This window comes from Cognatundibacterium curvum (genome assembly GCF_014284235.1).
Lineage (GTDB): Bacteria > Pseudomonadota > Gammaproteobacteria > Burkholderiales > Burkholderiaceae_D > Undibacterium > Undibacterium curvum.
Genome location: NZ_JACOGD010000011.1, coordinates 1 through 57671 on the forward strand (window position 1 = coordinate 1; position 57671 = coordinate 57671).

The 57671-nt window shown below is 54.3% G+C and carries 38 protein-coding genes (1 of these 38 running past the window's edge); 19 read left to right on the plus strand and 19 right to left on the minus strand.

Annotated features, from left to right (window positions below; all coding sequences use genetic code 11):
• A partial coding sequence (locus H8K43_RS17320) for a thioesterase domain-containing protein (RefSeq protein WP_186905018.1) occupies positions 1-1701 on the plus strand: 1701 nt, incomplete at its 5' end.
• Positions 1702-1780: 79 nt separating this feature from the next.
• Positions 1781-1987, plus strand: a complete 207-nt coding sequence (locus H8K43_RS17325) for an MbtH family protein (RefSeq protein WP_186905019.1) — start codon at positions 1781-1783, stop codon at positions 1985-1987.
• 65 nt (positions 1988-2052) lie between these two features.
• Here the strand turns inward: H8K43_RS17325 and H8K43_RS17330 are convergent, their stop codons facing one another.
• Positions 2053-2778: a 4'-phosphopantetheinyl transferase family protein gene (locus tag H8K43_RS17330; RefSeq protein WP_186905020.1), complete on the minus strand. Its 726-nt coding sequence runs from the start codon at positions 2776-2778 to the stop codon at positions 2053-2055.
• A 43-nt stretch (positions 2779-2821) separates the two neighbouring features.
• Here H8K43_RS17330 and H8K43_RS17335 point away from each other — a divergent pair, with 43 nt between their 5' ends.
• The 4 genes from H8K43_RS17335 to H8K43_RS17350 are packed head-to-tail and all read left to right on the plus strand — an operon-like array spanning position 2822 to position 7485.
• A complete protein-coding gene (locus H8K43_RS17335; protein WP_186905021.1) occupies positions 2822-3919 on the plus strand; it encodes an efflux RND transporter periplasmic adaptor subunit in 1098 nt (365 codons plus the stop codon).
• Entirely contained in the window at positions 3916-4590 is a 675-nt protein-coding gene (locus H8K43_RS17340) for an ABC transporter ATP-binding protein (protein WP_186905022.1), read from the plus strand. Before H8K43_RS17335 ends, H8K43_RS17340 begins: the two co-directional genes overlap by 4 nt.
• The gene (locus H8K43_RS17345; protein WP_186905023.1) at positions 4587-5876 is read left to right on the plus strand and encodes an ABC transporter permease; all 1290 of its coding nucleotides are present in this window, start codon (positions 4587-4589) and stop codon (positions 5874-5876) included. Before H8K43_RS17340 ends, H8K43_RS17345 begins: the two co-directional genes overlap by 4 nt.
• The gene (locus H8K43_RS17350; protein ID WP_186905024.1) at positions 5869-7485 is read left to right on the plus strand and encodes a TolC family protein; all 1617 of its coding nucleotides are present in this window, start codon (positions 5869-5871) and stop codon (positions 7483-7485) included. Before H8K43_RS17345 ends, H8K43_RS17350 begins: the two co-directional genes overlap by 8 nt.
• 19 nt (positions 7486-7504) lie before the next feature.
• On the opposite strand, the gene phnF is transcribed toward H8K43_RS17350, so the two are convergent.
• From phnF to H8K43_RS17405, 11 genes are all read right to left on the minus strand, one after another.
• Positions 7505-8245, minus strand: a complete 741-nt coding sequence (phnF, locus tag H8K43_RS17355; RefSeq protein ID WP_186905025.1) for a phosphonate metabolism transcriptional regulator PhnF — start codon at positions 8243-8245, stop codon at positions 7505-7507.
• Positions 8246-8264: 19 nt separating this feature from the next.
• Positions 8265-9380, minus strand: a complete 1116-nt coding sequence (locus H8K43_RS17360) for a TIGR03364 family FAD-dependent oxidoreductase (RefSeq protein ID WP_186905026.1) — start codon at positions 9378-9380, stop codon at positions 8265-8267.
• Positions 9377-10267 carry a phosphonoacetaldehyde hydrolase gene (gene phnX, locus H8K43_RS17365; protein WP_186905027.1) on the minus strand — a complete coding sequence of 297 codons (891 nt, stop codon included), beginning with the start codon at positions 10265-10267 and terminating at the stop codon, positions 9377-9379. The genes H8K43_RS17360 and phnX overlap by 4 nt, the downstream gene beginning before the upstream one ends.
• 67 nt (positions 10268-10334) lie before the next feature.
• Complete coding sequence (locus tag H8K43_RS17370; RefSeq protein ID WP_186905028.1) at positions 10335-11444, minus strand: 2-aminoethylphosphonate--pyruvate transaminase; 1110 nt, start codon at positions 11442-11444, stop codon at positions 10335-10337.
• Between the two features lies 1 nt (position 11445).
• Complete coding sequence (locus H8K43_RS17375; protein ID WP_230404077.1) at positions 11446-13218, minus strand: putative 2-aminoethylphosphonate ABC transporter permease subunit; 1773 nt, start codon at positions 13216-13218, stop codon at positions 11446-11448.
• Positions 13215-14336, minus strand: coding sequence for a putative 2-aminoethylphosphonate ABC transporter ATP-binding protein (locus H8K43_RS17380; RefSeq protein WP_186905029.1), 1122 nt, complete (start codon positions 14334-14336; stop codon positions 13215-13217). Before H8K43_RS17380 ends, H8K43_RS17375 begins: the two co-directional genes overlap by 4 nt.
• 139 nt (positions 14337-14475) lie before the next feature.
• Entirely contained in the window at positions 14476-15507 is a 1032-nt protein-coding gene (locus H8K43_RS17385) for a putative 2-aminoethylphosphonate ABC transporter substrate-binding protein (RefSeq protein WP_186905030.1), read from the minus strand.
• Between the two features lie 288 nt (positions 15508-15795).
• Positions 15796-16821 (minus strand): SEL1-like repeat protein, encoded by a 1026-nt coding sequence (locus H8K43_RS17390; RefSeq protein WP_186905031.1) that lies wholly within the window; start codon positions 16819-16821, stop codon positions 15796-15798.
• A gap of 38 nt (positions 16822-16859) precedes the next feature.
• Entirely contained in the window at positions 16860-18599 is a 1740-nt protein-coding gene (locus tag H8K43_RS17395; protein ID WP_186905032.1) for an SEL1-like repeat protein, read from the minus strand.
• 9 nt (positions 18600-18608) lie between these two features.
• Positions 18609-20660, minus strand: coding sequence for a phospholipase D-like domain-containing protein (locus tag H8K43_RS17400; protein ID WP_186905033.1), 2052 nt, complete (start codon positions 20658-20660; stop codon positions 18609-18611).
• Entirely contained in the window at positions 20657-23566 is a 2910-nt protein-coding gene (locus H8K43_RS17405) for a type VI secretion system Vgr family protein (RefSeq protein ID WP_186905034.1), read from the minus strand. The genes H8K43_RS17400 and H8K43_RS17405 overlap by 4 nt, the downstream gene beginning before the upstream one ends.
• 361 nt (positions 23567-23927) lie before the next feature.
• On the opposite strand from H8K43_RS17405, the gene parS reads away from it, so the two are divergent.
• Both parS and H8K43_RS17415 read left to right on the plus strand, forming a co-directional pair.
• Positions 23928-24455: a type II RES/Xre toxin-antitoxin system antitoxin gene (gene parS / locus H8K43_RS17410; RefSeq protein ID WP_186905035.1), complete on the plus strand. Its 528-nt coding sequence runs from the start codon at positions 23928-23930 to the stop codon at positions 24453-24455.
• A complete protein-coding gene (locus H8K43_RS17415) occupies positions 24455-24931 on the plus strand; it encodes an RES family NAD+ phosphorylase (RefSeq protein WP_162018258.1) in 477 nt (158 codons plus the stop codon). Before parS ends, H8K43_RS17415 begins: the two co-directional genes overlap by 1 nt.
• Here the strand turns inward: H8K43_RS17415 and H8K43_RS17420 are convergent.
• The 3 genes from H8K43_RS17420 to H8K43_RS17430 all read right to left on the minus strand — a co-directional run bounded on the left by H8K43_RS17420 (position 24913) and on the right by H8K43_RS17430 (position 27233).
• Positions 24913-25599 (minus strand): TetR/AcrR family transcriptional regulator, encoded by a 687-nt coding sequence (locus tag H8K43_RS17420; protein ID WP_186905036.1) that lies wholly within the window; start codon positions 25597-25599, stop codon positions 24913-24915. The genes H8K43_RS17415 and H8K43_RS17420 overlap by 19 nt on opposite strands.
• 94 nt (positions 25600-25693) lie before the next feature.
• Positions 25694-26425, minus strand: coding sequence for a Rossmann-fold NAD(P)-binding domain-containing protein (locus tag H8K43_RS17425; protein WP_186905037.1), 732 nt, complete (start codon positions 26423-26425; stop codon positions 25694-25696).
• Positions 26426-26447: 22 nt separating this feature from the next.
• Positions 26448-27233: an SDR family NAD(P)-dependent oxidoreductase gene (locus H8K43_RS17430; RefSeq protein WP_186905038.1), complete on the minus strand. Its 786-nt coding sequence runs from the start codon at positions 27231-27233 to the stop codon at positions 26448-26450.
• A 316-nt stretch (positions 27234-27549) separates the two neighbouring features.
• On the opposite strand from H8K43_RS17430, the gene rdrA reads away from it, so the two are divergent.
• The 3 genes from rdrA (at position 27550) to H8K43_RS17445 (ending at position 33781) form a co-directional block, all read left to right on the plus strand.
• Positions 27550-30162 carry an antiviral RADAR system adenosine triphosphatase RdrA gene (gene rdrA / locus H8K43_RS17435; protein WP_186905039.1) on the plus strand — a complete coding sequence of 871 codons (2613 nt, stop codon included), beginning with the start codon at positions 27550-27552 and terminating at the stop codon, positions 30160-30162.
• Complete coding sequence (gene rdrB, locus H8K43_RS17440) at positions 30162-32969, plus strand: antiviral RADAR system adenosine deaminase RdrB (RefSeq protein ID WP_186905040.1); 2808 nt, start codon at positions 30162-30164, stop codon at positions 32967-32969. The genes rdrA and rdrB overlap by 1 nt, the downstream gene beginning before the upstream one ends.
• A 95-nt stretch (positions 32970-33064) precedes the next feature.
• Complete coding sequence (locus H8K43_RS17445; RefSeq protein ID WP_186905041.1) at positions 33065-33781, plus strand: SLATT domain-containing protein; 717 nt, start codon at positions 33065-33067, stop codon at positions 33779-33781.
• A gap of 366 nt (positions 33782-34147) precedes the next feature.
• Here H8K43_RS17445 and H8K43_RS17450 read toward each other — a convergent pair whose 3' ends face one another.
• Both H8K43_RS17450 and H8K43_RS17455 read right to left on the minus strand, forming a co-directional pair.
• Entirely contained in the window at positions 34148-35416 is a 1269-nt protein-coding gene (locus tag H8K43_RS17450) for a dicarboxylate/amino acid:cation symporter (protein WP_186905042.1), read from the minus strand.
• Between the two features lie 598 nt (positions 35417-36014).
• Complete coding sequence (locus H8K43_RS17455; RefSeq protein WP_186905043.1) at positions 36015-36908, minus strand: DUF1186 domain-containing protein; 894 nt, start codon at positions 36906-36908, stop codon at positions 36015-36017.
• Positions 36909-37326: 418 nt separating this feature from the next.
• Here H8K43_RS17455 and recC point away from each other — a divergent pair, with 418 nt between their 5' ends.
• Genes recC through recD form a run of 3 tightly spaced genes read left to right on the plus strand, consistent with a single transcriptional unit; the run spans position 37327 to position 46564 of the window.
• Complete coding sequence (gene recC / locus H8K43_RS17460; protein WP_186905044.1) at positions 37327-40836, plus strand: exodeoxyribonuclease V subunit gamma; 3510 nt, start codon at positions 37327-37329, stop codon at positions 40834-40836.
• Entirely contained in the window at positions 40833-44447 is a 3615-nt protein-coding gene (gene recB / locus H8K43_RS17465) for an exodeoxyribonuclease V subunit beta (RefSeq protein WP_186905045.1), read from the plus strand. The genes recC and recB overlap by 4 nt, the downstream gene beginning before the upstream one ends.
• A gap of 47 nt (positions 44448-44494) precedes the next feature.
• Positions 44495-46564: an exodeoxyribonuclease V subunit alpha gene (recD, locus tag H8K43_RS17470; protein ID WP_186905046.1), complete on the plus strand. Its 2070-nt coding sequence runs from the start codon at positions 44495-44497 to the stop codon at positions 46562-46564.
• A 126-nt stretch (positions 46565-46690) separates the two neighbouring features.
• Here the strand turns inward: recD and H8K43_RS17475 are convergent, their stop codons facing one another.
• Together H8K43_RS17475 and garD are read right to left on the minus strand one after the other, a co-directional pair.
• The gene (locus H8K43_RS17475) at positions 46691-47515 is read right to left on the minus strand and encodes an NAD-dependent epimerase/dehydratase family protein (protein ID WP_186905047.1); all 825 of its coding nucleotides are present in this window, start codon (positions 47513-47515) and stop codon (positions 46691-46693) included.
• A 97-nt stretch (positions 47516-47612) separates the two neighbouring features.
• The gene (gene garD, locus H8K43_RS17480) at positions 47613-49166 is read right to left on the minus strand and encodes a galactarate dehydratase (protein ID WP_186905048.1); all 1554 of its coding nucleotides are present in this window, start codon (positions 49164-49166) and stop codon (positions 47613-47615) included.
• A gap of 355 nt (positions 49167-49521) precedes the next feature.
• Here garD and H8K43_RS17485 point away from each other — a divergent pair, with 355 nt between their 5' ends.
• The 5 genes from H8K43_RS17485 to H8K43_RS17505 all read left to right on the plus strand — a co-directional run.
• Positions 49522-50226 carry a FadR/GntR family transcriptional regulator gene (locus tag H8K43_RS17485; RefSeq protein WP_230404079.1) on the plus strand — a complete coding sequence of 235 codons (705 nt, stop codon included), beginning with the start codon at positions 49522-49524 and terminating at the stop codon, positions 50224-50226.
• Between the two features lie 230 nt (positions 50227-50456).
• On the plus strand, positions 50457-53147 hold the full coding sequence (locus tag H8K43_RS17490) for a TonB-dependent receptor (RefSeq protein ID WP_186905050.1): 2691 nt from the start codon (positions 50457-50459) through the stop codon (positions 53145-53147).
• 61 nt (positions 53148-53208) lie between these two features.
• Positions 53209-55077, plus strand: coding sequence for a glycoside hydrolase family 28 protein (locus H8K43_RS17495; protein WP_186905051.1), 1869 nt, complete (start codon positions 53209-53211; stop codon positions 55075-55077).
• Between the two features lie 62 nt (positions 55078-55139).
• Positions 55140-55970, plus strand: coding sequence for a rhamnogalacturonan acetylesterase (locus H8K43_RS17500; RefSeq protein ID WP_186905052.1), 831 nt, complete (start codon positions 55140-55142; stop codon positions 55968-55970).
• Positions 55967-57671: the 5' portion of a pectinesterase family protein gene (locus H8K43_RS17505; RefSeq protein ID WP_186905053.1), read on the plus strand. It continues 1079 nt past the right edge of the window; the window shows 1705 of its 2784 coding nt (coding positions 1-1705); the start codon lies at positions 55967-55969; its stop codon lies beyond the right edge, outside the window. The genes H8K43_RS17500 and H8K43_RS17505 overlap by 4 nt, the downstream gene beginning before the upstream one ends.

Here is a 57671-nt window from a genome sequence, read left to right on the forward strand (position 1 = left end):
ATCATCAATGTTTATGGTCCGACCGAAACCACGATAGACGCCAGTACCTGGCAACTGCCGCCAGCTGAGTCAGAAGCGATAGCACAACTGCCCGCCATCCTGCCCATCGGTCAGCCACTGGCAAACTGCCAGGCCTATGTGCTTGATGCCCACTGGCAGCTGGCAGCGATGGGTGTCGAAGGTGAGCTCTTCCTGGGTGGTGCCGGACTGGCGCGTGGCTACCTCGGTCAGCCTGGTTTGACCGCAGAACGCTTTGTGGCAAATCCCTGGGGTGAACCCGGCAGCCGCATGTACCGCACCGGCGACCGTGTACGCTGGCGCGCAGACGGCAGCCTGGAGTACTTAGGCCGCGCCGATCACCAGGTCAAAATACGCGGCCAGCGCATCGAAGTTGGTGAGATAGAAAATACCCTGCGTCAGCAGGTGGGCATACGCCAGGCCGCAGTCATCGCACGGCAAGACGCAGGCCAAAAAGAAAAACGGCTGGTGGCCTATGTGGTGGCACAGGAAGGCGGGCCACAGAATAGTGCGGACTTGCACAGTGTGCTGAGCCGCAGGCTGACGGACGCAATGCTGCCCTCGGCCTATGTGTGGCTGGAGAGCTTGCCTTTGAACGCGAACGGGAAGTTAGATGTTAAGGCCTTGCCAGCGCTGGATGACAATCATGCTGTGCTGACTCAGCGCGTCTATCTTGCGCCGCGCAATGCGATTGAACAGCGCTTACAAGCCATTTGGCAATCCGTACTGGGGCGCACGCAAATCGGCGTGCGCGATAACTTCTTTGAGCTGGGCGGGCATTCCTTGCTGGCGATACGTCTGCATGCTGCTTGTAATGCTGCGTTGGATGCGGCGCTGCCTTTACGCAGTTTGTTTGCCTTTCCGACCATAGAAGCCATGGCCAGCTTACATGCGAATGCGGCGCTGCTTGGTCATGGACCCTTGGTACCCTTGCGCGCCAGCAGATCACGCCGCCCGCTGTTTGCTATTCATCCTTATGGCGGCACGGTGTTTTGCTATCAGGATTTGGTCAGGCAGTTACCGGATCAGGTACCGGTCTATGGTTTGCAGGCGCCCGGTCTGGAAGCAGGTGAGGTGGCGCACACCAGTATCGCTGCGATGGCTGCCAACTATATTGCCTGCATACGCCAGGTGCAGCCCGAAGGACCGTATCAGATCGCGGGTTATTCGCTGGGTGGCTTGATCGCACTTGAAATCGTGAGTCAGCTGCAGGCACAGGCGCAGTCGGTTTCCTTACTCGCTTTGCTTGATGTGCCTATGGCGGTGGCTGAGCAGCCTGCAGCGCTCACGCCAACACAAATCATGGCTGAAGCGATGGAGGGCTTGGGCGCTGACGGTTTGCAGGAATTGCCACGCTCTGTCGAAGAATTGGTGCAGTTATTGCAAACCCAGGGCCTGGTGCCAGCCGGATTTGCTGTGGCAGATGCGCAGCGCTGGGTCGATGTTGCACTCAAGATGATGCAAGCGGCGCATGCCTGGCAAACGCCTCGCTTTCAACTGCCTGATGAGGCTGTCTGCCTGCAAATCCGCGCCACACAGAGCGCGCAACAGTTGTCTGACTGGCGTACACATTTGCAATCCGGGGTAGATACGCTCGATCTGGACTGCAGTCACGCTGCGCTGATGCAGGCGGCATGGGCCGACAAGGTCGCTGCATTCCTTACGCCGCATTTGGCTGAGTAATTTTATGTATTTCATTTCAATTCAGTTCAATTCAATTCAATTCAATTTAATTCAATTTTAGGGTCTGCGCATCATGACTATGGATAAGCAAAATGCATATGAAGACAACTGGGACTGGCTGGTGTTGGTTAACGCTGAAAAACAATATTCAATCTGGCCGGAGCAGCTGGACATCCCCGCTGGCTGGAAGCAGACCGGCAGCCCAGGATCAAAAGAAGAATGCCTGGCGCAAGTCGCTGATTTGTGGCGCGACATGCGTCCGTTTAGCTTGCGTGCTTTGGGGTAAGGCATGACGGTCAATCAAGCTCCTGACCAGCTGGTTCAGGCTCAGATTCGGAAGCAGATTCAAATTCAGGCTGGCAAACAGATGGCGGTACACATGGTGCCAGCATGCTCGCGCCAGCGACCTGTGATCACGGTCCCGTTTGCGAAGTGGCCGCAGTCTTTTGTCAGCACTGCTACAAATTCTGAATCAGAACTCAGACTTATCTCTGCGTCAGAAAAATCCATCCATACTTTGGTTAGCGGATGCAGGCATTTGAATAAAGATTCCTTGGCGCTGAATACTAAAGGTAAGGGCAATGCAGCGGCACGTTCCGCTGGCGTGCAAATCACACGCGCCAGATCCGGTTCGAAACGCTGGATATTGGCGAGGTCTATGCCTAGCGCTTGCCATGCGCCACCAACACGCGTCACAGCAACGGCTGCCACGCTTTCGGAGTGGGTGATGGAACCTATGATGCCAGCCGGCCACAGCGGTGAACGGTCAGCTGCCACAGGAATGGCACAGGCTAGTCCGTTTAGCTGTTTGAGCGCCTGGTGCGCCAGCCGCCGTCCGCTTGCGAATTCTGCCTGGCGCCGTGGTACAGCACGTGCAATGGCTTCGCGTTCTTCACTAAATAATCCCGCCAGAAGCCCGGTTTCCGTGTGCGCTGATTCTATAGTTGCTTCCGCGACGAAGATCTCGGGCGGTAGTAATGGGCGTATCCAGCATGAATCAGAAACGGTGTCGGTTTTCATATGGAATTTAAATGGGATGGAATGGGCTAATTCAACACAGACATGATAGCACTGCATATGTGGCCACCTGAAATCAGTCAAGATTAGCAGCTTAAAAAATATGAAAACAAAATCTTTACTACTGTACCTGATACTGGGCTTGAGCTTACCGGCCCTGGCTTATGTCTTACTGAACCGGACTGTGCGGCCCGCGCAGCCTGGACTTGCACTACAACTGGTCAAGGTTGACCGTGGCACCATAGAGTCTCAGCTGCGTGTCACGGGCCTGGCTGCCAGTGAGCGAAAAGTGGTGTTGGCAGCAGAGGAGTCAGCCCGTGTCAGCGAGGTATTGGTGCAAACTGGTCGCCATGTGACTAAAGGCGAAGCCTTGCTGAGTCTGGATACCACAGATATCCAAGCTGAACAGCAGATACAGCAGGCGCAGTTGCAGCAGGCAGAAGCGGATATGTCGAGCCGGCGCGCGCAACGTGATGCGGTACATCAGGATATGTTAGCCGGCGGTGAATCCAGAGAGCGTGTGAAGGAGCTGGACTTGCAATTGCGTAGCCTGGAAGCCCGGCGGGATACAGTGCGCGCCGATGCCGGTCGCCTGCAACTTCGTTTGAAAAAACGCAGTCTCTCCGCACCGGTCAGCGGCGTAGTGGTCAGCGTAGACATCAAAGCCGGTGAAACAGCACAGGCAGGCAAACCACTGCTGGCTATCATCCCGGAAAACAGTATGCAGGTGCTCGCCAAAATTGAGCCTGCTGACGCTGCTTTTGTCAAAGAGGGAATGTCAGCACTGATTGCGCTGGATGGGCATCCTGAAACAGAAGTCAGGGAGAAAGTAATCCGCATCAATCCAGCAGTGGAGCGCGAGGGCAGTACGGATTATCTGGCCGTGTGGCTCAGTCTTGCGGCGGGCGGCCTGAATGCGCGTTTCAATCAGCAACTGGATGTCAGGATACTGACTGGCTCTGCACAGACCGTGATTCGTGTACCGGTTGAGACGTTGTTCAGCAAAGCTGGCAAGAGCTTTGTCTGGCTGCTTGTGAACGGTAAGCTAAAGCAGCAAGCCGTCGTGGTCGGCATGATGGGCGATCGCTATGCTGAGATACGTTCGGGCCTGGAAGCCGGGCAAACCATCGTTGTGCCGCAAGGCGAAATGCTCAGCGAGGGGACAGTGATCGACACCGCGCACACATTGGTCAAACCATGATCAGCATACAGAACGGTAAAAAATCCTATGGCCATGGTGCGACTTTAGTGCCAGTGTTGAAGGATATAACGCTAGACATTGCGGCCCATGATTTTGTCGCGATTATGGGGCCGTCCGGTTCCGGAAAATCAACGTTGATGAATGTGCTGGGTTGCCTGGATGTGCTGGATGAGGGGCGTTATGTACTCAATGGTGAAAATCTGGACAACAGCAGTGAAGCACAGCTTGCACGCGTGCGCAATCAATTGTTTGGTTTTGTCTTTCAGTCCTTCAATCTGATCCCGCGCCAGAATGCCTTGCGTAATGTGGAGCTGCCTATGGTGTATGCGGGTGTACCGCCTGATGAACGCCTGGCGCGTGCCAGTCAGGCGCTAAGCGATGTGGGGCTTGGGCACAGACTGGATCACACTCCGGCACAGTTATCGGGTGGACAGCAACAGCGTGTTGCGATTGCGCGGGCCTTGGTGAATGATCCGGAAATCGTGATTGCCGATGAACCCACTGGTGCACTGGATTCGAAATCCGGCACAGAAATTATGGAAATTTTCTGTGACATGCATGCGAAAGGCAAGACCATCATCATGGTGACCCATGAGAATGAGATCGCCGCCTATGCACGTCGTGTGATTCATTTGCGGGATGGATTAGTGGACAGGGATAGTTGCAAATGAGTGCTCAACAATCGACCTATACGCGACAGGCCCGGCGCAGTATTCAGGGGCGCGATTTGCTGGCTCAGGCCTTACTGAGCCTGGGACACCGGCGTTTCCGGACTTTCCTGAGCGTACTCGGCGTCGCCATCGGGATATCTGCGGTGATACTGATCGGTGTGGTCAGTGAAGGCGGAAAAAATGTGGTGTATTCAGAGTTGCAGACCTTTGGCCTGCGCACAGTCTGGATTTATCGCGACAGAAAAATCCTTGATCCTCAGCGCTTGCAAAGAGCGGGCAGCGGCATCACAAATGAGGATCTGATCGCGCTTGGCAAGTCGGGCTGCTGCACTTCGGTTGCGCGTTTTTCGCCCTTAGTCTACAACGGGCGCAATGGCGTTAACCTGCTGAAAGCCGGTAGTAAATTCAGCCGTGTGAATGCAGTCGGCGTCGGGCCAGACTACATGGAAATCAATAATGATTCCACGTCTATGGGCAGGGGCTTGAATGCGGATGATATCGCCCGCAAGCGTAAGGTCATCGTGATAGGTGAAACCACACGTCGTGAGCTGTTTGGCAGTCAGAGTAATCCTCTGGGCATGGAAGTGCAGTTGTATGGACAGACGTTCGAAGTCATCGGCGTATTGGCGCACAAGGACCGCAGTTTTTTATCCAGTATAGGTTCGTCCGGTGGTGGTGACGCGGACGCACGTGCACTGATCCCCTACAACCGCCAGCAAGCGATCATGGGTAGTAAAGACATCGATACCATACAGGCGCAACTGGTCAACGATCAGGCCCCGGCCGCGCTGGGAACCGGGCAGATCATTGCCTTTCTCCAGCGTGAGCACAAAGGGAATTATGACTACCGCGCTGACACCATGGAGCAGTATATAGAAACCGCCGATAAGATTTTAGGCGGCGTCTCCAAGATAGGCATCATCGCCGCCTCGGTGTCCTTGTTTGTGGCTGGCCTGGGCATACTCAATATCATGAGTACCTCTGTGTTGGAACGCACGCGGGAAATTGGCTTGCGCAAGGCCCTGGGTGGCACCGAGCGTTCCATCCTGCTGCAATTCTTACTCGAAGCAGCTTTGATCAGCGGTCTGGGTGGCGTACTTGGTTTGTTACTGGGATTTGCTACCAGCTACCTGATTGTGCAGCTGACCGGATTTCCCTTATTACCTTCGCCAGTCACTGCGCTGCTTGCGCTGGTCGTTTCGGTAGTGATAGGTTTGATTTCAGGATTTTATCCTGCATACAGGGCAGCTGCTTTACGTCCGGTTGAGGCATTACGCTATGAATAAAAACTATGCGAAAGCACTATATGCACTCTGCAGTCTGAGTTTGATTGCAGCCGCGATGTCTGGTCTTGCTCAAGTAGCGCGGGCCGCAGAAACACAGGATGCAATGACGCTGCGCTACAGTCAGAGCCTGACATTCAAACCGGCCGCAGTACGTCCACTGAGTGTTGTCAGTATGCTTGATTCCAGACAGACAGCTAGCTTCCGCACACAAAAAACGGATGCACAGGGCTATGGTTCTTATGCTCCAGACGCTCCAGATGTTCCAGCCGCTGCAGACCTGTCTGCAAACGCAGCTCAGTCAGCGCGTCCCCGTTCACTGGAGCAGGCAATTCAAATCGCATTGCGTAAGCGGCTGGCTATCCGTATCGCGCAGCTCGCAACGCAAAGCGCGCAAACTAAAATTGATCAGGCGCAGGCCAGCTTTAAACCTACAGTACGCGTGTTGGCTGATGCACTGGCGACCAATAATTACGATACCTATTCAGGCACGACGTCTTCCGTTACCGTGCCCGGCGCTGGAACATATACCGCAGAAACTATACGCAGCCTGCCTAAATACCAGATTACGCCATCTTTACGCATTGATTACGATCTCTACAATGGCGGACGCGATCAGGCCATGCTGGCGCACGCAGTCGTACAAAAAGACAGCATGGATGTACAGCAAAGCCTGACAGTCAGGCGTGTTGTATTTGAAGTCGCGCAAAGCTATTTTCAACTGCGGCATGCTTGTGTGCGGCGAGCGATGGCACAAAGCGCTGTGCAATTAGCCCAGGAAAAACAAACACTCGCAGCAACACGCTGGTCGCAAGGGCGTATTGCTGATATCGAATATCGCACGGTCGCGAATGCGCTCAACGAGCATCAGCTCACGCTCAGGCTGCGCACGACAGACCTGGAATCCAGTTATCTGCAATTCAGCATTGCGATGAATGCAGTGGCCACAGCAAATACTGAAGCGGACACAATGTGTGGGTTTGACAGCACGCAGGAACAGGATCTGGCAGCCGCAGCACCTTACGCAGAACCCGGGCTGGATAGCAAAAAAAATCTGTTGGAGCTACAGGCAGCTCAGAAACAGATACAGATACAGCAGGCTGCTGCCAGGCCTAAGATCAGTCTGTATGCGCAGTACGCGGGAGTGGGACGTACTGATAGCAGCAACACGACTTCCGTCGGCAATGTGCACAGGCGCGATGCCAGCGTCGGTGTCTCACTCAGCTACACCTTGTTTGATGGCGCGCTGGTTCGTCACAAAATAGCGGAAAGCGTGCTTGAGGCAGAGCGCCTGCAATTGCGCAATCAGGAATGGGATGATGAGCGCGCGCGCGCCAGAGAAAAAGCACAGCTGAAACTGAAGAGCGCACAGTTGCAACAGGAGCTGGCACAGAGCAGGTTGGAGCTGGCGATATCGCAGCGCCGGTTAGCGGCTGATAAACTGAGCCATGGCACCGGTAGCACGCTCGCTCTCAGTGAAGCGCAAAATCGGGAAGAGGTGGCGACGGCAGAACTCGCCATCGCCCACAATGAGGCTGCATTGGCACAGCTGGATTTCCTGTTCCCCGCGGTGGCACGCCAACGTACAGGCGCTGAACTGACCGCGCCATAAATTGAGATCCGGTGCCAGATCAGGGCTCGATCACCACTTGTACTGAGCTGCTGCTGAGCAGGGAAATACCATATTCTATAATGTGTTTATCCTGATCCTGATACACGCTTTCCACGCACAGCACAGGACTGGAGCTGGATTGCTGTAACTGACGTGCCACGTGTTTGTCAGGCAGCTGGGCGCTGATGCGGCTCAGCTTACGCGTGAATTCCTGTACACCGCAGGCTTGCAGTGCCAGATGGGTTTTACCCAGTTCCTGGTAGTGGCGTGCAAAATCGGCGAAGCGCGGCAGCGGAAAATACTGGGTACAGACGCCCAGTACTTTATCTTCCACCACATCAAGGGTGTCAATTTGCAGCACCTCAGTATGTTCGTCTATACCCAGCATCTGCGCCACGCTGGCAGTGGCAGGCAAGACGTGATCGTTCAGTATCCGGCTGTGTCCGATTTTTCTTGCCTTAGCCAGACTATGTGCGAGCCGGGTGCGTTCACCGAGTTCATAGGCGATCACTTCCTCGCGTACGAAGCTGCCTTTGCCTTGTACTACTTCGATCAGTCCGCGTTCCGCCAGCGCTTTCACTGCTTGTCGCACCGTGTGACGGTTCACACCAAAGCGTTCCGACAGACTGGTTTCATTGTCCAGCTTGCCGCTTAATTTGCCGCTATAGATATCTTGCGCCAGTATGGCTTCGATCTGACGCCATACCGGCGTACCCTGGCCGCGTTTGAAAGCAGAGGTGTTGGATTGCTGTATGCTCATGGTCTGTGTTTTTGGTGGATTACAGCGATTCTACCACCTGCGCTGCCAGTGCCAGACCAACGCTCATCCCTATGCCTGCCGTCATGTTGACTGCAGTCAGATGTGGCTGCGGTCGCAGAACCTGATAAGGCTGAGCTGCGCTCGCATATACGCCTTGCCAGTGACGGATAGCAGAGACTGGCGTTTGCAACAATTCACTGCATAGTTCACGCAGGATCAGATCTGATGCCGCACTCTGAAAGACAGCAGCATCGTCTGCGTAATGGTGGGTGTCCCCGACGATGATGCGGCTGGGGTCGTCTAATTGCTGCACTATCAGGTGGATACCATGTTCCGGTATTTGCGGATGTTGTTCCTGTAAATGTGCTTGGTAGCGTTCAGCCAGCAGCGCGAGTTGCGGTGTCTGGCGGAAGGCCGGATAGTGCAGGCAGGACAAACCAGTCAGCAAGGTAGGCGCGATACGGCGCGGCGCAATCCCTAATTCCTGCATTTGCAGACTGCATAAGCGTATGCCGCTGTCAGCATACAATTGCGGCATTAAATGACGGAATTCATGACCGCTGCACAGCAGGATATGGTCGGCCTTCACCAGCCCCTGCGCAGTGTGCAGCACCTGATCCTCGATGCCCAGCACTGCACATTGATAATGTATGCGTACATCTTTGGTTTGCTGCAGCCATGCACTCAGACGCGGGATCAGCTGGGCTGAGGCAAAGCCGATTTCATGCGGACTGGCCAAAGCCGATTCACCCTGCCAGCCTGCATCAGTAAGCTGGCTTAGACTCATGAGCTGAGTGCCATACTCGCTGCCCAGTGTCTGCTGAAAGCATTCCAGTAATTCAGCTTCATAGCGGTTACGCGCCACCATCAGACTGCCAGCTTCTTTGTACCAGATGCCTAATTCAGGCAGTATCTGACGCCAGCGTTGCAGGCTGGCGCGTGCCAGTTCCAGCATCTCTCCCCGGGCATGGCCCAGATGCAGACCCAGGCCGAAATTTCTGACCGAAGCGCCCAGCGCCTGACTGTCGCGCTCATAGATATCGACCTGATAGCCCCGTTCAGCCGCCGCCAGCGCATGGGCTAAGCCCAGCATGCCAGCGCCGACGATGGTCAGACGTGGTTTGTGCCTGTTCATGGACGCTCGCCACGCTGCATGCGCAACTGGATGTCCTCTAACACCGGCAGCAATTGCGCGACGCTGTCGATCAGGTAATGCGCGCCAGCCTGCGCCAGTAACTGACCTGCATACTGGCGTTTTTTATCCTTCAGACTGGCATCTGCGGCTTCAAATTCTGCCAGGCTGAAACCTGCTTCATTACCTGATAAAACCAGACCGACGGTCCACATACCGGCGTTGAGGCCTTCCGCAATGCCGGGTACGGTATCATCGACTTTGACGCAGGCAGCGACATCCGTAATGCCCAGTGCGATCACGTTTTGCAAGGCCATCCACGGACCAGGACGCGCACCAGCCGCCAGATCATCCGCCGCTACTGCGCAGTCGACGGTAATGCCAGCCTGGCTCGCGTGTGGCAGCAAGGTATTCATGACCTGACGTGGATAACCAGAGCAGGAACCTATTTTGATTTGTCGCTCACGCAAAGCCTGCAAAGTCTCCAGCGCGCCAGGTATCGGTGCTGAATACTGCGCGACCTGGCTGATCTGCATAGGCATAAAGCTTTCGTAAATATGATCAATCTGGGCTTCGGTGGCGCTGCTGCCAAATTGTGTAATCCAACGCTGTTCCACTGCCGGGATGCGGGTGATGGCACGGATATGATCCCGCTTTGCCATCCCCATCGGTACCCGCGCTTCCGCCAGCGAAATCTGGAAACCATAGCCCGCAAACGCATCAACCAGTACCTGAGTCGGTGCGAACGAACCAAAGTCAACCAGGGTACCAGCCCAGTCAAAAATCACAGCTTGCAGGCGACCGCTGTAGCGGCGCTGATAGCGGTATGGATGTTGGACTGCAGCGTCAATCACATTGCTGATGGCGGCTTGTGGCGTGTGTGTAGTCATACTGAAGTTTCCTTAAATTTGAAATTGGTATTTGTGTTGGATAACAGCGGTGAACTGCGCTGCTATTTCATTGTTCTTTAGGGATGCCCATCTGTTTTAAAGCATCCGCGATCGCCGCCAGTGCACCGTCCAGATCGGCCGTTTGTATCGCGCCGATACAGCCTATGCGGAAGCTTTCGACTTCAGTCAGTTTGCCCGGATACAGGATGTAGCCACGCTGTTTGACCAGCTCATAGAATTGCTGGAAGTTCCAGTTTGGATGAGCGGGCGCATGGACAGTCACGATGATGGGTGCCTGAATGTCGGCGGGCAGGAAAGAGCGCAAGCCCAGACGCTGTAAGCCTTGCAGCAGGTGATCGCACAGTTGCTGGTAACGCGCCAGTCTGCCGGCTTGTGCGCCAGCTTGTTGATACTGGTCGAGTGCGCTGGCCAGTGCCGCCACCACATGGGTGGGTGGGGTGTAACGCCATTGGCCCGTACGCTGCATATACGCCCATTGCTGGTACAGATCGAGCGACAGCGAATGGCTATTGCCTTCCGCTTCCATTAAGGCCGTGCGGCGTGCCAGTACAAAGCCCATGCCCGGTACGCCTTCCAGACATTTATTACTACTCGCAATCACCGCATCAAAGCGCAGGCTGCGGCTATCCAGAGGTAAGGCGCCGAAGGCACTCATGGCATCGATGATCAGGCGGCGTCCGGCAGCATGCACGATGTCAGCGATTTGCTGCAGCGGATTCAGGATGCCGGTACTGGTTTCTACATAAATCACGCCGACATGGCTGATCTCAGGATGGGCGGCCAGATAGCTACGTAATTGTTCAGTGTCGATGGCCTCGGTTTCGCCTGCATCCAGCACCGCGCAGGCACGTCCCATCATATGGGTCAGCTGTGCCATGCGCTTGCCGTAAGCACCATTTACCAGTACCAGTAATTTGCCGTCTTTAGGCAGCAGGCTGCCAATCGCGGCCTCTACTGCAAAGGTGCCTGAACCTTGCAGGGGAACGCAGACAAATTCGTTTTCAGCCGGATTAATAATGGCGAGTAATTGCTGGCAGACGCTGGCGGTCAGACGGTTGAAATCAGCATCCCAGGAACCATAATCATGCAGCATGGCGGTTTTGGTTGCCAGGCTGGTGGTCAGCGGGCCGGGGGTGAGCAGGATGGGATCACGCATATCAGGACTCCTTGGTAAGTGCTTGTTGCCAACGGCGATGACGGCTTTCGAGCAGGCCAGTCAGCATTTGCAAAATCAGGTTGATGAATAATGAGGTCACAACGATCAGGGTCGCCATTGCAGCCGCAGCAGCGGTATCTCCGGCATCGTCCATATTCAGTACTGATACCGACGCCAGCACGGTGTCCGGGCTGTACAGGAAAATCACGCAGCTGACCGTGGTCATGGCAGAGACAAAGAAATAGCGGAATACGTCTATCAGCGCAGGCAGGCACAGGGGCAGGGTGATGCGCCAGAACAGGGTCAGCCAGCTACGCCCCATACTCTGGCCTGCGGCCTCAAACTCCTTGTCCAGCTTGCGTAATCGCGTACTCAGGGTCAGGTAGGCGGTGGTGTAAAAGTGCATGATGGTCGCCATCACCATCAGGCTCATGCCGCCATATAGGAAATGCAGCGGATGCGCAGGCTGATTGAAGCAAAAGATATAGCCCAGACCCAATACCATGCCGGGTATCGCCATCGGCCACCATGCCAGTTGTTGCAGGCAGCGGCTGAGCCAGTGCTGACTGAATTTTTTCAGGCTCAGATAACTGCTTACAGTGACCAGCACCGTGCCACCCAATGCCGTCAGTAAGGCGAGTTGCAGGCTGTTCAGAAAGGCTGACCAGCCACCACCGTCGACCGCATCAAAATTGAAATGGTTCAGCGTCAGTTCCATCTGATACGGCCACAAACGGATCAGTGCTGCATAAATTCCTGTGCCAAACAAAGCCAGCACGAATAACAGCATCAAGCCACATAGCAAGCCCAGCAGCGCATCACGCCAGACATTGCGCCGTATTTGTAGATTCAGACTGCGCGCGCTCAGACCGGCTTCCGGACGACTGGCGGTATAGCGTTCCAGCGCAAAGCTCAGCAAGGCCGGGGTCAGCAGTAGCAGTCCTATTACCGCACCCTGAGAAAAATTTTGCTGGCCGATGACTTGTTTATAGGCTTCCAGTGCCAGCGTCTGGGTCTGACCACCGATTACTTTAGGAACACCAAAATCCGTCACCACCATCGTCAGTACCAACAGTGCGACCGACAATAAGGCAAAGCGTATGCCGGGCAAAGTAATGCTGAAAAACTGGCGCATGCGGCTGGCACCCAGGCTTTGCGCCGCTTCATACAGCCGCGCATCGGCCACGCTGAGCGCGGTGCTGAGGATCAGGATGGCATGCGGCAGAGTGTAAAACACCTCGCCGATGACGATGCCTATCGGTCCGTAAATGCTGTGTGATCCCAGCCAGGATTTCAGTAAGCCCTGATTGCCAAATAAATAGACCAGAGAAATCGCAGGCATCAGCGAAGGGCATAACATAGGCAAGAGTAGCAAGCCACGTAATTGGCGGCGCAGCGGCAAGGCCGAACGCATCAGTGCAAATGCCGCCAGCAAGGCAACAGGTAACACGATGGCCAGCGTGATCAGCGCCAGTTGCAGACTGCTAGTGACGGCCTGCCAGATTCTCGCTTCGCTCAGTACAGCAAAGAAATGCTGCAAGCCTATCCATTCACCGGCCTGATTTTGCAGTGCTTTTTGCAGTATGCTCAATACTGGCCAGACCAAAAAGAGCAGCAGTAAAGCCGCCGCTACGATCAGCAAGAGCTTGCCTGCAACATCGCTCCAGCCGTGTGATGAGACTGAACGCAACAGCGCCGAAGTGGATGCTGAATTTGATAGCGATGCAGTTTGCATTGCGTACGACGTTTGCGCCGCAGTTCTGGGCGCGCTCATGCAGACTCCGTGTCGAATACCGTCAGGCTGGCTGGCGGTAAATGCGCGCACACCATTTGTCCGGCTACCAGCTGGCTATAGGCGGCATCACGCTGATGTAACTCCACTTCGAAGCGGATGTCACGTTGCTTGCACAAAGACAGCGTGGCACGGCGGCGGCCAGCCAGGAAATCGACTCTTTCGACTATCGCCATCCATTGATTGGCTTGCTGGTTATGTGCTTGCCATTCGCTTTGTATCTGCACATGCTCAGGACGGCAGAATACTTCCAGCTGTTGTTTGCTGAGTGTTGGTGCAGTATGCAGCGCCAGCTTTTCGCCAGCCAGTTGCCAATGCCCGCTCTGATCTAGGGTGATTGGGAACCAGTTGCAGCGCCCGACAAAATCAGCCACGAAGCGATTCGCTGGCTGGAGGTAAATTTGCTCAGGTGTGCCGCTTTGCACGATGCGCCCCTGATGCATGACAGCGATAGTATCTGCCAGCGCAGCAGCTTCATCCTGATCGTGCGTCACCATGATTGTGGTGACACCAAGCTTTTCTTGCAGACGGCGCAGCTCGGCCTGCAAATGATCGCGTACCTGTGCATCCAGTGCTGACAGCGGCTCATCCAGCAATAACAGGCTGGGGGCCGTTGCCAATGCGCGCGCCAGTGCCACCCTTTGCTGCTGACCACCCGACAATTGTGCCGGATAGCGTTGCTGTATGCCTTGCAGGCCGATCAGATCCAGTAATTCATCGACCCGTCTTTGTTTGGCCTGACGGCTGTCGCGCAAAGCAAACGCGATATTGTCGCTGACATTCAGATTGGGGAATAAGGCATAGGATTGAAACACGATGCCGTAATGCCGCTCAGCCGGTGGCAAGCGTGAAATGTCACGGCTGCCCATCAGTATCTGTCCCTGATCTTGCTGTTCCAGACCAGCGATGATACGCAGCAGCGTAGTTTTGCCACAGCCGGATGGCCCCAGCAGACAAAGGAATTCGCCTTTGCGTATGTCCAGGCTGATGTGATCCAGTACCTTGGTCGCGCCAAATTGTTTGCTGATATCGCGGCAGCGCAGCCAGGCTTCTGTGTCGGACTGTGCTGACTGTACTATCGGCAGATCGTGTAAATGCATAATTTTTCCTGAGCAGCGTGCTTTGCTTAACACGCTGCGCTGACTCATGGTGACGCGGCAGACCAAGTGCGGAGGCTGACTCCACGACTGCCTGCGACGGCAGCTTGCCGGGCAATCTGGCCCGGCAAGGCCTGCTGCTTTATTTGCTGACTGGTTTCGGTTCGGATTTCGCGTCGTAACGCTTGCTCCATTCTTTCAGGATGCGTTCACGCTGTTCAGCGGCCCAGCGCAGATCCTGCTTGATCAGCAATTGCTCATAATTGGCAGGGATATAGGCATTGGGTTTGGCGACGCCAGGATAGGCCACGATGGCGAAGTTCTTCTCATACTGCTCATTGGCAGAGCGTGAAGCTGACCAGTCGGCCAGTTTGCGCGCCGCTTCCGGGAATTTTGTTCCCTTCATGATGGCAGTCGCTTCCACATCCCAGCCCAGACCTTCTTTTGGAAATATCAGGTCTATCGGTGCGCCGGATTCTTTCAGCTTGGCGGCACGATATTCAAACGCGATCCCGATAGGGAATTCGCCCGCCGCGGCTTGCTTACAAGGTTTGGAGCCGGAATGGGTGTATTGCGCGATATTCTCATGCAGCTTGTCCATATACGACCAGCCTTCCTGTTCGCCAAACAAATGCAGCCAGGCAGTCACATCAAAATAGCCGGTGCCACTGGAGGCAGGATTCGGCATTGTGATGCGGCCTTTGTATTCAGGCTTGAGCAAGTCTTTCCAGCTTTCCGGTTTTTTCAATCCCAGTTTGGCTGCTTCAACGGTGTTAAAGCACAAGGTCGCACCCCAAACATCCATGCCTACCCAGGCTGGCGGATTTGCGCTGTCTACATAGTTTTTGCTGAGTTTGGCGACTTCTTTCGGCGCATAGTGCTGCAACATGCCTTCTTTATCCAGGATCAGCAGTGAACTGGCCGCCACACCCAGCACCACATCCGCCTGCGGCGCGGCTTTTTCAGCCAGCAGCTTGGCTGTGATGATGCCGGTGGAATCACGCACCCATTTGATTTTCACGTCCGGATATTCTTTTTCAAACTGCGTCTGATACGCCTTGAGCTGATCGGCTTCCAGCGCCGTGTACACGGTCAGTGTGGTATTAGCCAGCGCATTAGCGCATTGCAGCGACAGCAGAGTGGCACAGCTGAGTACAAATTTTCGCAAAGTCATGAGAGCTTCCTTGTTGGGGTTGAACAGATGGCGGATAAACACTGCACGCTGCGCACTGTAACAAGTGAAAATGACATGCCAATGACATCTAGATGACTTGTGAATTTCGTTTATATTGAAGGATATGTGTTTTTTGATTCGGCGATATGTCTGGCGCTGGGAGAGGTCGGCGAGTGAGGTGTGCCTTACCGCAGCGTCTGAGTATTCACTCGTTTTTGGGATGCTTGCTGCGTTTAGCAGATTGCGTATGTGGAGTATGCAGCGATGCTGCCGCCGTATTCAGACCTGTCAATTGGCAGAGTTTGAATGTGGCGGCAGTTTAGGCGGTGGGGTGACCACGGCTTTAGCGGCATTGACCAGGTCTTCTTTATTCCCATTCCAAACCGGCAGTTGAGCCGGTGGCAGTGGCAAGACCTTGTCCAGATTGGGGAACTTGAGGTCGGGATTATGGTAGAGCGCGTCGCCTAGGGCGCTATAACGTTCCGAACGGGCGGAGTCTTTAAAGTTATTTGTGAGTGGATCATCGTGAGCGCGGAAACTGGAGGATAAATAATTAGCACAGTCTTCACATCCCATTTTGACGCCTTCGTGTAGCACGATTAGAGCCCGGCTATAGTCTTCATCAAGGCTCTTGTCTTTACCGACAAGAGTGACACCAAGTCGTAAAGCAGCTTTACCATAGCCCTGCGCAAAAGCACATTCCAGCATACGTAAACCTGTTTTGCGATTTCCCCAAAAGCCTTCTTGTGGATTGTCGTAAGTGGCACTTAATGCCTTGCCTAAAAAAGTCTGCGCCCCCGGACTACCCTTATAGGCAGCGAGTTCCCAGAATGCATAGGCACGACTCGCATCACCATTCACACCAGCGCCGTTTTGATGCAAGCTGCCCATCAGATCAAAGGCTGACGGTATGCCCAGTTGCATGCCTTGCTCCACCAGCCTGACTGCGCGCTCAGGATCGGCAGCGATTTCATATGGTGCATAGCCATCGCCTTCTGTCAGCAGGCCAGCCAGATTCAGGATGGCTTTCCAATGCTGTTTGTCTGCGGCCTGTTGCCACAGTTCTGCGGCCTTAGGGTAATTGCGCTGATTGGGTGGCAGATCGCGGCTGGTGATGCGCATGCCTTCCTGGAACCAGGCTTCGGCCTGCGGGTCAATCGGCGGAACCTGATCGGCCTCATGCACACATACAAAATCCTGACGATGCGGATCAAAGGCTTTTAATTCCATATTGCGGGGTAGTGTGGATTTCATAGGGCAGCCAGTCAGGGTGGTGATCAGTAAGCAGCAAAGTAAAATCAGGGTGCGGCGCATAGGGTGTCCTTATTATGATGACTCTGCCTGGCTCTGTTTTAGCCCTGTTTCTGCCAAACTGCCGGTAAGCTAATCACGCTGTTGCCATCTGCATTAACTGCATTGGCGGTCGTTGCCCCCAGCCATTGCCAGCGCAGCTCTCCCGCTGGAATGACGGTTTCTGCGCCAGTTCCTGTTCCGGTTTGCGGTGGTACCGGAAAACGCTCCCCGGCCTGCACATAGGCCTGCTGCGCGGTCACACTCATTGCCGCCCAGCGTTTGCTGCATGGATGACTATTTGCCAGACTGCTTTGCCAGATACCGGTTTGCGGACAAGTCTGCTCCCCATCACACATCAGTTGTTGCTCCGGTGGCGCGATACAGAGCGCAAGCTGGCGTGCGACCAGCGGACTCAATGCGGGCTGCTGCAAAGGTATCGCCTTACCCAAATATGACCAGCGGCTGTTGATACGTTGATTCGGGCTTAACTCCCACCAAAACATCGCCATGATCGCTTGCTGCATGTCGCTGTCCCAGTCGGTCCATTCATTGGGCATGCCGAGCACTTCACGTTCGAGATAATGACGTGGTGCCAGATGTTGACTCAGCTCGTGGACGGTGCGCATTTGCCATGGCTTGTCCGCTAAGGCGGGATCAGGCGGTAGCTGCAACAACCAGTAGCCACTGCGCGGCGCTTTATAAGGCCAGTAGGCCAAGACCTCGATCGGCTCAGCTGGCAGGGTCATGCCAGGTGGCACGTAATAGCGGGTATTGTTGCGGCTGCTGCCAGGATGTGGCGGCAGTTTAGGCGGTGGGGTGACCACGGCTTTGGCGGCATTGACCAGGTCTTCTTTATTCCCATTCCAAACCGGCAGTTGAGCCGATGGCAGTGGCAAGACCTTGTCCAGATTGGGGAATTTGAGATCGGGGTTATGATAGAGCGCGTCGCCTAGGGCGCTATAACGTTCCGAACGGGCAAAGTCGATGAAGTTATGCGTGAGTGGGTCATCGTGGTGGCTAAAGCTCGACGATAAATAATTAGCGCAGTCTTCACATCCCATTTTGACGCCTTCATGTAATACCTTTAGTGCGCGTTCATTGTTTTCATCAAGCTCAACTTTTGTTCCAACGATGGTCGCACCAAGTTCATAGGCAGCTTTACCATAGCCCTGCGCAAACGCACATTCCAGCATACGTAAACCTGTTTTGCGATTTCCCCAAAAGCCTTCTTGTGGATTGTCGTAAGTGGCACTTAATGCCTTGCCTAAAAAAGTCTGCGCCCCCGGGCTGCCCTTATAGGCAGCGAGTTCCCAGAATGCATAGGCGCGACTCGCATCACCATTCACGCCAGCGCCGTTTTGATGCAAGCTACCCATCAGATCAAAGGCTGACGGTATGCCCAGTTGCATGCCTTGCTCCACCAGCCTGACTGCGCGCTCAGGATCGGCAGCGATTTCATATGGTGCATAGCCATCGCCTTCTGTCAGCAAACCAGCCAGATTCAGGATGGCTTTCCAGTGCTGTTTGTCTGCGGCCTGTTGCCACAGTTCTGCGGCCTTAGGGTAATTGCGCTGATTGGGTGGCAGATCGCGGCTGGTGATGCGCATGCCTTCCTGGAACCAGGCTTCGGCCTGTGGGTCAATCGGCGGCACCTGATCGGCTTCATGCACACATACAAAATCCTGACGATGCGGATCAAAGGCTTTTAATTCCATATTGCGGGGTAGTGTGGATTTCATAGGGCAGCCAGTCAGAGTGGTGATCAGTAAGCAGCAAAGTAAAATCAGGGTGCGGCGCATAGGGTGTCCTTATCCATGACGGAAGCTGATTTGGCGTGTATCTCTGAAGGGGATGACGAAACCTGTGATAGGTTCGCCTTTGAAAACAGAAATATCATTCATTTTCATTAGTTGCATCCAATCGTTAAACGCTCTCAAAATGGCTTTTTCAGTGCCATCTCCGCCGTCACAAAAACCAAACCCACCCGTATGCTGCGCCCAAACCCGCTTGCGTAACTCAGTCGTTTTATCGACATCATTGGTGACCATATTGATTTCACTATCTCCTGCCATGCTGCGCAAATTCATGTTTGCACTACCCAGTGTGAGGAAGGAATCATCGATCAGCATCAGCTTGCTATGGATATAGACTTGCCGGTAATTCGATGCCGGTTTTGGTAGCGGGCGTCCTTTATTGTGTGTAATCAGTCTGGCCAATAACACTTTCAGCCCCATGCTTTCAATTTCACCGGTCTTAGGATTTTTGACTGGCTCGCGCACCTGATCTGCGGTTTGCAGCAGCGCAGGCTTTTGTGGTTCCATGTGTGGACGTTCCATCTGTTCATGCGTACCCAGACTATTCCATCCGGCGAGATCGCGATCATATTGCTTACGCATCGCCGCAAGCAGTGCTTGCTGTCCACCCTGGCCACCCTGCTCATTGCTGCCCATGCTTTTTCCTTCGCCCAGGCTCCTGACCATGTCATAGGTGCGCGGCACCATGCCATCATCTTCTGGCTGGGGAATCACGCAAATCATATGCAGTAAAGTGCATTCCTGATGCTTTTTACCCGCGTCCTGCGCCCATTGGATGAACTTGCTGCGTTTTTCTTTCAGATGCCTGACCCAGCATTCGTAAAAGAAATACTGGTTTTCGATATACAGGTAATTACGTGCCAGGCCCGCGCTTTGGAAATAAGCATTCTTGATGGTTTTGTCGCTTTCTTCCGGCTGGGTACGCACGATTTGTATCACCGAGCCGTTTTTGACTTTGGGCAGTAAGGATGGAAGCGCAGTGTTTTCTTCAGGATGGGCTTTGCCCCCGGCACGCAACCATGCGCTGAAAAAATTACGATGCACATCTTGTAAAGCCGCACCCTGAATCCGGCTGACATAATCGTGTAAGGGATCGCGGCTGACAGGACGCCGCTGCCCTAATTGTCGCGCAGTAGCTGATTTCAATGCCCAGTCGGTTTCGCGCAATGACGTATCAAATAAATGCTCGCTCGTGTCCCAGTAATCGCTGGTGGAATTGAGTCCCATGACATAGCCAGTCGCGGCTTTTCCACCCAGATGCGTATAGTCGATCAGGAGGGTTTTTTGGTGATGGGTGCCATTTTTAACGATCAGATCATATTCATTGATGAGCCCGGCATGACTAGGCGCGGCGGCGCTGGGCATGTCTTCCGGGCTGGCAGGATCGCGCAGGTTTTTCAGAATTGCATCAGCATTGTTTTTACGGGAGCGGACTTCCAGATTGGGTATCCGGCCGGCCTGAGCATTCCGCCACCATTGCACACAATAGTCCTGGCGCGCCTGTTCCGGGCTAACAGGCGTTTTGCGCATGGCTGTATTGGCTGAAGGCGGCAGTCCAGTCATCGATGACTGCATGGCTGCACCTAAGGCTATATCTTCGGCGCTGGTATTCGGTGTGCTTAACAAATAACCGCTGCGCTGATCGCCAGTCAGTCCAACTAAATTATTTTGTATGTAACCCGGCAAATAGGCATGCCAGACCAGCAGCCTGACCTTGACCCCACGCGCCGCGATCGCAGATAACAAATCTCCATAAGTCTGTCCGCGTGGCCATGCACTGTTCTCTTTTCGTATCAGTTCCATAGCAGGGTCAAATCCCCAGCAAATCAGATCAACTGTGCTTTGTGCGCGCGCGATGTCACGGGCTATCTCAGAGAACGCCTGCTGACCGCACATAAAAATATCGAGCTGATTATGAAAAGTGATAGGGTGTTTTGCCTGGTCGCGTTCACAAAACCATTGCACCGTACAGTGTGCGACCCGCTTTGTCGTGTCGATATGCGTCGTGTTGGCTTGATGGGTTTGCGGTGTGGATGCGCTCATCATGTCTCTCCGGAAGTGGCATTATCAGGTTTCTGCATGAGAGAACCACGCTGTCCCTGATTCGACAGCTGATGTTCATACACCCTAGCTAATTGGGTGTGAACAGGGATATCAAATACCGTCCCATCACTGAGCCTGATTTGATAAGAGGTCGTATCGTTGCTATGGTTTTTGATCAGGATTTGTCCAAACGCATCCGATACACCGCTGGCGATTTTTGTCCCCGATTTATAAACCTGATAGGGCTCATGGGCGAACGAGCGGCTATGTTGTCCATGTGAAGTCAGATTCAGTAACAGTTCGCTTTCATCAGGCAATGCGATGCGCTGATCGGTCAACGGCAGCGCTTGATTTTTAGGGCCGCTGCGACGGTGACTGGCCGCATGCACAGTTCTGCTACCCGTCGTGCCGTCCTCAATATTGGTATCGAATTTGGTGTAACTGCCGCCGCCGTTGATCACGACTTGTTTGGCGCCGGTGATGTGGATGTGGTCGGCGTCGTAGCGGATGTCTAGCTTGGCGAGCAGGTGCAGGTTTTGTTGTAGCGCCTTGATATCCACATCCCCATTTGCTGCAATCAGTTTCATCCCGGCTTTGTAGGCAAACAGCCGTATCGCCTTGCGTGCACTCGCGAGCAGGCTGTGGCCGCTGCTGAGGCTGATGTGTTGTTCGGCAGTGATCGCGTGTTGGGCGGCACTGTGTTGTTGGGTGCTGCCAGCGGTGGTGCTGGCGATGCCTGCAGGACTGGTGAGCAGGATGTGGGGCTGGCTGAATTCGGGGAAGTGGTTTTGATTTGTGCTGGAGGTATTGCTGGCCTTGTTTGTGTTCGTGTTTGCTGTGCCTGCGATTTCTGCATTTTGTTGTTCAAGGTCTTGTGCGACCTGAGGCTGATCGCTTGCTTCTTGCGCTCCGGCCTGCTGCGCGGCGTCAGCCAGACTGGCGTGTAAATTGTGCGCGTGTTGCAGCCGTTGTGCGCTTTCGTTCAGGCTGGTGTGATGTTGCTGGGCCTGGGGTCTTGCTTCGCTGCTGATCAGGATGCCGTCTTTGGCACGGACAGCGCCGTGGCCGTCGGTGCGTAGTTCAAAGCCTTGGCCGCGTGGGTCTTGCCGTCCACGGTTGTTGTCGATGCGGGTGATGTGTCCGAGGCTGAGCTGGCTGTGTTGGTGGTCGCTTTTGAGTTGTAGCTGAATTTGTTCGGCGGTGTCGTCGAGGATCAGGTGATTGCTGCGACCGGCACTGGCATTGCCGCCGCCGGCTGTGAGTTCGCGGCTGCGCAGGCCGGTCAGGGCTTGCTGACTGGGTAGCTGCCAGGGCGGCAGGTTGTTTTGATTGTGCAGGCTACCGCTGCAAATCGGTTGATCGGGGTCGCCACCGATAAAGCTGATCAGCACTTCCTGACCGATGCGCGGTATGCTGAGTTGACCAAGCTGATTACCGGCCCAGGCTTGCGCGACGCGTACCCAGCAACTGCTGTTGTGATTGCGTTTGCCGTAGCGGTCCCAGGGGAACTGGATTTTAATGCGGCCGTAGACGTCGGTGTAGAGGTTGTTAGCAGCAGTGTCGGGATCGGGGCCGGTCACACGTGCGACTTCGGGGCCTAAGCTGCGTGGCTTGGCTTGTGTCAGTGCGGGGCGCAATATGCAGTTACTGGGCTGGACGTGGAAGTCGGTTTGGATTTGCCAGAGTCCGGCTTGGTGGTTTGTGTCTACATTCAGCACATGATGCTGCAGATTGTTCTGCAGATTGCGCTGCGTATCTTCGCTCACATTTTGCAGGCTGAATGTGGTGTGCAAAATCAGGTATTCGATATTCGCTGCGGCTTGCGGATAGTCAGTGAGCGTAAAACTCATGCCCGGTGCCAGGCCACGTAAATAGGCGCTGCCCGTTGCGCGCTGGCCGTGCTGACGCCGTTCTTGCAGGCGGATTCTGGCCAGGTAGTCGCCCTGTGGTTCAGTCTGATTAAGCGCATTGTCACTGCCTGCATTCGGCTGGCTGTAATTGCTGCCTGTATTCGCATCACGCCATAAATACACTTCCTGGTTCGCATGGCCGGTAGGACGAGCATCGCTGAAGCCCGCATCCAGACTGGCTTCTGGCCGGGTGTAGTCGTAGTCGCGACTCGCGACGCTGCCGCTGGTGAGGCGGTGTTCGGGACTAAAAGCGTGGATGTAATCGCGGTCGGTCTTGTGACCGGGCGGGTAGTAAGGCAGTGTGACGTAAGCCGCAGACGCACTGCGAAACGCGGCATTGTGATCGGACAGGATGAGCCGGTGTACGCCTGCGCTGTGTTCGAAATGGTAGTTGATGCCCCATTCCTGCATCAGCCTCACGACAAACTCCAGATCGGTCTCGTTGTACTGCACGCAGTAATCACGCAGCGGATAGCGTTCGATTAAACGACGCTCGACTGCAAACGGATAATCGGCTAACACCGCGAGGATGGTATCGACGGGAGTCTGATTCTGAAACACCTTGCAATCGCTGGAGAGACTCGCGAGATGCAGCCAGGGTTGCAGCGTACATTCAATCACGGCATGGCGGCTGTCGAGACCGACGAAACGTGCCGCCGTCACGACAGCAGACAACTCACGCACGCCTGCGCCAAGATTCACGACAGCGCCACCAGGCAGACCAGACACAAAGGAACCCCTGCCTTCGAGTTCAATGTGGCAGGTGATTTCTTTGCCGATCACCTGATCGGGATGGAAGGCGGTGCCAGGTTTTGCGCTTAAACCCAAGTCAGCAACACCTGTCACGTCACTGCTCTGCAAGCGCAGGGTGTAGCTGAATAAAGTATTGATGCCATCGCTGCCGCACAGGCTCAGAGGACTAAAACCCGCCAGCCCACCCGCCGTCACCGCCGGACCGGAAATGCTGAGTGCACGCGGGTGGTGGAAGAGTTGGGGCATGATGGGGCTCCTGGATGGGAAACAGAAATGAATGCCTGTCATTAAGCGACAATTGCTAATTGTCAATAAATCAATGACTTTTATATATTAATTGAGTTTCCAGGCTGGCAGCGCAGCGCTGCGCGCTAACTGACAATTGTTTTCAATGTTGCAATTTATCAAGGCCTTGCTTTCCCCTCCGTTGGTGCCAGCCATTTCTAAATCCGCCAGTCCGCAGGCAAGCTTGGCCTAAGCTTGGAAAAAGTCTATAATGAGACTTAATTTAATCCAGTATTGGACTTTTATTTGCTGTGAATGTAGCTAAAGCAATGGATGTGCTGTGTTGAGGAGTGTGTTTGAATAGATGAAAACGGAGGTGAATATGGCAGTCAGCATGAAAAAAGGTGGCGATAAAATGGGCGGTGGTCCGGTCTTGCCACCGATCTCAGACGTAGCTGTACGCAGCAAATCTTCATCTGCCACCCCTGCAGCAACAGAAAAAACTTCAGCCAAGGTACTGACGATGCCTTTTCGTGGCAATGTGACCGAAGTGATACACCATATGCGCAATGGGGTCAGTGCTGAACTGGTGCCTGTGATTGCGCGTCAGTTTGGTATGACGCAGGATGGCTTGTTTGAACAATTGCGTCTGCCGAAAAGCACCATGAAATCCCGCATCAGTAAAAATGGCTTACTGTCCTCTGCTGAGCAGGACAGAATGTACCGTGCTGACAAAGTCTGGAAGCGCGCTTTGAGTGTGCTGGAAGATGAATCGGCGGCGCGGCAGTGGATACGCGGCGTCAACCGTGCGCTGGGTGGCGAAACGCCTTTATCGCTGCTCGATACCGAGGCAGGTTATGAGCTGGTGCTCGACACCTTAGGAAGGATAGAGTACGGCGTGGTGTCCTGATGTCGGCGCAACTGGTCTGGCGTATCGCAAAACATACGCCACAATACCGCGCCGATGATCTGAGTGGCGGTGGTGCCAAGGCAGTCGGCGGGCGCTGGAATGCCAAGGGCAGTGCGGTGGTGTACAGCGCGTCCAGCATTGCACTCGCAACGCTGGAGACACTGGTGCATCTGGGTGATCAGATCGCGATCCGCAATGCCTTTCTGGTGCAGATCACGATACCGGCTAAAGTCTGGAAAGAACGCGAAGTGATAGAAGCCAGCGAGCTGGACCCGACCTGGCTGGCCGAGCCACCAGGCTCCGCCAGTATTGATTTTGGTACGCAATGGTTGCAGGGGATGAGTGCGCCGCTGTTGCTGGTGCCATCCATCATCGTGCCGGAAGAATACAATGTGTTGATTAATCCCGCCCATGCGGCGGCCAGACAAATCAGCGCGACCGTGAAGCGGCAGTTTATTTACGATCCGCGTTTGTGAGGCGTTGTATGGGCTTCGGAATTAGCCCCGGACGCCAGCGCACCCGCCCAGAAATCGCGCAGACTGGCCAGTAATTCCGTCTGAAAATCTGGCCGTATCGGTGCAAATTGCGGTGCCGCCAGAATGCGCTGCAAATACTCGGGATAATCCAGCGTCTGCCACAAGCCGCGTATCAAGGCGTGGGTACGCAATAGCAATGCGGCTCCGCGTCCCGCTGGCAATTGCAAAGCCTGATCAACGCGCTGACCGGTGCTGACCAGGGTCTGGGTCAAGGACGTTTTAAATTCCAGCAAATACGCTTCACTCAGATTCTGTTCCAGTACGCTGTAGGCCATCGCATCCAGCCGCAGAAATTCAGGATGCGTCGCGATGTATTCGCAGACTTCCTGCAGCAAACCATCCAGTCCTTGCGCCAATGCCGCACTCTCCAGATAGCTGCTGATACGGCGTAGTAAACCATCAAATTCCTGCGCTAACAGCGCAACAAAAATTTCCTCTTTTGTGCGGAAGTACAGGTAGACCGTGCCTTTTGCGAGGCCGGATGCCTGCGCAATTTGCGCGGCCGAGGGCAGTTGATGGCTGTCGCGAACAAACAGTTCACGCGCCGCTGCCAGGATGGCGTTGCGGCGTAAGGCTTTATCATCGTCGGACAGGGCTCTTTGCTTCATGGGTGCGTGAGGGCAGGGGATACAGTGGTCAGACATTGTAGCTGTTCTGCGCTATAGCCGCAGCCGCAGCGCAATCACAACGCAATCGCAGCGTTCAGCCCTGCAACTGCTCCGATTCCAGTATCAGCAGCTTAGGCATTTGCGTCGCTTGTTGCGCTGGTTCTGCTTTGCTTACATTGCCCGCACAGGCCGACTGCGCCAGTCTTAACATCGCGCCTGCCACTACCGAGATTCCAACCGGGCGGTAACGTGCCGGCAGCAGCCAGCGCAGCGGACGCAACACACGCAGCGCAATCGCTTCACCGCTTCTGTGATCTGGCCGCTGCTGTCCTTCATTGTCGAGTAAGGCAGGGCGTACTATGCCCAGCGTGCTAAAGCCCAGCGCCGCCAGATCGCGTTCAGTTTCAGCTTTTACCCGCAGATAAAACGAGGATGCCTTGAGCGCCGCACCCAGCGACGAGTTATAGATCATGCAGTTCACACCCGCCGCCCGCGCCATCGTCGCGCAACGCAGCACCAGATCATGATCGGTCTGGTAAAACGCCGCCTGCGAACCCGCAAGCGCCATCGTGGTGCCGAGCGCGCACAACAGCACATCGGCCTGCCAGATTGCATCGTCAGCCTGTAGCTGACTGAAATCGCGAACCGGATTGAGCAGGCGCGCATCAGCAGCAAAGCCAGTCAGCGCACGGCGCGTCGGTGCGCACACCTGAGTTACGCCTGGTAGTGCCAGCGCTTGCCGTATCAATGATTGCCCGACCAGTCCGCTGCCGCCCAGTATCAGGATACGCATAGGCTCAGTCCTGGCTGTTTGTGAGGTTTGCATGATGCCTGCTGCTCCGTGGGTTTCAGTTTTTCATGAGAGTGTACGCGACTTTGCTTTGTATGCTGCGTGGCGTAAAGCGATTGCTGAAGATCGTCAGTTTATTCATCAGCCCCGGCACCACGCTGAGTTTACCTTTGAACATAGCCTGCAAACCGATGTGCGCCACCGGCCGCGATTGCATCATCACCAGCCTTTGATACAGCGTCGGCTTTTGCCCCGACACCGTCAAAAAATTCGTCGCCGTGATACCCGGCGACAGCACGCTGACCTTCACGCCATACGGTGCCAGTTCCTGATGCAGCGCCTCGCCAAACAACAGCACATAGCCCTTACTGCCTGCATACGCAGCATAAGTCGGCGTCGCCTGATAAGCCGCGATACTCGCAATCAGCAACATATAACCACGCCCGCGCTGCTTCATCTGCTGGCCAAACACATGCGTGAGCCGGGTCAGGCTCAGCATATTCAATTGCATCATATCCAGCGTCTTTTCCAGCGGCTGCTGCAGGAATTCGCCATACAATCCATAGCCCGCATTATTGATCAGGATATCAATCGCTATCCCATCCGCATCCAGCCCCTGTTTCAATTGCGTAGCCGCATCCGCCGCCGTCAAATCCAGCCCCGTCACCCGCACCTGCACCCCATGCTGCGCCCGCAATTGTGCCGCTAATTCTTCCATGGGCGCAGTACGCCGCGCCACCAACACCAGATTCGCCCCCCGCGCCGCCAGCAAATGCGCAAAATCCACCCCAAAGCCACTGGACGCCCCGGTAATCAAGGCCCATAAACCACGAATGTCTTGCATATTTCCATCCTTTTCCATGCTGGATTTGATTAAATGACTATCGGTCAGTTGTGTTGTAAAAATAAATGACCATCGGTCATTTGAATGTATCGTAAATCTGCTGCTGAGGCTTGTCAACAAAAAATACTGTGTTCAGCAAAGCGAACAAGCCGGTTTTTCATCGCCAGCTAAGGCATTTATTCGCTTAAAAATCACGATGACAGCCTGATAAGACACAGTTTGTCGATGAAATGACTTCAAGCCTGGTTTTTTAGCTTAACAAACTAACCATGCCTGACATATAGTTGCTGTTTTGTATCGAAAATCGGCAAAACTCATGAGCGACAATAAAGAGAACATCATCAAATTTCCTATCGATCAGGGAGAGCAGGCTAAACAGCTTAAAGCTGAAAATTTGCTGGCGCGCGATGTGTACGAACGCATTGCCGATTTATTGGAGCGAAGCGACAAAAAATTAAATGGAAAACTGGACGTTGAATTAGATGATACGCGTGCGCATGAAGCCATTCTGATCGATGGTGGCAGAGGCACAGGTAAGAGTTCTATTCTCGTGAATTTACCGCTATACCTGAATCAGGTGCCTGCGCTCAAGGATAAATTATTGATCCTGAAACCGGTGGACCCTACTTTGCTGGAAGACGGTGATGACTTATTCCTCAATATCATTGTGGCGGCTTTGCTGCGTGATAAACAGATTAAAGATGCGCTAAGTCGCGTAGATAATAAAACCGAGGCATTTTATGAGCAGTTGCAGCGCCTGGGCACGGCCTTAGAAGGCGTGCAAAAGCAAAAGAATGAATTTGGTCTGGATAAATTACGTGCATTCATCGGCAATCATGGCATCGCCGATGAAGTACATAAATTATTTGGCCTTGCCTTAGGTGTAACAAACAAGCGTCTGATAGTCTTGCCTATCGACGATGTCGACACCTCATTACAGCATGCATTTGAAAATCTGGAAGTGGTCAGAAAATATCTTGCTTCGCCTTATGTAGTTCCTATCATCAGCGGTGATTTGACTCTTTATCGTGATGTGACCTGGCGCGAATTTTACGGACGTATTACCGATAAAGTGAAAGAGGATTCAAAGGAGGCATACCGTACAGCGAATGAGCTTGCGATCGAATATCAGCGCAAGGTTTTGCCTTTACCAAGGCGGCTACATGTACCAGATATTCAATCTTACCTGGATAGTAAAAACATCGTTATTGTCGATTCGAGTAATGAGCCTTTAGTCAATGTTAAGGTATTTTCAGATTGGCTCAGGTTTACATTAAATGGGCATATCAACGGCTTCGAAAACAGTCGTCAGACTTTACCAATTTTTTCTATTCGCGATTTTTCTCAACTGATTTCTAACGTTCAGGAAGAAGTTCGGGAATTGGTCGATTACTTAAGAAAAGACTCAAGCGAACGAAACGAATTGGGGGCTGGAGAAAAGGGGCAGTATCGATTTGCAACGGAATTTGCTTTCGTAGGACGTTTTTATAACAGAAAGCGTTCAGTAGATTATTTGCAGGCTTTGCTTGCAACTTGGATTCAACCTCTCGAAGATTATTTTTTCAAAAATCCAGCTGAAGGATCTGCCGCATTGGTAACTAGTGCAATGCGTCATTGGATAGTCCAGAGACAAGACCAGGAAGCCAATGCCACTACATCAATTCTTGATCTTGATCTGTTTAATCCAGTTCGACAGGGCTCGCCATACTGGCGTGATCATTTTAAAGGCCATGGTTTAAGGGACAGTTGGGGCAAATTTTTAGCTACGCGTATTACGGATGAAACCTGGATTCAGAGTATTCCGGAAAGTACAGTATTGCCTTATCCAGTCCCGGAATTAGGCGTGGCTGGCGCAAATACACTTAATGTGCCACATACAAAGTCAGATGCAATTACTGATCTTGGCTTGCAAAATATCGAATTTGTTCGCCGCTTAATGGTGCACCGTGCCTTCTATTCAAATAATCAGACGGGAAATTTAATTTTTACTGGAAGATTATTTGAGTTACTTATCTTGAGCTTAGTGCAGAAAGTTACCAATAGAGATGTTCATAAAATTCTGAGCAACTCTCCCTATTATTCCTCGGCTTTTTTTGCCGGGACAAAAATGCTTAAAATTGACGCATCAGCCGATGCGCCGCAGGCAGATGAAATTGATGATAACGATTTAGATAAATATATAGATCAATTAACTAAAGATATAAATTCGTGGCGCGCTGAACATACTGAGACCTTAAAATTACAGCCGCATGCGTTGCTGATTTATAAGGTGATGAATAAATTTTTCACCCAACTATCTCAAGGTTCTTGGATACTGGATAAAAAAGCAGATAGTGAAAAAACATACAAGCATCATCCGGGTCTTAAATATGTTGCAGATATAGGGGTGCGCTCATTCCACGCAATTTGCGCCGCGTTTGGTAGTTTTGAGCATCCTTACGTTCAGAGCGTTTCCATTGCCAATGGTACGGTTGCTGGAAAATCTTTTGAAAGCACCAGCCTTTTTATTTCAAACATCAAGCCATTCTTGAGTCCTGAATCGATCAGAAGTTATACCGGAGTGCTTTACCAGCATCCTATAAAAAATATTTTGATGGATACCTATCGGGTTCTTTCGTTTGAGGATGAACTTGAAGGTGTAAAAATCAAAGAGATCAAAAAACAAACAGTAGATGCATCAATCGAAGTTGCAATAGACAGAAAAATGCGCTACTACTTAAATATCATTACTGCTGGGGCAGATGCTAATACTGGGATAGAAATGGTAAAGAGCAGTAGTTTGCAGAGGCGAAGTGCAATTTTTGATGAATTTAAAAATAGGTTAACTCCCGCTCAAGTGTCAGCGTTGCCTACAATCAGAGACAAACCTAGTAAATCCCAACTGGTTCGCTTTCTTAAAATCTGTATGCCTGCAGATGTGAGTCAGTAATGCTGAACGCCGCATTATTCGATGTCTCAATTGCGACCGTTTTTTCGAGTTCAGCATTTGCAGAACTCATCAAACAACACCTGCTCAAACCCGACCCACGCCATCTGATGGAGCACAGCAATTTTCACGCTGTCTGTCTGGATGTGTTGCAGGCTGACCTGGACAGAGACTGGCCGCGGCGTTTTCGTCTGAATGAAATCCGGCATGGTTTGCAAATCGTGTGGCCGCAGACAGCCTTGCGTGGTCCTGCATTCAGCAGTCTGGATTATTTGTACGATCAGCTGTTCATCGCAGATGGTGATGCGCTGCGTTACCGCGATGGGCAGGAGCAAGACTATGTGCGCTTTTGTGCGCAGCTCGATCCGGCGCTGGTGGTGGGCTGGAAGTTTGCGCAGCATCTGATGTCGCCGCATAGTCTGACTACCCACGATATGCAGCGCATCGTGGGACAGCAGCAGGCTTTGTTCAGTCCGGCCGCGGTCGATGGCAATGCAGTCGCGGAAAATCATGCACATCTGGGCGGCGTGCATACCAGCGGGCTCGCTTTGTTATTGGGTGTGCTGGCTCCGGATGGCGATCATCTTAAGCAGCATCCTCAGCATTCGACTTTATGCGAACTGCAGCGTGTGCTGCATGGTTTGCTGACGCGCGCGAGCTGGCTGCCTGAGTCCTATGCGGATGGGACAGTTCCGGCTTGTGATGCCGCGCTCAATTTGCTGCTGCAAGATAGTCTGGGCGAGCGTTGGCGTACTCAGCCGCAACGGCGTAGCGACTGGCAGCTAATTGCACAGCAAACTGTACATGCCTCGGTGCGCGATGCGGCCTGGCTGCGTCAGCAAATGGCAGTCGCGATGCTGGCCGGGCGCGTTGCCCAAGCCTGGTTGTGGCTGCTGATCTGGCTGTGGTGGCAGTATCAAAGTCCGCAATGCCCGTATGCGCTGCGTGTGCTCATCATTTATTTTTTGAATCGTCTGATGCATTTGCGGCGTGAGCTGATTATGGATGGTCAGGGCTTGACGCGCTTCGTGGCTTATTACGACAGGCCACTGCGCTGGGGTGAGCAGCAACCCAATCATCTGAATGCGGCGCAAGTGCTGTTCCAGCATCCCGACGATGTGGCAGAGCTCAAGGTAACGCGTTCCAAATTCAAACCCGAAGAAATCGGTTTGTGGTTGCGTCAGCTTGCCAGCGCGACTGGCGTGGCTGCGCCGCAGGGGCTGGCACCTTTGCCTGCGGACGAGGCTGCAGCGTATCGTGCATTGATGGATCGCTGGCATTTCTGTATACATTTTTTACGCATTCCGAAATTCCAACATCATCCGGAACTGGTGTGGCGTGAAGCGCGCCAATTGCGTGAACAATGCCTGTCGCAGGCGGGCTGGGACAGGCCGGAATTGCTGGGCCTGAGCAGCCGTTTGCCGCAGGATATGCGTCGTCAATTGCTGCCTGTGCGCTGGGTGCGCGGCCTGGATGTGGCTGGCGATGAAAATCTGGTGCGGGTCGAAACCTATGCACCCGCATTGCGCTGGCTGCGTCAGGGCTTGCAGCATCAGGCAGAGCGTCAGGCGACTGTCGCGGGCTGGCATCTGAGTGTACATGCGGGTGAGGATTATGCTCATCCTTATTCCGGCATGCGCCATCTGGATGAAACCGTCCAGTTTTGCGAGATGCGTTCCGGCGACAGGCTGGGACATGCGCTGGCACTGGGCATACGTCCGCGCGACTGGTTGCAGCGCCACGGTGACATGGTGGTGCCTGTCGATGAGCATGTCGATAATCTGGTCTGGGCCTGGCATTATGCGGGTGTGATGGCAGAGCGCCTGCCCTTAGCGGCGCAAGTCATGCCTATGCTGGAGCGACGCATAAGGCGCTTTTTGCGCTATGTGCCGTGGATGCATCCGGCCTGTCTGGATTGGCTGCAGCCGGGCAGTATTCTGAAAGCGGCGCATGAACAGTTTGCCTGCAAGGCCGATGCACATATCACGCTCACCCATCCGGAAACCTTATTCAAAGCCTGGCAGTTACGCCGCAATTGCAGCTGGCAATTGAAGCAGGCTGAACTGTCTGGCATTTGTGATGCGGAATCAGCGCAGGCATTACCGGATCGCTATAAGCTGATGAAGCCTTGTACGCCGCATGCGGAGTTGCAGGGTGATGCAAGTACAACTGAAGCAGTATCGGATTATTTGCCTGATGTACGTTTGTTCCGCGACCGCGCGCGCTGGTTGGAGATGCAAAAGGGCGGCAAGCCAGCACCGGCCTGGGGGTGTCGCCAGACCCATGCCGCTTTGCCTCAGGTCAGAGTCTCGCTGAGCGGGCCTGAACACAGCGACAGCCGCTGGCAACAGCAAGCCTTAAATGCGCTGGGCACCCTCAGCGATCAGCATACAGAAACCGAGCTGGAATTCATGGAAGCCTTGCAGGATTATCTGCTCGATCTGTACGATGCGCGTGGCCTGATGATAGAGGTAAATCTGACCAGCAATGTGTATATCGCAAGGCTGGAAAGCTTCAGCGAACATCCGGTATTCAGATGGTATCCGGTCTCGGAAAGCGTGCTCAGACCGGTCGAAGCGGCTAACCGCTTTGGCCTGCGCCGTGGTCCGATCAAGGTCTGCATTAATACCGATGACCCCGGCATCATGCCGACTACACTCAGAACCGAATTTGCCTTGCTGCGCGCAGCCGCGATGGAGCATGGCGCCACCCGCACCGATGCCGAAAGCTGGACCGAACGCCTGCGCCAAACCGGCGTGCAGGAATTCCGTCGTAAACATCAGGCTGTGTGGACCCAGCGTAGCGTGTGAGGCGCGTGCAGGGTGTATGACACATCTGCGGCTAAAGATAAACACTGAAAAATTCTTAAACAAGTAAGGCAAATAAAAAAGAAATGGAATGAACGATGGCTGAAAATGACTTAGCTGTGAATACGCAGAATCAACAGGATGCCGCTGGTACCGTGGCCGATACAGCTGTACCAGGCCAAGTGCTAACAACGCCAGATGCAGGCACCGATGTGGCGCCCATCGTTGATCCGGCGCAGCTGGTGGTGCCGTTTAATGCTGATGCAATGGGGCTGATCGAAGCGGCGAAAACTAAACTCTTAGGCGAGATCGATGCCTCAATCCGCTGGTATGCGGAAAAGGCTCCACAGCGCGGTGCGACGGCCAGGCGCTTGCGGGTTGCGATGATTACGACTGGCGGCTTGTCCGCCGTGATTCCATCACTGACGCAAATGCATTTACCGGCGTGGATGGTGCCAGTGTTGGGGGAAACCATCTCGCCAATGTGGACCTCGGTACTGATAGCGCTGACGGCGACCTTGTATGCGTATGAACGTTTTTATGGTGACGCTGAAGCCTGGATGCGCTTTGTACTGGCGCAGCAACAGTTACAGCGTTTGCGCGAAGAATTTGAACTGAACTGGCTCACGATACAGGTCTTACGCGTGGGTCAACCCGATCTGGGTAAGGAAATGGCCGAGCTGATCCGCGTATCCCGCGCGCGCCATCGCATCATCCAGCTCGAGACTGAGCAATGGACGGCAGCGTTTAAGGCCGGCTTGCAAGCGACCACGCCTAAGCAAGTGGAAGAGAAGGGTGCTGTAACCGGTAGCTGAGGTGGCTGAGGTGGATGTACGCAGTGCTTGAATTGTTGTTCTGGGGCGTAAGTACAAAACGCTAGCCGCTAAACACTAAACACTAAACACTCATCACCGCCCCCCGTCATCCCTGCGCAGGCAGGGATCCAGTGACTTTCGCTGTAAAGCCGCTGGATTCCCGCCTGCGCGGGAATGACGAAATTTTGGGGGCTGGGTTCGTTTTCGAGCAGATTACAGCAGCTAAATTACAGCAGCTAAATGACAGCTGCTCAAGAAAAGGCGCTTACTGAAACACTCAGCCAGGCGCACAGCCTGCCATGAAAAATTGCACATAAAAAAAGCGAGCACCAGGCTCGCTTTTTTGTCGTTCAATTCAACAGGAAATTACGCAGCTTTTTTTGCTGTGACAGCTTCCAGGTGAACCGGTGTTTCTATGCCGTTTTCCCATTTCGCGATCACAGCGGCGGCGATGGAGTTGCCGACTGCATTGGTAGCGGAGCGGCCCATGTCGAGGAATTGGTCCACGCCCATGATCAGCAACAGACCGGCTTCAGGAATGTTGAACTGATTCAGGGTCGCAGCAATCACCACCAGCGAAGCACGTGGTACGCCAGCCATACCTTTTGAAGTCACCATCAACAGCAGCAGCATGGTGATCTGGGTGCTGGTTGACAATTCTATGCCGTAAGCCTGAGCGATGAACAGTACCGCGAAGGTGCAATACATCATAGAGCCATCGAGGTTGAACGAGTAACCCATAGGCAGTACGAAGCTGGAGATTTTGCGTTTGACGCCGAATTTGTCCAGGGCATCCAGAATCTTAGGATAAGCTGCTTCCGAGCTGGCAGTCGAAAACGCCAGCAGGAAAGGTTCACGTATCAAAGACATCAGACGGAAAATCGATTTGCCGAGGAAGATGAAGCCTGCAAATATCAGCAGCGCCCACAGGATGCCGAGGCCAGCGTAGAAACCTGCCATGAACTTGGCGAAAGTAACCAGCACGCCCAGACCCTGAGTCGTGATCACCGAAGCCATCGCGGCGAACACGGCTACCGGTGCCATTTTCATGATGGAGCCAGTGATGGTCAGCATCACGTGTGACAATTCATCAATCACGCCAGTCAGTTTTTTGCCGGTTTCACCCATCGCAGCCAGCGCAGAACCGAAGAACAGCGAGAACACCACGATTTGCAGAATTTCGTTATTTGCCATCGCTTCCATCGGGGATTTAGGTACCAGATGGTTCACGAATTCCTTGAGCGAGAAGGCGGCAGTTTTCAGGTTAGTGGCTGTACCTACTTCCGGCAAAGGCAGATTCAGGTTGACGCCTAATTTCAGTGCATTCGATAACAGCATGCCGATAGACAGCGAGACCAGCGAGGCGATAATAAACCAGCCCATCGCTTTCACGCCGATGCGGCCTACTGTCTTGGTGTCGCCCAGATGCGCAATACCGATGGTCAGCGTCGAGAACACCAGCAACGCGATGATCATCTTAATCAGGCGCAGAAAGACGTCGGTGAAAATGGAAAAGTAACCTGCCAGTTCGGTCGCAAATTTGCTGCCGGCCCAGGTTTCATGACAGCCATATCCAACCGCGATACCAGCCAGCATCGCGACAAAGATGAGCGGGGTCATCGATTTTTTCTTCATACATGCTCCGTGTGAGAGGCAGATTGCGCTGCGGTCTCGTTATGTTAGGGAATGACGCAATGAGCCTCAGTGGCGACACATTGCATACGCGCTGCGGCACAGCTGAAATTCATGAATCGGGTTGATGAGCGTTCAGGGATACTGCACGCGCGACTTCAGTTCACCGGGGATGTTGGCGCTGATCCGATTGGTCGGTTTAGTCTGCTTTCCGGACTTCTTCTGAGGGAGTTTGAGGATAAACATAATGGGGTCGCATCATGGCACTAAGCGCAGATGCACCATATTGGGGAAAACCACAATTGCCCGTCGTTTTAAACGGAAATTGTCGAAAAAAGCGGATGAAATTTGATTTTTGGGCTGTTTTAGAGCTTTTTGCTAAGAAATCGTCCGGTTTTGTCTGCATGCATACAATTATTTAAACCGGAAGTCTCAAGCTACATGCGGCTGTCAGCCGCTTTTGCCTTGCCAGACCGCATCAATACTCAGTCTCTTATTTTGGAGCGGTGCTCAGTGCGGTGCTCAGTGCGGTGTTTTGCTGCGCTTTGCCGTCTTGTCTGGGCCTCAGATGTGTGCCTGAGGCCCGCACAGCATGCAGTGCTCAGACGTGAATGCCGTGGCACTTCTTGTATTTTTTGCCGCTGCCGCAAGGGCAGGGATCGTTGCGACCTATTTTGGCTTCTTTGCGTATGGTCTGGGTGGTATAGGTTTGGCGGAAGTTGGGTTTCTTCTCTTCCTGAAAACTGTCCCACCAGCCCATTTCTTTTTCCACGTCGTGGATATAGCCTTTGCCATGTTCCAGTTCCAGCGCGCGGCTGGCGTTGAAATCGGCGGCGATATGTTCGTTGAACCAGTCCTGATCACTCATTTGCGGGTCCAGCAATTTATCGTTAAACCAGCCATTGACCTGCTCCGCCATTTCTTTAGCGCACAGTGCGGTGGCGACATCAACGATGGTTTCCAGTAAAACGGCATCGCCTTCACTCGCGGTACGGCGCTGACTGGCCAGTAGCTCGCCTTGGCTTTGCAGATATTCCAGCAATTCCTGACGCGGATTGTCACCCGCGATGACGCGTACCTGCCAGGCGATCAGCGCCGCAGTGCGTGACCAGATCGAGATGCCGGTGTTTTCAAACAGGGCTTTGAGTGGCGCGACATTGCCATCGCAAACCGAGGCCAGACAACGGCCATAGGTTTCAGTGACCACGTCGCCCATCATGCTTTCTATGACTTCATCGCTGTAGCTGCCCATCGCGATCATCGGTGCATAGGCGCTGCTGTCGCGCCATGAAGCCAGTAAATGCATCGCATACATATGCAGCATGTACTCGCCGTTTTCGGTGATGGCCGGGGTGGTCGCAACCTGTTGCAAGACTTCCGTCAGATGGGGTGCGAGTTCGGTTTTATTCTCTTCTGCCTGCGCAATTGCAGCACGCGGAAAAGGGGAGGAAAAAAATTCGAGTTGCTCGCGCAGCGCAGGCCAGATGGAAGACATAGTTAACAGATTCGGAAAGTGAAGTGTGGCGTCATTTCACGCTGCCCGGGAAGCTCAGCATGGTGAAAATCACCTAATCGCTCAGTATAACAGCTGCACCTGTTGAAAATTGTGACATCACCATCTTTTTGGTGGGCTTACTCAGTCTGCGCTTCCGCACAGATGGCGTGCTGATTTACTGATCCTGCCCAGCATCCTGGAAAAGGCGCGCATCGGCAGGAAAGCCGCTCTGCATCGGTATTTGTCATTGTCATAAGCAGTACTGACACTGTATATTTGCACAGATATTCAGGCTCTGTCATTTGGGCCGTGCATGTCAGCATATACATAGGCGTACAGTCGCCGTTTGCAACGTGCTGACCCATCAATAAACTAACATTGCGATGCCTGTTGATGCAGGCAAGGACTAAGCATACCGATGGCTTCAACTATCACTCCCGGACTGATCGCGATACATGGCAATCAGCTCGAACAACTAGGCGCGGCCATCTTCAGCTGGCTGCGACAGCAACCATTAGACGTGCTGGAGCAGGAAACCTTTATCGTGCAATCGAACGGGGTGGCGGAATGGCTCAAGATTTCGCTGGCTGCTGAAAATGGCATTTGTGCCGCGACCCGTGTCATGTTGCCAGCCCGTTTTTTGTGGGAATCCTACCGCAGCGTGCTGGGGCCGCAGGCGGTGGCACGCCGTTCGCCATTTGATAAATCCTCGCTGACCTGGCGCCTGATGCATATGCTGCCGCAGTTACTGGCGCAGGAAGTGTTTGCGCCTTTACGCCATTTTCTCGCGGATGGCGCGCCTGAACGGCGTTTGCAACTGGCACAAAAACTCGCAGATTTATTTGACGGTTATCAGGTATTCCGTTCTGACTGGCTGGCAGACTGGGATGCCGGGCGCGATGAATTGCGCTGCGCGGCGGGTCCGGCTTTGCCTTTGCCGCCGGATCAGGCCTGGCAGGCTGCCTTGTGGCGCGCAGTGATGCTGAGTGTGGATGAGCAGCAGCGCTACGGTGGCCGCGCTCATGTGCATCAGCATTTTTTACAGGCTTTGATGCCAGATGCCGCTTCAGATCTGCAGCCAGATGCAAAACCCGATGCGAAGCGCGCGCTGCCGCGCCGCATCGTGGTGTTTGGCCTGTCTGCGTTGCCACGTCAAACGCTGGAAGCACTGGGCGCACTGGCTCAGCACACCCAGGTCGTGATTGCGGTGGCCAATCCCTGCCAGTTTTATTGGGGCGATATTATTCAGGGCAGGGAATTGCTGCGTGCAAACCGCCATCGTCAGGATTTACGCGAAGGTCGCGACCTGAGCCAGATTCCGCCTGAAGAATTACACAGTCACAGTCATCCGCTGCTGGCCGCCTGGGGTCGCATGGGACGCGATTTTATCCGCATGCTGGATGAGTTTGACGATGCCAACGCGACCCGCGCCACTTATCAAAATTTGCGGCTGGATTTATTCAGTGAAGGTCCTGGTCAGCATTTGCTGGCACAGGTGCAGGCAGCTATCCGTGATTTGCTGCCGCTGTCTGAGCATGCGCGCCTGTCGCTGGCGGACGATGACCGTTCGCTGCAATTCCATATCGCCCACAGCGTGCAGCGTGAGGTGGAAGTCTTGCATGACGAGCTGTTGCTGATGCTGGCGGAAGCGCCGTCGGATGCCGACGCCGGTGTGCTGCGTCCGCGTGACATCGTGGTGATGGTGCCGGATATCGCCCAGTTCAGCGCGGCGATACAAGCGGTGTTTGATCAGTATGGGCGTCAGGATGCACGCTATATTCCGTATGAAATCGCCGATACCACAGAGCGTCAGATCAATCCTTTGTATATCGCGCTGGAATGGCTGATGCGCTTGCCGCAGCAGCGTTGTCTGCAAAGTGAAATCCGTGACTTGCTGGATGTGCCTGCGATTGCGGCGCGTTTCGGGCTGGAAGAAGCTGACTTGCCGCGTCTGGGCAGCTGGATAGAAGGGGCAGGTGTGCGCTGGGGCCTGGATGCCAGCCATCGAGCCAGCCTGGGACTGGGGCAGGTCGGTGAGCAAAATAGCTGGATGTTCGGTGTGCGCCGCATGTTGCTTGGTTATGCGAATGGTGATGCGGTCGATTTTGATGCGATCCAGCCTTATCCGGAAATCGCAGGTCTGGATGCAGCACTGGCCGGTTCGCTGGCCGATATGCTGGATAAGCTGATGGTATGGCGCACTGTACTTAGTGAAGCCGCTACACCGGCCGTGTGGGCACAACGTGCGCGCAGTTTGCTGAGCACTTTTTTTGCGCCTGAATCGGAACGCGACAAGCTGTCGCTGGCGCAACTGGAACAAGCGCTGCAAAGCTGGCTCGATGATTGCGAAATTGCACATTTTGAGCAGGCGGTGCCGCTGGCAGTCATGCGCGAAGCCTGGCTGGGGCAGGTCGAGGAAAGCAATCTGACCCAGCGTTTTGTATCGGGTGGCGTGACGTTTTGCACGCTGATGCCTATGCGCGCCGTGCCTTTCCGCGTGATTTGCCTGCTGGGCATGAATGACGGTGACTACCCGCGCCGTGCTCAGCATGCGGATTTTGATTTGCTGGCCTTGCCTGGTACTCAGCGTCCGGGTGACCGCTCGCGCCGTGATGATGACCGCTATCTGATGCTGGAAGCCTTGCTGGCTGCGCGTGAACGTCTGTACATCAGCTGGGTGGGGCGCAATATTCGCGATAATTCGGAACAGCCGCCTTCGGTGCTGGTGGCGCAATTGCGTGATTATCTGGCGGCAGGCTGGGATCTCGATCTGACCAGTCTGACCAGCGAGCATCCCTTGCAGCCTTTCAGCCGCCGTTATTTTGAAGCTGGCGGGCCGCTTACGTTTGCACGTGAATGGCGCGCCGCACACGAAGGCGAGATGCGGGATTCAATGGCAACTGGCCTGACGAACACGGACGCTGCGCTGGCCGCGATGGAGCCCGGTTACCGCCTGAATCTGTCTGAGTTCAGCCGCTTCATGCGCCAGCCAGTGACGTATTTTTTCCGGCAAAGACTGCAAGTCAGCTTCCCGGAACAGCAACTGGTATCGGCCGATGAAGAACCGTTCAGCCTGAACCGTCTGGATGAATATCAATTCGCCCAATTGCTGTTGCAGGATGACGGGGATCGCGAAACTCTGGACGATGTGCAGCCTGATATGGAACGCAAAATAGAACGGCTGGCACGTGAAGGCGTATTCCCGGTCGGACAGATGGGCAAGTGGTGGCAGCAGCAGTTATTGATTCAGCTGGTACCGGTGCGCCAGCAATGGCTGCGCCTGTGCGCGCGCTATCCGCAGCCAGCCGCCAAGCATGCGCTGGCGCTGAGTTTTCCGGCAGTACAAATTGAAGACTGGCTGGATCAGTGTTGGACCGATGGCTCGCGCACTGTATGGCTTGCGATGTCGCCCGCCAATCTGTGTCAGGCTAAGGGCGAAGAGTTGCAGGTGCGGCCGGATGCCTGTTTGCCTTACTGGTTGCGACAACTGGTGTCGGCGGCTTGTGGTGTGGCCGTGCCTGGTTATTTGGTTGGGCGCGATGCCGTGCTGTATTGTCAGCCGCTGTCACAACCGGATGCGCTGCAGACGCTGGACAGTGTGCTTGCTTGCTGGCAGCGTGCTTGCCAGCAGCCTTTGCCGGTTGCGCGTAAAACCGCGTTTGCCTTATTGAGCGGGAAAAATCCTGAAGAGTGCTATGACGGCAGTTACACCACGACCGGTGAAAATCAGGACCCCTGTCTGCACCGCATGTGGCCGGATTTCGCCGCCTTGTCGGCAGAACCCGACTGGAAGGCGTTGAGTCAGACTTTATACCAGCCTGTGCTGGACTGGATACAGCAGGCGGTACAGATACAGCCGCTGCAGTCTTTGGATGGCGCAGCGACAGAACAAAACATCAATCAGTCAGTCGGGGAGGCTGCATCATGAGTCAGCCTTTACATGCCGTTGATTTTCCTTTGCGCGGCGCGCGTCTGATTGAGGCCAGTGCCGGTACCGGTAAAACCTGGACCATCGCCGCGCTGTATATCCGTCTGGTGCTTGGGCATGGTGGCGAGCATGGATACGGACGTCCCTTGCTGCCGACTGAAATCCTGGTCATGACCTTTACCCGCGCCGCAACGCGTGAATTGTCCGACCGTATCCGCCAGCGTCTGGTGCAGGCCGCTGCATATTTTCGCGGTGAGCCGGGCACGGAAGACGATCCGTTTTTGCAGGCACTCAGCGACAGCTACCGTGAGCCACAGCAAGCGCTGCAAGCCGCCCACAGGCTGATGATGGCGGCTGAAGCGATGGATGAATGCGCGATCTTCACCATCGATGCCTGGTGTCAGCGCATGTTGCGTGAACATGCATTTGACAGCGGCTGCCTGTTTGATGAAGAACTGATCAGCAGCGAAACCAGCCTGCTTGATGATGCGGTGCGCGACTATTGGCGGCAACAAGTGTATCCGCTGCCCGCGCCTGTATTTGCCCAGGTGGCTGATGCCTGGGCTGATGTCCATGCCTTGCGCAGTGCGATACCGCCTATGCTGAATTATGCAGAGCGTTATGCAGAACTTGGCGCTACATCACTCGCTCAGCTGTTAGCCGCCAAACGCGAAACTGAACTGAGCTGTGCACAGCAATTGAAAAACCAGTGGCGCGCGCTGCTGGAAGAATTACAGCTGTGGTTAGAAAAGCATAGCGCCATCCTCAATGGCAACCGCTTGCGCAAAGCGACCTTAGCAGCGTTTTTTGAGAGTGCGCAACACTGGCTGGATCAGGCGCAGCAAATCATGCCTGATAAACGTTTCCTGGACGGTTGCGATAAGCTGAATGCAGACAATTTGCAGACTTGCTTTAAAAAAGATCAGTCCGCCGTGCTGCCGCAGGCTGCCAGCCTGTTACCCGAACTGAAGGCCGCCTTGCTGGGCTTTGAACCGGTGCAGCATGTGATGCTCAAACATGCGGCAGTGCGGGTGGCGCAGCGCATGCAGCAGCTCAAGCAAATGAACCGTCAGTTTGGTTTTGCCGATATGCTGCAGCGTTTGCGTCTGGCGCTGGAATCGGCCAACGGTACGACGCTGGCACGCCGTATGAGCAGCCAGTATCCGGTTGCGTTGATCGATGAGTTTCAGGATACCTCGCCTGATCAGTACCGGATATTTGATTTGCTGTATCGCTTGCATGATGCAGAAACCCCGCATGGGATTTTTTTGATTGGCGATCCTAAACAGGCGATTTATGGCTTCCGTGGTGCCGACATCCACAGTTATCTGGATGCGCGGCGTGCCACCAGTGGCCGTCACTATGTGTTGAATACGAATTTCCGCTCCTCGGCGGCGCTGGTGGGGGCGGTGAATCAGTTGTTTGAGCTGGCTGAGGGGAGTTCTGCTCAGCCCGGTTATCCGGCCGGGGCTTTCCGTTATCGCACAGCGCAAGGCAACCCGCTGCCTTTCGAACCCGTGCAAGCCAGGGGCAGGGCAGAGCGCTTCGTGACTGCAGCAGGGTCTCCGCCCGCCATGACGCTCAGTTATGTGCAGCAGGAAATGAGTAAAGTCGAACTGCATCAGCATGTGTCCTCCGTTTGCGCCGAACAGATAGTGAGCTTGCTCAATGATGCGTCCGCTGGTTTTCTTCAGGACGAACAGCTGACGCCGGTAAAACCGGCTGATATCGCGATTCTGGTGCGTGACCGCAGCGAAGCCAGAGCCGTGCGGCATGCTTTGCAACAGCGCGGCGTGGCCAGTGTGTATTTGTCGGATAAAGATTCGATTTTCGACAGCGATGAAGCGCGCGATATGTTGTTGTGGCTGCAGGCGATTGCGAACCCTATGCAGGCAGCCACTGCACGTGCCGCCTATGCCACCCGCAGTGCCAATCTGTCGCTGCAGGAACTGGCGACGCTGGTCAGTGATGATCTGGCCTGGGAAGCCAGAACCGAATTGCTCAGACAGATGCATAGTATCTGGCAGCGCCAGGGCATACTCGCGATGCTGCGCCGTTTCATCCACGAGCTGCACTTACCGGCCACGCTGTTGGCGCAAACCGGTGGCGAACGACGACTCACCGATATGCTGCATCTGGCTGAATTACTGCAATCAGCCAGTCAGCAGCTGGATGGTGAGCAGGCACTGATACGCTGGCTGGCGGAACAGATTCATGATCCCGCTGACAGCGGGGCCGATGAGCTGGTGCTGCGGCTGGAGAGTGATGCCGAGCTGGTACAGGTCATCACCATCCATAAATCCAAGGGTCTGGAATTCCCTATCGTGTTTTTGCCATTTGCGGCAGCAGCGCGCCCGGTCGCTCGCCGCGCCGGGAAATTGCTGACCTATACCGATGCCGACGGCGTGACGCAACTCGATCTGACGCAAAGCAAGGAAGTATTGGAACTGGCCGATGCGGCGCGGCTGGAGGAAGATTTACGTTTGCTGTATGTGGCGCTGACGCGGCCACGACATGCTTTGTGGATGGGCGTGACGGCGCAAAAAGGGCGTTTCCAGCATTCTGCGCTCGGTTATTTGCTGAATGCGGGGAATGCGATAGAAGCAGGTCAACTCGCGCAACTGCTACAGCCCTTACTCGCTAACAGCGCGATTGCCTTGCAGGATAGCAGTGCGCAGCCTGGCTTAAGCAGGCTGATGCGCCAGCAGGCTGCTCCTGTGTTGCAGGATGCGCCCGTGTACACGGCACAGTTTGAACGCAACTGGAGTGTCGCCAGTTATACCTCGATCACCCGTGGTTTGGGTGAAACCCGGCAAGCGCACAGCGCGCTGATGGAAAAACTGTCAGAAGTCGATGATGCCGCATCCTGGCAGCAAGTACAGGATAGCCCCTGGCACCGCTTCCCACGCGGTCCTGTGCCGGGGCAGTTTTTGCATGAACAGCTGGAATGGCTGGCAGGCGAAGGCTTTGATTTTGTGCATAGCGAACGCTATCGCACTGTGATGGAAAAACGCTGCGAGCGCGCTGGCTGGGCGCACAGACAGGATGACGTGATCGCCTGGCTGGCCGCAGTCTGTGGTCGCGAACTGCCTGAGTTGGGTTGTGCGCTATCCGGTCTGCAGCAATGTGTGCCTGAAATGGAATTCTGGTTTCCGGCCAGTGGCTTACTCAGTGCGGAACTGGATCAGCTGTGCCGTCAGCATGTATTGCCGGGACTGGTGCGTCCAGCCCTGAGTGAGCGCGATATGCATGGTATGTTGCGCGGCTTTCAGGATCTGGTGTTTTGTCATGAAGGGCGCTACTGGGTGATGGATTACAAGTCCAATACCATAGGTCCGAATGATGCGAGCTATCACAGCCAGGCTTTGCAGTTATGTCTGGTTCACCATCGCTATGATGTGCAGGGCGTGCTGTACCTGCTGGCTTTACACCGTTTGCTCAGGCAGCGTCTGGGTGAAGGCTATGCGCCGGAACAGCATTTGGGTGGTGCGCTGTTTTACTTCATGCGCGGTGTGGCACATCCAGACACGGCTGGCTGCATCCGTATCGCGCCGGACGCCGCTTTGCTGACACAGCTGGACCAGCTGTTTCCAGCCCAAACCAGTTTGTAAGTGAGGCGTCTGATGCCGTCTTTTTGTATTCTATTCAGTGAGCCAAGATGTCCAGCTTAGAACTAAACCCGACCCAGCCAGCCAATCCCGCGCTGCAGGAAATCGCTGCAGTCACCGCTGCCCAGCATGGCGTACCGGCCGCGCTGGATCAACAACTGGAACTGCTGATGCAGCAAGGCGAGTTACGCCGTCTGGGCGTGGCTTTTACCCGCTTTGTGGCGCAGCTGGGCACAGCCGATCCGGTATTGCTGCTGAGTTGTGTGGTGCTGTCAGAGCTAGAAGGACGTGGGCATAGCTGTCTGCGCATCCCCGATTTATTGAGCGACCCGGATGCCCTGCTGGGCTGGCCCGCCGGACAGTGGCAGGCTTTGCAAAACAGTGCCGGACCTTTGCCTGCCAGCAGCCGCCTGTGGCTGCGTCAACTCGCAGCATGCAGTCAGGTCTTATTGGAAGCGGAGCTGGATCACGGTCAGCCTTTGCTGCTGGTCGATGACAGACTGTATCTGCGCCGCTACTGGAATTATGAATGTGCTGTCGCCAGCGCAGTACAGCGCAAGGCCAGTCAGCCACGGCCGCTGGATTTGCAGCAGGTCAGACAGGGACTGGATTCGCTGTTCGGCGCAACTGTCGATGCAAACGCCAACACAGACACAGCGCAGACGGTGGATTGGCAAAGAATCGCCTGTGCCATTGCAGTGCGCAGCCACTTCAGCATCATTACCGGCGGCCCCGGCACCGGTAAAACCTATACCGTGGCGCGTTTGCTGGCATTGTTGTTTTCTTTATCCGCGCAGGCAGAGCAATTGCGCATCGTGCTGGCTGCGCCAACCGGCAAGGCTGCCGCGCGTCTGAAGCAGGCGATAGACCATGCCTTATCCGGGCTGGCAGAAAAAATGCAGGACCAACTGCCGCTGGCTGAACTGGCGGCGCGCATGGCACCGGCAGCGACGCTGCACAGCTTGCTGGGCGCGCGTCCCGATACGCGCAGCTTCCGCCATCATGCGGGTAATCCACTCGATGTCGATGTGCTGATTGTGGATGAGGCGTCGATGGTGCATCTGGAAATGATGGCGGCTATCCTGGATGCCTTGCCACCGCATGCGATGCTGATTTTACTCGGTGATAAAGACCAGCTGGCCTCGGTCGAAGCGGGGGCGGTACTGGGTGATTTGTGTCAAAACGCGAGTGCCGGTGCCTATCTGCCTGACACTGCTGCCTATGTACAGGCCGCCAGCGGCCAGCAACTGCCAGCGGCGATGCTGCATGGGCAGTCCGCACTGGCGCAGCAAACCGTGATGTTGCGTGAGAGTCGCCGTTTCGGTGGTCCCATCGGTCAGCTTGCACTCGCGGTTAATGCGGGCGAGGTGGCGGCCAGCAGCCACTTACTGCAGACCGATAACAGCGGCATGCTGAGCTGGTATGCGCAGGCGCAATTGCCAGCCTTGTTGCAACTGGCGCTGGCTGGCCGTGCCGGGGTGGAGGACAGTTACCTGCCTTATCTGCAACTGCTGCAAGCCGCGCCAGTGTTGCAGTCTGGCGCTGCAGAGGGTGGCAAAGAGGAAGGCTATCTGGCCTGGGTAAAGCAAGTGCTGCTCGCGTTTGACCGCTTCCGCATCCTGTGTGCGGTACGTGAAGGCGAGTGGGGCGTGGCTGGTGTGAATGGACTGATAGAGCAAGCCTTGATTGCACAGCGCTGGATACACAAACGCAGCGACTGGTATGCCGGACGCCCGGTCATGATTACGCGCAATGACTATGGCTTGGGCGTATTTAACGGCGATATCGGCATGACCCTGCCCGACCCGCAACGGCCAGACTCGCTGCGTGTATATTTTCTGCAGGGTGAACAAGTGCGCAGCGTACTCGCAACCCGGCTGGCCGATGTGGAAACCGCCTTCGCGATGACGGTACACAAATCCCAGGGTTCGGAATTCTCACACGTCGCACTGGTCTTGCCTGAGCAGGGTGGCAGCTTGCTGGCAAGAGAGTTGCTGTACACCGGCATCACGCGTGCGCGCCAGTTCTTCACACTGCTGACGCCACAGCCTGGTGTTTTTGGTGATGCATTACAGCGCCAGACTAAGCGTGTGAGTGGCTTATCAGCCTTGTTGCGTTAAGTGCCGGGGCTGGACAGGCTATCGTGTATGAAGCTGACCGTTGGCTATATGTACTGTGGCTTGTAGTTAGCAAAAGGCCGGCTGAAGACAGATTTCAGCCGGCCTTTTGCATGATGAAGCAGGGTTTTAGTTTTTGTACTGTGGACCGCTCAGGATGAAATTGCCACCCTGATAGGTGCTGCCGATCTCGTCGGCGGCCGGATAGTTGCCCGTGTCAGGGAATAAGTGGGCAAACTGGCTGGAGCTGTCTTTAGGCTGGAAACCAAGATGCGCTGCCTCGCGGTTATCCCACCATTTTTCACGGTTGTCGGATGCGCCGAATACGATGGTGTGACCTACGCGTGGTGTGAATGCCGCGCAACGCAGCAGTTCAAACAGATCGTCATAGCTCAGATAAGTCGTCATCATGCGGCGGTTGGCTGGCGCGGGGAAGGCGGAGCCTATGCGTACGCATACTGTTTCCAGTCCGGTGCGGTCGTAGTAATAGCGGGACAGACTCTCGCCAAAACACTTACTCACGCCGTACATGCCGTCCGGGCGTGGTGGCATGCTGGCGGTCAGCTGATCTGTGGTTTTGTAAAAACCTATGGTGTGATTTGAACTGGCAAAAATCACGCGTTTCACCTGATGGGTGTGGGCTGCTTCATAGATGTTATAGGTGCCCTGGATATTGGCGCGCATAATGTCTTCAAAGCTGGCTTCGACTGAAATACCGCCGAAATGCAGTATCAGCTCCACCCCTTTAACCAGTTCCAGTACCGCTGCTTTGTCGGCCAGATCACATTGCACGACTTCTTCCCCGTTGCGGGCCGGGCCCAGATCAGCCAGGTCACTGACGCGCAGGATATCGGTCCAGTCTTTTAATTTATCGCGCAAGATTTTACCGAGGCCACCGGCCGCGCCGGTCAGCAGGATGCGGTGGAATGGTTTGGCGGATGTTTGCGTACTCATGATGCTCCTAGCTTGTTTTTATCAGATAAAGTGGGTTGCACAGGGTGCGCTGCGGTCGTGGCTGAGATTGTTCTTCGCAGCGTAGCCCTGAATTGGCTCAGGTGATCGGTGCCGGGTTAAACAGCACGAGAGCATTATGTAATTTCCAGTGTTCGGCCCAGGTTTTTTTGCCACTCGCGACATCCAGCATCAGATGGAATAATTCCCAGCCCAGTTCTTCTATGCTGGCTTTTCCGGTAGCGATTTTACCGGCATTGACATCCATCAGGTCATGCCAGCGGCGCGCCAGATCTTCGCGCGTCGCGACTTTGATCACCGGCACCGGTGCCAGGCCATACGGGGTGCCGCGACCGGTAGTGAAAATATGCAGATTCATGCCAGCCGCTACTTGCAGGGTGCCGCAAATGAAATCGCTGGCCGGGGTGGCAGCATAAATCAGTCCGCGTTGTTGCAGTTTTTCGCCTGGCGATAAAACGCCGGAAATCGGTGCGGAACCGGATTTGACGATAGAGCCCATGGCTTTTTCGACGATGTTGGACAGTCCGCCTTTTTTATTGCCGGGTGTGGTGTTGGCGCTGCGGTCAGCGCCGCCACGTTTCAGGTAATCGTCATACCATTGCATCTCACGTATCATCGCGTCGGCAACCTGCGGGCTGACGGCGCGTGAGGTCAGCTGGTCGATGCCGTCCCTGACTTCCGTTACTTCGGAAAACATTACACTGGCGCCGGCACGCACCAGTAAGTCGGTCGCAAAACCGACTGCCGGATTGGCGGTCACACCCGAGAATGCATCGCTGCCGCCACACTGCACACCGACCACCAGTTCTGATGCCGGGCACAGTTCGCGCTGTCTTTGATTCAGCCGCTCCAGATGGCTGCGCGCCTGTTTCATAATGGAACTGATCATGGATTGAAAACCGACATGGGCCTGATCTTGCAGGCAGACTACGGGCGGTTGTTCTGCTTGCTGAATCGCGATGCTGCCAGCCGGGAATAGCTTGGCTGGCTGCAGTTTTTCGCAACCCAGACTGACGACCATGGCTTCCCCGCCAAAGTTAGGATTGCGTGCGATGTTGCGTATAGTGCGGATGGGAATTTCTGCGCCCGGCGCATCGATCGCCACTCCGCAGCCATAGGTATGTTCGATGCCGATCACATCATCCACGTTTGGATAGTGGGGCAGTAACTCAGTCTTGATGCGTTGTACTGCAAAATCGACGACGCCTGACACACATTGTACGGTGGTGGTGATAGCCAGAATATTACGTGTGCCGACGCTGCCATCGGCATTGCGGTATCCCATAAAGGTATAGCCCTCCAGTGCAGGCAGGGCAGCGGGTTTGACGGTGGCAATCGGCAGATTGTCGAGGCGGCGCGCATCCGGCATGCGTATCAGGCTCTCATTGAGCCACTGACCGCGTTGCACGGCTTGCAGCGCATAGCCGATCACAACGTTATAGCGCCGGATTTCCTGACCGGACTGCATATCTGTCAGTGCAATCTTATGACCTTGGGGAACCTGCTCAATCAGTTGCAGCCCGCATGGGAAGATGGTTCCGGCTGGCAGCCCGCCGTCATTGGCGACAATGGCAACATTGTCTTCATCATGCATTTTGATATACAGGGGCGACTGCTCTGGGTGGGATGACATGAATTTTCCTTTTTTTGATGGCTGTATGCGACTTTTCATCAATTAAAACATTTTTTGGTCAGTCCAGATATTAACTGGACTGACCAAAAAATCGCGATGTCACTCGCTAAAAATATATTTTTACACTTTCACGGGTGCACTAAATTTACTGGTTAACTGTTTATATTCAATGATTTAGCAATAAAATGCCGGTTGCTTTCCGGCTTTTGGTTATAATCATTGCAGGTAAAAAGTGTGGCGAGTATGCCACTGACAAAATTTTTTGGCTAGTCCAGATTGATGTTTTGGTCAGACCAATTTAGAATGGCCTGACCGAATGCACTGGCTGGTCTTTTCATTGAACAGGATCGTCAAGATGAATAAAAAAAATAATGTGGGACAAGCAGAAACAGGTTCGCATGAGCCGCGCTTATATCGGGTAGTTGCAGACAAGATTCAGGGCTTGATCGCAGATGAGGGTATGCAGGCAGGTGAACGCTTACCGTCTGAACGTGATCTGGCGACCAAACTCAGTGTGTCACGCGCGTCTTTACGTGAAGCACTGATCGCATTGGAATTAAGTGGTGTGGTGGAAGTGCGTGGCGGTTCCGGCGTGTACGTGAGTCAGTTGCCGGACGCTGAGGCAGATCTGGCAGAAGTCGGGCCGGGGCCGTTTGAAGTTTTGTCGGCCAGACGTCTGATCGAGTCTGAAGTGGCTGCCATTGCAGCGCGGGTGGCGACCGACTCAGCAATCGATGAAATCCTGAAAGCCGTACTGGAAATGGAGAAGCATCACGCCAATTATTCCAGTAACGAGAGTGCAGACCGGAATTTTCACTTGGCTATCGCACGTGCCACCGGTAATAGTGCGATGGTGGGAGTGGTCGAGTATTTATGGAATCAGCGTGGCCGTTTATGGCACAAACTTAAGGAGCATTTTCAGACTGAAGAATTACGTCAGCAAACGCTGACAGACCATAGAAATATTCTGGAAGCGATTGCATCGCACGATCCGGCTGCTGCCCGCAAAGCGATGCGCGCGCATCTGGAACGGGTAACCAGAACCTTCTCCCGCGGATAAAGATTCGTCAGAAATCACCGCCCAGAGACAAATCAATAAGGCAAAGACACATTTGCCAGCGTAAGCAAAAGAATCAGACCTTTTTTCGACCGGCTGAGACCCCGGTGGGGCTATGTGCGCCCATCTTCGTCGCAGTGGCAAGGAGTACGCGAGGTGCTCCAGATACGTCAACCAGCGCGCAGCGTCTGGTGACATCGTTGATGAAAACAGGAGTTTGAGGAGACATAGTAATGAAAAAGAAATTCGCAAACCGTTCTGTGTTTGTGTTGTCCAGTATCAGCCTCGCTGTGGTGACGCTGGTTGGACAGGTGCAGGCAGAAGAAATGCAAAAAGTAGAGGTCACTGGCTCATCCATACGCCGGCTCGCGACCGAGGCCTCATTGCCGGTCACCATGGTGACTGGGGAAGAGCTGGAAAAACGCGGCATGACTACCTTGGCCGACCTGATGCTGGCCTTACCGGAATCCGCTTCACTGGCGCCGTCCAACGCAGGGTCGGGGACGAATATCAATTTGCGTGGTCTGGGCGTCAACCGTACTCTGGTATTGCTGAATGGGCGTCGCCTGGCCAATGAAGCGATTGCTGATGGCTATGCCAATCTTGATGTGATACCCATGAGCGCGATTGCGCGTGTGGAGATTTTGCGTGATGGTGCATCATCGATTTACGGCTCGGATGCGATAGGCGGGGTGGTCAACTTCATCACCAAGCGTACTTTCGAAGGTAAAACGATCTCAGCGCAACTGGTGCAGCCGCAGAAAAAAGGCGGCGCCGATGAGCAAAGAATCAGTGGCACGATAGGGTTTGGCGATCTCAATAATGATGGCTGGAACTGGTATGCGACTGTCGACGCCCATCGCCGCAGCCGCTTGCTGGCATCGGACCGTGCTGAACTCAGTTCACCGGAATTGCTGACCAGCATAGGCCGTGCGCCGACCCTGGGCAGCGGCGGTTATGCCATGCCAGCCAACTTCACGACGGCAAGCAATAAGAATGCCCAGAATCCGTATTATGCGCAGGGCTGTAATGCGCCTTATTCGATACAGGGTGCAAAAAACACCTGTATTCTGAACGCCAATTACTACGGCACTGCTTTGTATGGCAATGAACAGGTCACGTTTTACTCCAAGTTCACCAAACGTTTCAGTGAAGATCATACGCTGACGGTTGATTACATGCGTGGTCAGGAATTTATCCTGGGCACCAAAAATCCGACGACTAGTCTGGCTGCGAATGGCGTGACAGCGCAACTGCCATCGAGCAGCAAATGGTATCCGGGGGGCAGTGGCGGTGTACCTGCGGTGGCCGGACTCAAAGGCGAGCCTTTGACAGTCACCTGGAGTGTGGCTGATCTGGCTGAGGCGACTACGCGTGACAAACAGGTAAATCAACGACTGGCAGTCAATGATGAAGGACGGCTGGCCGGCTGGGATTACAAACTGGGCTTCGTCTACGGCCACAGTCTGCGTGAGAATTATTATGAATCCGGCTATGTCAATGGCCCGGGATTGCTGGCCGGTCTGGCCAATGGCAAGCTTAACCCCTTCGGTTTGCAGGATGCAGCTGGTAAAGACTACCTGAAAAGTATCTCGGTTGATGGTGCGATGAACCGTCATTCTGTGAGCACTTTCCTCGGTGTGGATCTGACCGGCTCGCGTGAAATAATGAGTCTGGCCGGCGGGCCGATGATGCTGGCGCTGGGTACAGATTTTCATCGTGATACCACCGAAGATCAAAAGACGGATATCACCTCGCTGGTGACCTATGCGAGTTCCTCACCTTCGTTTGCCAAATCATCCAGAACTGTCGCCGCTGCGTATGCTGAGCTGGATATGCCGGTGACTAAGGAATTGAATCTGAACTTCGCGGTACGTGACGATCATTTCAGTGATTTCGGCAATACCATCAATCCGAAAGTCAGTTTCCGGTATCAGCCCGTCAAAGCGCTGATGTTACGCGGCTCTGCCAATACCGGCTTCCGTGCACCGACCCTGTTTGACCGTTATGGCTATCGTTTGCCGGGCGCTACCACGAACACCTCTGCGAAGTGGGATGATCCTGTGCAGTGTCCGGGCGGTACCCCGGGCGTGGCGGGCACAGGTAAGGCCTTGCCCGGCCTGGTTGCTTCTGCCGTGTGTAACACCACGCTGCCTAAGCAAACTGGCAGCAATCCTGATCTGCAACCAGAGAAATCCAAAGGCTATACGCTGGGTTTTGTGGCTGAACCGGCTCAGAATCTGATGATGTCTGCAGATTACTGGCATATAGAAATGACGGATATGCTGGCAAATCTGCCGGAACAGGTGTACTTCCTGAATCCTCAGAAATACGCCAATCTGTTTGTGCGTAACGCGGATGGATCGCTGGCATATATCAAGAATGTGACGATGAATCTTGGTGGTCAGAAGGCATCCGGTATCGATGTGTCGCTGTCGTATGCCTTTCCGAAAACCGCGCTCGGCAATTTCAAAGCGCAGATCGATGGCACCTATCTGACACAGTTTGATAATCAGTTAGAAGCGGACAGCCCGTATATTCCGAATGTTGGGCGCTTTGGTGCTGCCAGCAATGGTACGACATCCAGCATGCCTATCATTACCTTCCGCTGGAAGCATACGCTGACCTTATCCTGGAACCGGGGTGACTGGGGTTCCCAGCTCACACAGAATTTCAACACGGGTTACCACGATCAGAACCTGGTTGCGCCGGAATACTTCCGCGATATTGAATCGTATTCCTTATGGAACTGGACGGTGAATTATCGCGGTTTTAAAAATCTCACGATTTCCGCCGGTATCACCAATCTGCTGGATGCCAAGCCACCGGTCACTAACCATAATGCCTACACCTTTGGTTACCTGAGCAGTGCCGCCAGTCCGATCGGACGTGCGTTTAATGCACGCCTTACCTACAACTTCTGATAACTCTGATTAAGTTCTTCCTCTGGCCTGCGGGTCAGAGGGGAATCGTGGATGGAATACTATGAATTCTCTCATCAATGAAAAGCGCCGGACTTTGATACAGGCTGCATCGGCTGCCGGATTACTGGCTGGAACAGCCTGGGCGGGGCAGGCGGTGGCGGCCGTAAAAAACGACCCATGGAAGCAGGCCCAGGCCATCATTGACCGTTTTGCCAAGCCCTTACAGTTTCGCCCGCAAGATTTCGCGATCACCGGATACGGTGCTAAAACCTGTGAGGTACAGGCAGTCGAGGCCTGGATTTCTTTTGTGGAGCGTAAAACCCTGGCTACGCCTGTGCCGCAGTCGCATGACTGTTATCCGGCCATCTCTGCAGCGATTGCAGCCTGCCATCAGGCCGGTGGCGGACGGGTGGTGATCCCGGCTGGGAACTGGTATTGCGCGGGCCCCATCGTATTACTGTCGAATGTGCATGTGCACCTGAAAGCGGGTGCACATGTGTATTTCAGTAATAATCCGGCCGACTATGCCAAATACGGACAATACGATTGCGGACCGCGCGGCAAGTTGTCAATGACGCGCTGGGAAGGCAACGACTGTCTGAATTTTTCTTCTATGGTGTACGCCATCGGCCAAAGAAATATTGCGCTGACCGGTGAAGACTGGACTGCGATTCTGGATGGTCAGGCCGGTGTGAATTTCGCTGACAGCGAATTTTGCTGGTGGTCCTGGAAGGGCCGTGAAAAGCCGGGTTCTGCGGGCGATATCGCGCCTGGCAGCGGCAACTGGATACGGCATCAGAAAGGCGAGACTGAGGTCTCCATCAATCCGCTCAATCCAATGTCACTAAGTGAAGCAGCGCCGCATCTGAGTGCAGAGCAAGTCCGTTTTATCCAGGGTGAAGGTGATAAATGGCGACGCGATTCCAACTTCCTGCGTGCGCTGGCCGAGGCCGGTGTACCTGCTGATAAACGGGTGTTTGGACTGGGACATTTTCTGCGTCCCCATATGGTGCAATTCATCAATTGCACCAATGTGCTGTTCCAGGGTTATCAGGTCACCAATACTCCATTCTGGCAGCACAATCCTGTCGGTTGTAAAAACGTGCATGTCAAAAATATCTATGCTAACAGCATAGGTCCGAACAGTGATGGTTTCGATCCTGAATCCTGCAACTATGTATTGATCGAGGATTCGACTTTTGACACCGGTGATGACTGTATTGCAGTCGATTCCGGCAAAGGGCCGGATGTGCAGTATGGTCCTTCACAGAACATCGTCGTGCAGAATTGTAAAATGCACAGCGGCCATGGTGCGATGACATTTGGCAGCATCATGTCCGGTGGTATCCAGAACGTGTTTGCGCAAAATCTGGTGTTTGAAAACAGTCACTGGCGTACCGATCCGCTCAATATTGCGATCCGTCTCAAATCGAATATGAGTCGTGGCGGCTTCCTGAAAAATCTGCATATCCGCAATATCACGATACCGAATGGCATACGCACCACGCCGGCATTTTATACAAGTTTGCCAGGCTCCATGATACCGAGCAAATCAGTGGCAACGTCGGCGGGCGGCATTATCACGATAGATTGCGGCTACGATCCTTTGAATGACAATGTGCGTACCCGCCCTCCGGTGGTGTCCGATGTCCATATCTCCAACGTCAGGGTCGCTAATGTCGATACGGGTCAGGGTAGTTTTTCCTGCTACCAGGCGCTGGTCATACTGGGCCCGGTGGCATCGGATTACAACGGGCCTGCGTCACCTGCACCGAAAATCCTGCCAGTCCGGAATATCACCATCTCGGACTGTGATTTAGGCAATCCGGCGAATTATGAACAAGCCATGTATCTGTTTAACGTCAAAGATCTGACCTTAAAGAATGTCAGGGTAGGTGGCACGGTGTACAACAAAACGATTTCTGCCTGATCAGTGATTCCTCAGTGGGTTTGAGCCTCCTTAGTGAGGCTCTTTTTTCGGAATATACAGCAATGAAGATGATTAAAAAAATCCGGTATGCCTGCATGCTGGGCTTGCTTCCCATGCTGCTCGCCTGTCAGACCCAGGTGCCGCAGGCTGGCGCACTGGCTAAGCCTGCGCTGATTTTGGTCGGCGATTCGACCATGGCGCCCGGCAGTGGTTATGGCAATGCATTGTGCGCGCGTTTCAATGTTGAAGTCAGCTGTCTCAATTTGGCCAAAGGCGGCCGCAGTTCCGGCAGTTACCGTGCTGAAGGCTCGTGGCAACAAGTTATGCAACAACTCAGGCTGGTGCCAGACCCGGCAAATACCCTAGTGCTGATGCAGTTCGGGCACAACGATCAGCCCGGAAAACCTGGCCGTTCTACTGACTTACACACTGAATTCCCGCGTAATCTGCAGGCCTATATCCGTGATGTGCGCAGTACCGGTGCCGACATCATTCTGGTGACGCCATTGACACGCCGCAGCTTCAAAGACGGCAGTCTGCCGAATGATCTGCGTCCTTGGGCCGAATCAGCGATAGCGGTCGCGCAGGAAGCCAGCGTGGCACTGATCGATCTGAATCAGCAGAGCCATGCCATGGTTGAAAAAATGGGGCAGGCACAGGCCGATACGCTGGCGATGGCACCACCGCCAGAGCAGCCAGTGCCATATCCGGCGCTCGCTTCGCAGACGGCGACTGAGCCTCAGGGTAAGCCTAAATCTGCATTTGACCGCACCCATCTGGGGCCGAAAGGTGCTGACCTGTTCGCCGGCCTGGTATTGCAGAACTTACTCAGGCTGCGACCACAATTACAACCCCAATTACGTCCCCAGCCTGTACAGGGAGACCAGCCATGATCAATATTTCCCTACGTTTCCGATGGCTGACAATTTTCAGTTGCTTCATTGTGCTGGCGACGCTGACCAGCCCGGTACAGGCGCAGGACAGCCGGCAAGTGAAGGAGCCGGTTAATCCTCCCGTATGCACGCTGGTGGCTGCAACATTGACGGTACAGCAGATCGAGGCGCAGGACGGAGCAGCACCCGATACCAGGCGCTTGCAGCAAGCGATAGCCGCATGTCCGGCTGGCAGTGCAGTGCGTCTGGTACGCGCCGGTGAGAACAGCGCATTTCTGTCTGGTGCGCTGAGCATGAAACCGGGTGTGTCGCTGCTGATCGACTTTGGTGTCACCCTGTTCGCTTCACGTGATCCGGCTGATTTTGACCGTGGCGCTGCAAGCTGTGGCCAGACAGATGAAAAAGGACGCGGCTGCCGTCCCTTTATTTTGATGGAAAAATCCAGGATGGCAGGTATTTATGGCGAGGGTGTGATCGATGGTCAGGGGGGCGCCAAAATGCTGGGGCGGTCCGAATCCTGGTGGGAGCTGGCACGGCGTGCCCAGCGTGAAGATAAGCATCAGAATGTGCCACGCCTGATAGAAATCATCCAATCCGAAGACATCAGCGCGTATCAGATCTGGCTTAAAAACGCAGCAAATTTTCATCTGACCCTGAATGCCGTGAATGGCTTTACAGCCTGGGGGGTGCATATCGATACGCCATCCCATGCACGCAATACCGATGGCATCGACCCTGTCTCATCGAAAAATATCACAATCACCAAAAGCTTTATCCGTACCGGTGACGACAATATTGCAATTAAGGCCGGTCAGCAGGGCGCGACCGAATTTGTGAGTATCATCGACAATCATTTTTACCATGGGCATGGGATGTCGATAGGCAGCGAGACGCATGGCGGTGTGCGTCATGTCTTAGTCAGTCAGCTGACAATCGATGGTGCGACTTCCGGTCTCAGGATCAAGAGTGATATTTCGCGCGGCGGCTTGGTGCAGGATGTGCACTACCGCCAGGTTTGCATACAGAACAGTAAAACGCCGCTGGACTTTGACAGCTTTTATGGCAAACGCGCCCAGGGCGAGCTGATACCGCAGTTTCAGGACATCCAGCTGCAGCAGGTACAGGTATTGACGCCGGGTAAGCTGGTATTCCGTGGCTATGATGCGGCGCATGTAATGCGCCTGCAGACCAGTGAGCTGCAACTGGCGGCGGGTTCTGTCGTACAAGCCCAGCATGCACAGTTAAGTGCTGGAGCACGCAGTGATCTGACACCGGACTTTCGTTTGCAACCGGCTGCAGAAAGTGCCGCCACCAACACTTGCGCCAGCCAGTTTCAGCCTTATCCTGTGTACGGACAGCAGCAACGCCGTCCGCAATTGACTGCGGCTCAGGTCCCGCATTATGCGTATGAACAGGTGCTGGGTTTTGCCGGATTGCCGGGACAGGAGCGGCCTGATCCATGGGATCCGCTGGCAGCACCTATACCGGCTGCAGGCCAGTTCAGGCCTGATTATGTGGTGAGTCTGGCCCAGCCCGCCGATGGCAAGACCCGCTTTCACAGTGTGCAGGCAGCCATCAACCGTATGCTGATGGATATGGCGATGCACGCGCAAACGCAGACCCAGACGGGCAAACCGGGCAAGGAGCGCATCTATATCCTGCTACAGCCAGGCATCTATGAAGAGCTGGTTTATCTGCCTG

What these genes read in the sequence shown, in the direction of transcription:
- H8K43_RS17340 (WP_186905022.1), top strand. Translation starts at nt 3,916, where the DNA reads ATGATCAGCATACAGAACGGTAAAAAATCCTATGGCCATGGTGCGACT.
- recC (WP_186905044.1), top strand. Translation starts at nt 37,327, where the DNA reads ATGGCTTCAACTATCACTCCCGGACTGATCGCGATACATGGCAATCAG.
- phnX (WP_186905027.1), bottom strand. Translation starts at nt 10,267, where the DNA reads ATGACTACACACACGCCACAAGCCGCCATCAGCAATGTGATTGACGCT.
- H8K43_RS17500 (WP_186905052.1), top strand. Translation starts at nt 55,140, where the DNA reads ATGAAGATGATTAAAAAAATCCGGTATGCCTGCATGCTGGGCTTGCTT.
- H8K43_RS17375 (WP_230404077.1), bottom strand. Translation starts at nt 13,218, where the DNA reads ATGAGCGCGCCCAGAACTGCGGCGCAAACGTCGTACGCAATGCAAACT.
- garD (WP_186905048.1), bottom strand. Translation starts at nt 49,166, where the DNA reads ATGTCATCCCACCCAGAGCAGTCGCCCCTGTATATCAAAATGCATGAT.
- H8K43_RS17420 (WP_186905036.1), bottom strand. Translation starts at nt 25,599, where the DNA reads ATGAAGCAAAGAGCCCTGTCCGACGATGATAAAGCCTTACGCCGCAAC.
- H8K43_RS17395 (WP_186905032.1), bottom strand. Translation starts at nt 18,599, where the DNA reads ATGCGCCGCACCCTGATTTTACTTTGCTGCTTACTGATCACCACTCTG.
- H8K43_RS17390 (WP_186905031.1), bottom strand. Translation starts at nt 16,821, where the DNA reads ATGCGCCGCACCCTGATTTTACTTTGCTGCTTACTGATCACCACCCTG.
- rdrB (WP_186905040.1), top strand. Translation starts at nt 30,162, where the DNA reads ATGCTGAACGCCGCATTATTCGATGTCTCAATTGCGACCGTTTTTTCG.
- H8K43_RS17430 (WP_186905038.1), bottom strand. Translation starts at nt 27,233, where the DNA reads ATGCAAGACATTCGTGGTTTATGGGCCTTGATTACCGGGGCGTCCAGT.
- H8K43_RS17380 (WP_186905029.1), bottom strand. Translation starts at nt 14,336, where the DNA reads ATGCATTTACACGATCTGCCGATAGTACAGTCAGCACAGTCCGACACA.
- H8K43_RS17495 (WP_186905051.1), top strand. Translation starts at nt 53,209, where the DNA reads ATGAATTCTCTCATCAATGAAAAGCGCCGGACTTTGATACAGGCTGCA.
- H8K43_RS17455 (WP_186905043.1), bottom strand. Translation starts at nt 36,908, where the DNA reads ATGTCTTCCATCTGGCCTGCGCTGCGCGAGCAACTCGAATTTTTTTCC.
- H8K43_RS17490 (WP_186905050.1), top strand. Translation starts at nt 50,457, where the DNA reads ATGAAAAAGAAATTCGCAAACCGTTCTGTGTTTGTGTTGTCCAGTATC.
- recD (WP_186905046.1), top strand. Translation starts at nt 44,495, where the DNA reads ATGTCCAGCTTAGAACTAAACCCGACCCAGCCAGCCAATCCCGCGCTG.
- H8K43_RS17485 (WP_230404079.1), top strand. Translation starts at nt 49,522, where the DNA reads ATGAATAAAAAAAATAATGTGGGACAAGCAGAAACAGGTTCGCATGAG.
- H8K43_RS17385 (WP_186905030.1), bottom strand. Translation starts at nt 15,507, where the DNA reads ATGACTTTGCGAAAATTTGTACTCAGCTGTGCCACTCTGCTGTCGCTG.
- H8K43_RS17350 (WP_186905024.1), top strand. Translation starts at nt 5,869, where the DNA reads ATGAATAAAAACTATGCGAAAGCACTATATGCACTCTGCAGTCTGAGT.
- H8K43_RS17405 (WP_186905034.1), bottom strand. Translation starts at nt 23,566, where the DNA reads ATGCCCCAACTCTTCCACCACCCGCGTGCACTCAGCATTTCCGGTCCG.
- phnF (WP_186905025.1), bottom strand. Translation starts at nt 8,245, where the DNA reads ATGAGCATACAGCAATCCAACACCTCTGCTTTCAAACGCGGCCAGGGT.
- recB (WP_186905045.1), top strand. Translation starts at nt 40,833, where the DNA reads ATGAGTCAGCCTTTACATGCCGTTGATTTTCCTTTGCGCGGCGCGCGT.
- H8K43_RS17445 (WP_186905041.1), top strand. Translation starts at nt 33,065, where the DNA reads ATGGCTGAAAATGACTTAGCTGTGAATACGCAGAATCAACAGGATGCC.
- H8K43_RS17335 (WP_186905021.1), top strand. Translation starts at nt 2,822, where the DNA reads ATGAAAACAAAATCTTTACTACTGTACCTGATACTGGGCTTGAGCTTA.
- H8K43_RS17370 (WP_186905028.1), bottom strand. Translation starts at nt 11,444, where the DNA reads ATGCGTGATCCCATCCTGCTCACCCCCGGCCCGCTGACCACCAGCCTG.
- H8K43_RS17360 (WP_186905026.1), bottom strand. Translation starts at nt 9,380, where the DNA reads ATGAACAGGCACAAACCACGTCTGACCATCGTCGGCGCTGGCATGCTG.
- H8K43_RS17415 (WP_162018258.1), top strand. Translation starts at nt 24,455, where the DNA reads ATGTCGGCGCAACTGGTCTGGCGTATCGCAAAACATACGCCACAATAC.
- H8K43_RS17425 (WP_186905037.1), bottom strand. Translation starts at nt 26,425, where the DNA reads ATGCAAACCTCACAAACAGCCAGGACTGAGCCTATGCGTATCCTGATA.
- H8K43_RS17475 (WP_186905047.1), bottom strand. Translation starts at nt 47,515, where the DNA reads ATGAGTACGCAAACATCCGCCAAACCATTCCACCGCATCCTGCTGACC.
- H8K43_RS17450 (WP_186905042.1), bottom strand. Translation starts at nt 35,416, where the DNA reads ATGAAGAAAAAATCGATGACCCCGCTCATCTTTGTCGCGATGCTGGCT.
- H8K43_RS17325 (WP_186905019.1), top strand. Translation starts at nt 1,781, where the DNA reads ATGGATAAGCAAAATGCATATGAAGACAACTGGGACTGGCTGGTGTTG.
- parS (WP_186905035.1), top strand. Translation starts at nt 23,928, where the DNA reads ATGGCAGTCAGCATGAAAAAAGGTGGCGATAAAATGGGCGGTGGTCCG.
- rdrA (WP_186905039.1), top strand. Translation starts at nt 27,550, where the DNA reads ATGAGCGACAATAAAGAGAACATCATCAAATTTCCTATCGATCAGGGA.
- H8K43_RS17345 (WP_186905023.1), top strand. Translation starts at nt 4,587, where the DNA reads ATGAGTGCTCAACAATCGACCTATACGCGACAGGCCCGGCGCAGTATT.
- H8K43_RS17330 (WP_186905020.1), bottom strand. Translation starts at nt 2,778, where the DNA reads ATGCAGTGCTATCATGTCTGTGTTGAATTAGCCCATTCCATCCCATTT.
- H8K43_RS17400 (WP_186905033.1), bottom strand. Translation starts at nt 20,660, where the DNA reads ATGATGAGCGCATCCACACCGCAAACCCATCAAGCCAACACGACGCAT.